Raw genomic sequence first — 56,666 nt, 5'->3', positions numbered from 1 at the left:
CCGACCTGGACGTCGAGAAGGCGCAGGACGCGTTCACCGTGGTCAACGCGCGTCTGGGCTTTGGCCGCGACGACAACCGCTGGATGGTCGAGCTCTGGGCGCAGAACCTGTTTGACGAGGAATACGCGCAGGTGGGCTTCGATGCACCGCTGCAGAACGTCTCGCCGGTGCCCGGCAATGCGTTCAACTCGTACAACGCCTTCCTCGGGGCGCCCCGCACGTATGGCGTCACCTTCCGGGTCGCGTATTGAGGCAATCGGCACCCGCGCCGGGACAGGCGCGGGTGTCGGCCACGGCGGTCGAGCCGGTATAGTCGCGGCATGAACGTCGACGTCTCCGATGCCGCGCTGCGCACGCTGGCCGAACAGGTGGGCCGCAATGCGCAGGCCAACCACCAGACCCTCGTCACCGCCGAGAGCTGCACGGGCGGCTGGATCGCCAAGACACTGACCGACATTGCCGGTTCGTCTTCGTGGTTCGAGTGCGGCATGGCGGCCTACAGCTACGAGGCCAAGCAGGCCCTGCTCGGAGTGCGTCCGCAGACGCTCGAGGAGCATGGCGCGGTGAGCCGTGACACCGTCATCGAGATGGTGTCGGGCGCGCTGGTCCACTCGGGGGCGACCGTAGGTGTGGCCGTCACGGGCATCGCCGGCCCGGGCGGTGGTACCGACGACAAGCCGGTCGGTACGGTCTGGATCGCGTGGAAGAAGCGCGGCGGCTACCCCACGGCGCTGGTATTCCATTTCGACGGTGACCGCGAGGCCGTACGTCGTCAGACCGTTGCTGCGGCCCTGCATGGGTTACTGGACCTGATGAACTGAGCGGCTCGGTGGGCGCCAGTGGAGCCGGCCAGTAGGGGTGCTTGCGCTGCAATTCCGTTAGTAGTATTACTACTAACATGCAAATCACCGATACCCAGCACGCGATCCTCGAACTCGTTGCCGCCCGCATCGCCCGTGATGGCATGCCCCCGTCGCAGACCGAGATCGCGGCGGCCATGGGGTTCAGCAGCGTCCGCGCGGCGCAGTACCACCTGGAGGCCCTTGAGCAGGCCGGTGCCATCCGCAAGGTCCCCGGCAAGGCCCGCGGACTGCGGCTGACCGAAGCGGGCCTCGCCGTGCTGGGGCAGGGCATCGATGGCGGGGACGCGGCCCAAGGAAACGTGACGCCAGGCGCGACGATTGCGGCCGACGGCACACCGGGCGACGCGCTACGCCTCCCCGTACTGGGGCAGGTGGCGGCAGGGCGCCCCATCGGGGCCGACATCGGTTCGGACGATTACGTGCTGCTCGACCGGGTGTTCTTCTCGCCCGCGCCGGACTACCTGCTCAAGGTCAAGGGCGACTCCATGGTCGACGAAGGCATCTTCGACGGGGACCTGATTGGCGTGCATCGCACCCCGGACGCCCGGTCGGGCCAGATCGTGGTGGCGCGGGTAGACAACGAGATCACCGTGAAGTTGCTGAAAATTGGTCGCGACCGCATCCGGTTGCTACCGCGCAACCCAGATTACGAACCGATCGAGGTGGCGCCCGATCAGGATTTCGCCATCGAGGGCCTGTACTGCGGGCTGGTGAGGCCGAACCGGTGAGGGGGCCGCTGACGCCTGCCATGCCAAGGGCCCCACACGAGGGCGCGGCGTTGTCCTACCCCGCGGTCCGTCCCCTGCTGCTGCCGCTTGCGTGGCTCGACGCCTAACCTTTTCTTCGGGCGGCGAGGTCTCAGTCTGTGCGACCCGCCGCCACTACAGTGAACCCAACACACGACATGCCACCAAGGAACCTGACGATGGACGAGAACAAGAAGCGCGCCCTTTCCGCTGCCCTGGGCCAGATCGAGAAGCAGTTCGGCAAGGGCTCGGTGATCCGCATGGGCGACCGCGCGGTCGAGGCCGCCGAGGTGATCGGCACCGGCTCGCTGATGCTCGACATCGCGCTGGGCATCGGTGGGTTGCCCAAGGGCCGCGTGGTCGAGATTTACGGACCGGAATCGTCGGGCAAGACCACCCTGACCCTGCAGGCCATCGCGCAGTGCCAGAAGATGGGTGGCACCGCCGCCTTCATCGACGCCGAACACGCGCTGGACCCGATCTATGCGGGCAAGCTGGGCGTCAACATCGACGACCTGCTGGTCTCGCAGCCGGACACCGGTGAGCAGGCGCTGGAAATCGCCGACATGCTGGTCCGCTCCAATGCGGTGGACATGGTGGTGGTCGACTCGGTCGCCGCGCTGACCCCCAAGGCGGAAATCGAGGGCGAGATGGGCGACCAGCTGCCCGGTCTCCAGGCCCGCCTGATGAGCCAGGCGCTGCGCAAGCTCACCGGCAATATCAAGCGCTCCAACTGCCTGGTGATCTTCATCAACCAGTTGCGCATGAAGATCGGCGTGATGATGCCCGGCCAGAGCCCCGAAGTGACGACCGGCGGCAACGCGCTGAAGTTCTACGCATCGGTACGCCTGGACATCCGCCGCATCGGCTCGATCAAGAAGGGCGACGAGATCATCGGCAACCAGACCCGCATCAAGGTGGTCAAGAACAAGATGGCGCCCCCGTTCAAGCAGGTCGTCACCGAGATCCTGTACGGCGAAGGCATCTCCCGCGAAGGCGAGTTGATCGACATGGGCGTCGAGGCCAAGCTGGTGGACAAGTCCGGCGCCTGGTACAGCGTGGGCGACGAGCGCATCGGGCAGGGCAAGGAAAATGCCCGTCAGTACCTCAAGGACAATCCGGCGCTGTCCCAGCGTCTGGAGGCCGCGCTGCGCGAGAAGTTCGTGCCGGCCGAGGCGCGTCGTGATGAAGACGACACTGCGGCCCTGGAGGAGTGAGCTCCGTGCCCGCCCCCCGGGCGGCGGGCGGGGCTGAGGCGGCGTGGGCATGGATGACGACAATGCCGGTGGCGGGCGCGCGGGGCGCGGCCGCCGCAAGCGGCCCGAGCTCACGCCGGTACAGCGGGCCATTGGCCTCCTGAGCCGGCGTGAGCATTCGCGGCGGGAGCTTACCCGCAAGCTCAAGGTCCGGGGCATAGAGGCCGAGGCGGCCACGGCCGCCGTCGATCGCCTCGCGCAGGAAGGCTGGCAGGACGACACCCGTTTCGCCGAAAGTCTGGTCCGCAGCCGCTCGGCGAGCGGTTACGGGCCCCTGCACATACGGGCCGAACTGGGCACCCACGGACTCGACCGCGACGCGGTAGCGGCAGCCTTGGACACCTTTGACGGCGATTGGGCAGCCAATGCCCGCGATCTGGTCCGCCGCCGATACGGTCCCGAAGTCCTGTCGGACTTGGCTGTACGCCGGAAGGCCGCCGACTTCCTGGCCCGCCGCGGCTTCGACGCCGACACCATCCGTCGCGCCACTCGCTACGACCCCGACGACCTCGAGTGACCGCGCGGCCTCGCTCCTGCCTTCCGCCCCAGCCACAGCCACGTCTACAGCGCGCCCGGGCAGGGGTCGCGACCAAGCGGGTAACGGGCCGCGACTTGCGGCCCCAGCCCGGGCGCGACCCATGACCCCCAACCTGCTACGCTAATCGGCTATTCCGGCCCCCGTTGCCTGCTCGAATCGATTGCCCCATGGTGGTGGTCGGCCCGGGCCGACCCGGTGCCGCCCCAGCATTCGACTTTGCGTGCCAGGCATGAAAACCACCAGCGACATCCGCCGCGACTTCCTCGAGTTCTTCCGCAGCAAGGGCCACACGATCGTGCCGTCCGCGCCGCTGATCCCGGCCAACGACCCGACCCTGCTGTTCACCAACTCGGGCATGGTCCAGTTCAAGAACGTGTTCCTGGGCAGCGAGAAGCCGGGTTACGTACGTGCGGCCGACGTCCAGCGCTGCCTGCGTGCCGGCGGCAAGCACAACGACCTCGACCAGGTGGGCTACACCGCCCGCCACCACACCTTCTTCGAGATGCTGGGCAACTGGTCCTTCGGCGATTACTTCAAGGAAGAGGCCATCGCCTGGGCGTGGGAACTGCTGACCAAAGTCTGGGGGCTGGCCCCGGAGCGCCTGCTGGTCACGATCTACCACACCGATGACGAAGCCTTCGACATCTGGCACAAGAAGATCGGCCTGCCGGTCGACCGCATCATCCGTATCGGCGACAACAAGGGCGCACCGTACGCCTCCGACAACTTCTGGCAGATGGCCGACACCGGCCCCTGCGGACCGTGCACCGAGATCTTCTACGACCACGGCGAGCACATCGCCGGCGGCCCCCCGGGCAGCCCGGACGAGGATGGCGACCGCTACATTGAGATCTGGAACAACGTCTTCATGCAGTTCGACCGCCAGCCCGACGGCACCCTGGTGCCGCTGCCGGCGCCGTGCGTCGATACGGGCATGGGCCTGGAGCGCCTGGCCGCCGTACTGCAGGGCGTGCACGGCAACTACGACATCGACCTGTTCCAGCACCTGATCCGCAAGGCCGCCGAGTTCACCGGCACCGCCGACCTGCAGAACAAGTCGCTGCGCGTCATCGCCGACCACATCCGCGCGTGCGCCTTCCTCATCGTCGACGGCGTGCTGCCGAGCAACGAAGGCCGCGGTTACGTCCTGCGCCGCATCATCCGTCGCGCCCTGCGCCACGGCTGGATGCTGGGCCAGAAGGGTCCCTTCTTCAGCCGCATGGTCGCGCCGCTCGTCCAGGTCATGGGCGACGCCTACCCCGAGCTCACCGCCAAGCAGGAATTCGTCGAGAAGGCACTGCTGGCCGAGGAAGAGCGCTTTGCCGAGACGCTGGACTCGGGCATGCGGATCTTCGACGACGTCGCCTCACGTTCCAGTGGCGTCATTCCCGGCGTCGACGCCTTCCGCCTTTACGACACCTATGGTTTCCCGGTCGACCTCACCGCCGATATCGCCCGCGAGCGGGGCCTGTCGGTGGACATGGACGGCTTCGAGGCCGCCATGGAGCACCAGCGCGAGACCGCGCGGGCGGCCGGCAAGTTCGGCAACACCACCACCATGCCGGCCGAGCTGGCCGCGCAGCTGTCGCCCACGCAGTTCCTGGGCTATGACAAGCTCACCGACGGTGGCCTCGAAGTCGTGGCCCTGCTCAAGGACGGCCGCCCGGTCGACGCCATCGAGGTGGGCGACGAGGCCGTGGTCATCCTCGACCGCACCCCGTTCTACGCCGAAAGCGGTGGCCAGGTTGGCGACGCCGGCGAGCTGGACGAGAAGGGCAGCCGCTTCCAGGTGCGTGACACGCTGAAGTTCGCCGGCCAGTTCCATGGCCACGTGGGCAAGCAGCTCAACGGCAGCCTGAAGCGCGGTGACCGCGTCATGGGCGCCGTCGATGCGGCACGCCGCGGCGCCACCGTGCTCAACCACTCGGCTACCCACCTGCTGCACGCCGCGCTGCGCAGCGTGCTCGGCACCCACGTGACCCAGAAGGGCTCATTGGTGGCGCCGGAACGCCTGCGTTTCGACTTCTCTCACTTCCAGCCCTTGACCGCCACCGAACTCGCCGAGATCGAGCGCCGAGTCAACGCCGAGATCCGCCACAACCATGAGGCCGAAGTGCGCCACATGGGCATGCAGGACGCGCTCGACTTCGGTGCCATGGCGCTGTTCGGCGAGAAGTACGGCGACGAAGTGCGCGTTCTGCGCATGGGCGAAACCTCCACCGAGCTGTGCGGCGGCACCCATGTTTCACGCACCGGCGACATTGGCGTATTCAAGATCGTGTCCGAAGGCGGTGTTTCCGCCGGTGTGCGCCGCATCGAGGCGCTGACCGGGCAGGGAGCGCTGGACTACATCGCCACCGAGGAGCAGCGCCTGGACGAAGCGGCGCGGTTGCTGGGCGGCAATGCAGCCGACGTGACCGACAAGCTCAAAGCCTTGTTGGACCGCCAGAAGAAGCTCGAGCGCGAAATCGAGGCCCTCAAGGCCAAGGCCGCTTCGGGTGCGACCGCTGATTTGGCCGGTTCGGCCGTCGACGTGCGTGGTGTGCGGGTAATAGCCACGCGACTGGAGGGATTCGATGCGAAGGCTTTGCGCGATGCGATGGACCGGCTCAAGCAGCAATTGGGGGACGCAGTAATCGTCCTGGCGGGTACAAACGACGGCAAGGCGGCCCTGGTGGCCGGCGTGGCCGGCAATGCCTTGGGCCGGGTCAAGGCCGGGGAACTGCTGGGCCATATCGCTGGTCAGATCAATGGCAAGGGCGGTGGCCGGCCGGACATGGCCCAGGGCGGCGGCGACGACGGCCCGGCACTTATGTCGGCCTTGGCAGCCGTGCCGACTTGGGTGGATGATCGCTTGTCCTGACTGGTTGGTGACCGGGTTGCTTGTCCAAGGCCGCCCGGGCATTGATAATTGACGACTTGCCCGAAATTCGGAAAGCCCCGGCGAGCGGGGCGTAACGAGCCGGTCCCTGGAACGGAACTGGCCTAGGAGAAAGACAGATGCTTATCCTGACGCGCCGCGTCGGCGAAACCCTGATGATCGGTGACTCCGTCACCGTCACCGTGCTTGGGGTGAAGGGCAACCAGGTTCGTATCGGTATCACCGCGCCGAAGGATGTCGCTGTCCATCGCGAAGAGATCTACCAGCGTATCCAGCAGGGCAACGACGCGGCTAACAGCGGCGCCGGCAACGAGCAGCCCTGATAAAAAAAGTTTGCCCCGGGCGGGCTGAGCGTTTATGCTCTGCGCCCCGCGTGGAAGTGTTTTCGCGGAGACTTGCCCGAGTGGCCGAAGGGGCTCCCCTGCTAAGGGAGTATAGGGTCAAAAGCTCTATCGAGGGTTCGAATCCCTCAGTCTCCGCCAGTTCCATCCATCGTCGATCGATGGCTTTTTCCGAGGCTTTTTTGCATCAGGCGACGGAAAAAAGCGGTAACGAAATTGTTGACGATTCGAAAAATCGACGTCATACTTTTTCAACTACGCGCCCGTAGCTCAGCTGGATAGAGCACCAGGCTACGAACTTGGGGGTCGGAGGTTCGAATCCTTCCGGGCGCGCCATACAAGAGCAGAAAGGCCGATGAGCAACTCATCGGCCTTTCTGCTTTTTCCCCGGCCGAAAGCGCGCCGTGTGGGCGCCGATGACCCTGAATTGGCCGGAACAACAAGGCCCTGGCGTTGGAGTCAATGGTGCCGCTGTCAGCGATTGCTGCTGACGCGAAAGGCCGTTGGGGAAACAGGACGTGATCCGTCTGCGATGCCTCTGGCACCACGCCGCTATCCCTGACGTGGATGCAATGAACACATTCCGTAGAAGTAGGAAGAAACGGGCGGTCGTCCTGCTCTGGTTGGCAGAGTTCCTTCTGTTGGCCTTGGCGGTCGTGTTGGCGGCCCAGGTCCGCCTCCTGGATGACCACGGGGGTTTCGCTGACTTCATGGCTTCGCCGTGGCTGCACGTGCTGGCAGTGCCCGCACTGGTGACTACGTCGATGGCGGCGTTCGGACTGTATGAATTCAGCCTGCGCCACACGCGGGTTGATTTCCTGAAGCACTTGGTCCTCTCGTTCGTTTTCAGCGGGGTCGCACTGGCCGTGCTGTATCAGCTCTATACGGATGCCGGCATGGGCTGGCCCATCCCGGTACTCGCGCTGGCCTTTGGACTTGTTGGTATTGCCTGCTTCCGACCGGTCTGGCGTCGAATGTTCCAGGGCGACCTGTTCAAGCGCCGCATCGTGGTCGTGGGGGCCGGGCACCACGCGGACGTCATCAACCAGCGACTGCGGCGCGATAGCGACCGACAGACGTTGACGCTGTTGGGATTCGTGCCCGTGCCGGGACAGCCTTCGGTGGTGCCGGAGAACTTGTTGCTCCCCGCCTCATCAGCGCTTTCCATCCTGGCAAACGAGCTGAAGGTCGATGAGATCGTCGTCGCCCTGGATGACCGCCGTGGGGGGCTCTGCATGGATGAGATGCTCGCCTGCGCCCAGCACGGTGTGGTCATCACCGACGTTTCCACGTTCTTCGAGCGTGAGCAGGGTGTGATCAAGACCGAACTTGCGGACCCTTCCTGGCTGGCGTTCTCGGGCGGTTTTGATCATTCGCTTGCCCGCCAGGTCAGCAAGCGGATCTTCGACGTCGTGGTTGCCTCGCTGTTGTTGCTGGTGATGTGGCCGGTCATGCTTCTGGTGGCCGCGGCGATCTGGCTGGAGTCCGGTAGGCCAATCCTCTACCAGCAGACGCGCGTCGGCGAAAACGGCCAGTGGTTCGACATCCTGAAGTTCCGCAGCATGCGCGTGGATGCCGAAAAGGATGGGCAGGCGATCTGGTGCACGCAGAATGACGACCGCCGCACCCGGGTTGGCGAGTTCATCAGGACGACGCATCTGGATGAGCTGCCACAGTTGTTCAACATCTTGCGTGGCGAGATGAGTTTCGTGGGACCGCGGCCGGAGCGTCCCCAGTTCGTCGCCACGCTCAAGCGTGAAGTGCGCTACTACGACGTGCGTCATTGCGTGCGGCCCGGCCTGACTGGATTGGCGCAGGTGCGTTGTCTTTACGGGGCCTCGGTGCAGGACCAGGAGCACCGGCTCACCTATGACCTGTTCTACGTGAAGAACCAGAGTCTCGGGCTTGATGTGATGATCATGCTGCAGACCGTGGAAACGGTGATCTTCCGGCGGGGCTCCCGTTGATCGCCACGATTCGTGGCGGGTGAGCTGCCAGCGGTCTTCCCATCAGGGACCGCTTGGCCGCTTTGTCCCCGGAAAGCCGGGACTCGCGCGGCGATTGACCGGACTACCAAGCTGGCCCCGTTTGAACTATCGGGGCCTGTGATCGAGGTATGCCCTGCAGGCAACGCCGTGGCCATGGACCTGAGGAGCGGGCGATGCCTCGAGATGCGTCGGTAAGTCGAAGTACCCTGTATGCACCGCCCTCCGAAGCAGCCCAGCCGCTGAACGTGGTGCTGGTGACGCCACCGCGCGTGCCCGGATGGATGGCGGCATTGAGCCAGCTCGCCTCAGCATGCGACTGGATCGTGTTGACAGTGGTCACCGTGCCTGGGATGCCCCTGGGTAGGATGCAGCGCGTCCGGTGGGGCCTCCGTGCGTTCTGCTATCTCCAGCGCGTCCTGGGAAAGGGGCGGGAAGGTAGCATTTCCCCAACAGCTGTGGACGCCGACGGTGGCATCGCAGGCGCCGTCGCCTCCCCGGTGCGGGTACGTGCGGAATCCGTGCCGGCGCATGTCGGAGAACTGGGACCAGACCTGGTCCTTCTGGCAGGTCCACACCAAATGGCAGTGGAACTGGCGGCTGTGGCCCGGCTGGGATGCTGGCAGGTCGGGCCCACGCTGACCGATCCTCTGCACGCGGGGCTTTCCCTCCTGGGCCCGATGATCCGGGGGGAGGACGTCTCCCAGGTCGCGCTCACCCTGGAGCCAGTCGAAGGGGAAGCGCTGCCGCTGGCAGATAGCTGGGGTCGCACCCGGTTCTCCTCTTTCCGCTTGCAGCGGGAAATGGCATTCCGCAAGATCGCGCCGCTTCTGTTGCGGGCATTGCGCGATGTTTGCCGGGGGAGCGTGGCGCGACCGCTCCAAGGCATCGCGACCCTACGGCTGCAGGAGCAGCCGCTCGGGCGGTTCGCCGGGGTGCGGGCCATCCTTTCAGTTATGGGAGCCGCGCTGCGGTCAATGAAGGCACGGGCCAGGAAGCCACCCCATTGGGCGCTGGTGCTCAGGAGCGACGGGGCTGCACTGGACCCCACGACACCCACGATCGGACCGCATCAGATCCTCAAAGCCGAGCATGGCTGGTGGGCCGATCCATGCGTGGTGAGATCTGACGGGAGGACGCTGGTTTTCGTTGAAGAGATGCTCGATGACGGGCGCAACAAGGGGATCATCACCTGCATCGAGGTCGAGCGTGGACGTACCCGCCGGCTCGGCACAGTACTGGAAGAGGCGGGGCACCTCTCCTTTCCGCAGCCATTCAACTGGGAAGGGCAGTGGTACATGACGGTGGAAACCGGCTATGGACGACGCGCCAGCCTCTATCGTGCCACCGACTTTCCCCTGCATTGGACGCGGGAACGGGACCTGCTGACCGGCTGGGAATGCGTGGACCCAACGCTGTTCCATCACGAAGGCCGTTGGTACCTGTTCGCCAATGTGGCCGAGTGCGGAAACAGTACCTGGGACGAGCTCTTCCTGTTCGTGGCGGACAGCCTTCACGGTGAATTCAAGCCGCATCCAATGTCACCGGTCGTGAGCGACGTGCGCCATGCTCGCATGGCAGGCAAGCTGTTTCACCGTGATGGACGGCTGATTCGCCCCGCCCAGAATTGCGGAGCCGGGTACGGTGCGGCTGTGGTCTTCCACGAGGTGTTGGAGCTCGGTCCCGACACGTTTCGCGAACGCCCGCTGTCGCAGTTGGCGCCGGATTGGGCGCCCGCGCTGGATGCGTGCCATACCTACAGCGTGGACGGCGACGTGGAACTGCTGGACGTCCGGGGTTGGCTCCCCACTCCTGCCGGGGGCGTCAAGGTATCCGGCCCGGGCACGGGATCAACCGCTGCGTTCGACGCGCCCGCAGGTCCGATCGCGCTGCGCGACCGCCCGTGGCGTTGGAGACGTGCCAGGACGCAGCAGCGATGAATGTCAAATCCTCAGTACTGCAGCCGGGCGGCAGGAAGGACGACTCCTCCCCTGGTGGAAGCGTTCCCGTCGCGCCCGCGCAGGCAAAGCCGCCGGGAATCGCAACACATTACCTGCGGTACTCGTTCTCCAACGCCTTCGTGCTGCTGGCGGGCGTCGTCTCGTTTCCGATCCTGACGCGCGTATTGAGCAACACCGAGTATGGAATCCTCCGCTATTACGACGCGCTGTTGCTGCTGGGCGTAGCGGTGATGAAGCTGGGATCGCAGCACACGCTCATCCGCTTCTATCCCTACGACGGCGATCCCGAGGAACTGCGCTCGTTTGGCGCCAACATGGTGATGTTGCCGATGGGGATGTCGGCAGCAGTCTGGATGGTGGGCGCCATTGCCCTGGCGGTGTGGCACGACGTCACCGGGGTGGGACTGCACCCGGTGTTCTGGTGTGTCGTGGTGATGATGCCGATGCTGGCGGCCAACAGCATTGTCCAGATGGTGGCGCGGGCGAGGGAACGCTCCGACATCGTAATGAAGACGCGCGTGGCCGGGCGATTGACCGAGTTGCTGCTGGTGTTGGCGGCGGTGCTTCTGGTGCAGGCCACGGCCGCGGCCGCATACACGGCCAAGCTGGTGGCGACGCTGGCCATGTTTGCATGGTTCCTGGATTGGATGCGGCGGAATGTGCGCATCGAACGCAGCGCAATCGACCTCCGGGCGTTTCGGGCGGGACTGCTGTTCGGCCTGCCGATGATGGCGACCGAGTTGTCCAGCAGCATCCTCAACAACCTGGATCGCGTCCTGTTGAAGGAGATCACGGGCGACTTTGCCGTTGCCGGGATCTACGCCATCGGCTATTCGCTCGCCATGCAAGTCAACATGTTCATCAGCGCCACGTTGTCCGAAGCATTCACACCGGCGGTGACCCGGGCATACGAAGTGGGCGGCAGTGCCCAGGTGGTCGCACTCAAGGCCCGGGTGCTGCACCTGCTCACCTACGCGGTGGCGGCGATCGTGTCGTTGCTGATCGTGTGCGGCCAGGACCTGTTGGTGACCCTCAGCGGTGCCGACAAGGCTGCGTCGGGTAGCGTTTTCGTCATCGTGGGGATCACCGTTTCGGTATACGCATGGTTCGACGTCGCCAGCTATGGGCTGCTGCTCAAGAACCGCTCGTTGTTGATGCTGGGGATCATGGCGTCCGCGGCTGCCTTGAACGTGGCGCTGAACTTCATCCTGGTGCCGGGGATGGGCTACGTCGGCGCCGCATGGGCCACGGCCGCGAGCTATGCCGCGCTCGCCGCGTTGCTCCTGGTTGTCTGCCCAAAGGGGCTGGTGAAGTTTCCGAGACCGAGGACAATTCTCACCGCGTTGGGGTGCGCCGCGTTCTTCGTCTACGTGGCGCAGGCGAGCGACCTTTTCGGCATGGAGGAGCCCTGGTTTCGCCTGTTCGTCACGGCGATCCTGTTCATGGGCTTCTATGCGGTGCCCGTGCTGGCGATGGACGGACAGTTGCGTCGGTCTTTGCTCTCCTTCCGGAGGGGCGCGAAGGCCGTGCCAGATGACAGAAAATGAAACGGCGGGCCCAGGGGCCCGCCGTTTCATTTGGTTTCGCTTGTGGACGGCATTTGCCGTTGGGAATTACCGGACCACTGCGTAGCTGGTCGAGGTGCTGGCAGTGTGAACGGCGTAGGAGGAGCTGACGCCGGCGCCAATCCGGTAGGTACCCGCCGCGGCATTGGTGGGAGACTTGACGCTCAGCGTGGTGCGGAACGTTGCCCCCGGAACAATGTAGCTGCTGGTGCTGGCGAGCGTGCCGGTCCAGCCGGAGGGAACGCTGCGCGCAAACTTGAAGGTCTTGCCGTTGTAGGAGGCGCAATCATTGTTGCGCACCGACAGCGTGTACTTGACCGTGGTACCGGGAGCGACTGCGGTGGTCGGACCACTCAGGGTGATGGTCGGCGCATTGCGGGTGCAGGTGGCGGCGACCGGCGCAGCGACCGTGTACGTGGTCGAGGCGCTGCCCGTGTGGATGGCGTAGGAGCTGCTGGCGCCCACCCCGATGCCGTAGGTGTTGGCAGCCGCAGTGCTCGGGGAAGTCACGGTCAGCGTGGTGCTGTACGTGGCGCCCGGGACAATGTAGTAGCTGCTAGCGCCCAAGGTACCGGTCCAACCACTCGGGACGGTGCTGGCAAAGTTGAATGTCTTGCCGTTGTAGCACGAGCCGTCGTTGTTGCGCACCGTCATGGTGTAGGTGAGCTTGGTGCCTGCCGCCACGGCGCCGGTCGGGCCGGTCAGCGTGACGGTGGGGGCCGCGCGCTCACAGGTCGGAGTCGGGGACGGCTCCGGGGTCGGTTCGGGCGAGGGCGCCGGAGCCACGGCGCTGGTAGCACCGTACTCATAAGCACCCACGTCGTTGGCCGCACCGGTGGGACGCTTACCGAGCAGGAAGTCGGAAGTGACCGCGCTGATCATCGGCGCCCTGTCGATCACCGGGCTGTCACCCAAAGGCTCGGCATCAAACCCGGCCAACGTCATGTTGGTGAGGCGCGGGCTGGTGCCGCAGGTCGTGCCGGTGGGGCAGTTGCTGGTGTTCCAGGCAATGTTGCCCGACAGGTTCTTGCTACCGGGGGCGGGGCCGCCGAAGAAGCTGGTCTGGCCCGAGCCGCGATAGTAAGGGAAGCCTACGCCGACGTTGTTGTGGACATTGATCTTGTCGGTCGATGCGCCATCCTGTGCGGTGATCAGGTTGGGACCTTCGCCCGCGATGCTGTTGTGGCGAACGGTTGCAGTGTCATTGCCGGTCATCACCAGGATCACCGGTGCGCCGTAGCCACGGCACAGGTCGGTGTCGAGCATGTAGAACTTGCCCTTGTAGTAGGTGCAGTGGCCCGCGACGACCGAGTTCTCGATCAGCGAGTTGCCCTTGACCTTCATCTGCTGGCCGGTGTTGGCCACGGCATGCACGCGACGCAAGGTGACGTTGGTGCTGTCGGCGCCGTTCATGTAGAGCAGGTCGATGCCGTCCTGGGTGTTGTGGTGGACGAAGGCGTCCTCAATCAGCCACTGGCCGCCGTGGCCGTTGGTCGCGGTGCTCGAGAAGCCATCGCCGTAGCCACCGCTTTGCTGGCCCCAGCAGGCCCAGGCCTCACCGGTGGACACGCGCTCACCGCAGCCGTTCCAGCCGAACTCGATGTCACGCATGATGATCTGGCCGGCGTTCTCGCTGCCGGTGCCGATGTTGGTGTCCCAACCGGCGCGGCCGTTCTTGTTGGACTTGACCCGCTCCAGGGTCCAGTCGGTCAGGCCGCCGGCATGGAAACCGGTGTGGCCCAGGCCATGGACATTGACGTCATGGAACCAGACATTGCGCGAGTTGCGCGCATACACGCCCATACGCGCCCAGGTGCCGGTGGTCGGGCAGACGGCCGCGGACTGCGAGTGCTGGTAGACGCAGTCGTTGCCGTCGGTGATTTCAAGGTTGCCGATCTCGATGTTGGAGCTGCCATCGAGGTTGAGGACGCGTGAGACGGCATTGGTGCCGACCAGCTTGGGGACGGTGCCCGGCTTGCCGAGGATGCGGGTGCGGGCGGTCGTGCTGGGACCACTAGGGACAGGCTGCATGTAGCCGCTGGTGCCAATGAGGTAGGAGCCCGCTCCGATGAGCAGGGTGTCACCGCCGGCAATGCGGGCGCTGCCGGAGTTGGGCAGGGCGACGGAGGGGTTGTTCCAGGCGCAATTCTGGGCGGTGCCCGAGCCCGGGTAGGCTGCATCGGAAAGGCCGTTGCATTGGCTGGCGCTTCCGCCGTCGGTGCGGACGTAGTACGTGGCGGCAGCAGCCGAGCCCCAAGCACTCAAACCAGCCAGAGCGATGGACACGGAAAGGATGGACTTGTGCAGCAGCGGACTGCGGGTCGTTCGAACAGACATGTATAGGCGACTCCGATAAAGGCCCGAGGACAAATAGGGGGGACTCGAGCGGAGCGCATACTAGGTTTGGCGAAGACGGCCCAACTGTGGCCTGCTTCACGTTTCATCCGGCCATCACAACCTCACATTTAAGATTCAGGGTTTACGTGACACGAGTCTCGCCGAATGCGGGAATCCGTCACAGTTTGGTGTTGCATTGATTGCAAAAAGAATGTTAAAGGCGTTATCGGTGTGTAATTAGGCCTGAACCGATCGCCACTTTCCGCTGAACGGAATTGGGGTGGAAAGCCACGCCGAGGAGCGTATTTGCTCAGCCTGGCTCCAGCACCATCCAGAATCCCAGCCACGACAACTCGTCCGTGGGTATGTCACGAAAACGGGGTGGGAGCTTCGATCGTATCCTCTCGATCGCCTCTGGCGCGAGAGACCCGGTTTCCGCAAGCGTCCTGATTCGTAACCCGTTACGAAGCACGAGCTTCCTGTATGTGTCCACGCGCCAGCGGTTGGGACTGCCCTTGTGGCTGTTCATCATTTGATACAGCCAATCCGGCCAAGTCAGGAAATCCAAGGGCTGGTACCGGTCGAGTCCATGGCTCTTCAGGTCAACCTTGTGCACGGCAATGCCCCCCGGGCGCAAGGCGGTGGCCATGTCGTCGATCGTCTTCTCCAGGCAGTTGACGTGCTCGAGGACGGACCTGGAAATGATCAGGTCGTAGGCCGCAGGTTGATTGATCAGGCCATCCCGGGTCACGGAATATCGGATCATCAGCGGATTGAGCCCGCTCGCTGGATCGCCAACGGTGTTGAACGCGCGGCTGGCACGCTCCCTTTGTGCGGGCGGCAGTTTGTCCAGGAGCGCCAGGTACGTCTGTATGTTGCGGGAAGATGCCCTTTCCAGTGGGAAGCGGTCCACGCACTGGACGAGTTTCGCGCCATGGGCATACATCAGCAGGGCGACGCCCAGGATGTCGCCCGGGCCGTACTCCAGCACCACCTTGTCTCGAAGGAAATCGCCGGCCTGCCCTTCGTCGAGGTCGAGCTTCTCCAGGTAGTCGTCATAGCAGCGCAGGAAATAGTCGGCCGTCTTGTCGGGGTCGACCAGCCCGCTCCCGCGACCGGTGTCCTGCTTCAGATGGACGTACAGGTCAGGGGTGTATCGGGCCACTAGGTTCATCAGCGTCGCCCGCGTGAAGCGGTACGCATCCAATCCCGGGTTTTCGCTGTACATTTCCGTACCTCAGCTTCTCGCGGGGGCCAGCCCCCTTGTTGATCGCCGGATCGTCGGCCCTGGCATCAAACCTGGCCAACGTCATCTTGGTGAGCCGCGGACTGCTGCCGCAGGTGGTACCGGTGGGACAGTTGGCGGTATTCCACGCGATGTTGCCCGAGAGTTTCCTGCTACCCGGAGCGGGGCCGCCGAGGAAGCTGCTCTGGCCCGAACCCCGGTAGTAGGGAAAGCCGACCCCGACGTTGTTCTGGACGGTGATCCTGTCGGTTTTGCTGCCTTCCTGGACGGTGATCAGATTGGGGCCTTCGCCTGCGATGCTGTTGTGGCGCACGGTGGCGGTGTCGTTGCCGCTCAGCACCAGGATCAGGGGCGCGCCGTAGCCCCGGCACAGGTCGCCGTCAAGCATGTAGAACTTGCCCTTGAAGTAGGTGCAATGCCCTGCGACGACCGAGTTCTCGATCAGTGCGTTGCCCTTGATCTTCATCTGCTGGCCGGTATTGGCCACGGCATGGATGCGGCGCAAGGTGACGTTGGTGCTGTCGGCGCCGTTCATGTAGAGCAGGTCGATCCCGTCCTGGGTGTTGTGGTGGACGAACACATCCTCGATCAACCATTGGCCGCCGTGGCCTTTGCTGGCGGTGCTGGAGAGACCGTCGCCGTAGCCGCCGCTCTTCTGGCCCCAGCAGGCCCAGGCCTCACCCGTGGACACCCGCTCGCCGCAGCCGTTCCAGCCGAACTCCATGTCGCGCATGATGATCTTGCCGGCGTTCTCGCTGCCGCTGCCGATGTTGGTGTCCCAGCCGGCGCGGCCGTTCCTGTTGGACTTGACCCGCTCCAGGGTCCAGTCGGTCAGACCGCCAGCATGAAAGCCGGTGTGGGCCAGGCCGTGGACGTTGACGTCATGGACCCAGACATTGCGGGAGTTGCGCGCATACACCCCCATGCGCGCCCACGTGCCGGTTTTCGGGCAGGTGGCCTCCGCCCGTGAGTGTTTGTAGACGCAGTCGCTGCCGTCGGTGATTTCAAGGGTGCCGATTTCGACGTTGGAGCTGCCATCGAGGTTCAGGACGTGTGGGACGGCATTGGTGCCGACCAGTTTGGGGGCAGCGCCAGGCTTGCCGAGGATGCGCGTGCGGGCGCTGGCCCCGGGTCCGCTGGGGACTGGCTGCATGAATCCGCTGCCGCCGATCAGATAGGAGCCGGGCCCGATGAGCAGGGTGTCACCGCCGGCGATACGGGCCTTGCCGGAATGGGGCAGGGCAACGGCGGGGTTGTTCCACGCGCAATTGCGGGCGGTACCCGAGCCTGGGTAGGCTGCATCGGCACGGCCGTTGCATTGGCTGGCGCTCCCGCCGTCGGTGCGAACGTAGTAGCGAGTGCCCTTCAGCCCCTGACGTGCAGCCCCCCCGGACGATGGCTCCACACAGGATTCCGGGGCAACCGGTTGGGCTGGGCAGCAGGTGGCTACAAGCAGGGCGAACACCCAGAGGCCCGTCCCAGGCCGCGGTGTATCCCGGAACCGTTTCCTGTTCATCGCCGCGGGTACGCCCGTGCGGCAGAACGGCCTGGGAAGGCCCGGCCGAAGAGCGGTAGTCGCGCCCATTCCACCTGCCGGCGGGCGCGTGGGGGTATGGCGGCGACAGTGGCCTGCGAACGGGCGATGCCCTGGCGTTCCATGAGCGCACAGGCAATCCAGAAGTTCGCCATCACCTCGGTCGTCATGAACGGACTGCCGTACATGTTCCCTGCCACCATTGAAAGCGCAAACAATGTGAAACCCTCGCTTAGCGCCTTGGCCTCCTCGTCCGCAGGACCCGCAACCCGCCGCAGTTCGGCCGCCAGCTTCCACAATCGCCACAGCAGCCAGAGGAACATCGCCAACCCGAACGGGCCGCACTCGGCGAGTACCAGGATCAACGCGTTGTGGGCGTCCATGTCCGGGAAGTTCGTGTAGAGGCCGATGTGGTCCCGGAAGCGGCCGAGGCCGACGCCCCATGGGTGATCGGCCAGCATCTCGAAGGCGCCGCGCCAGATCTCCATGCGGCTCACCGTGCTTGGGTCATACGTGGCCGATCCGGTCGGGTCCAACTGGCGGGTTTCGGTAACCCGCTGGACCACGCTTTCAGGCAGCACTCCAACGGCTACCACGAGCAGGACGGTGGCAAGAGCGGCCAGGAAGAAGCTACGTCGCACCAACAACAAGAGGATGGCCGCAGCGGCTATCACGTAGGACTGGCGGGAGAAGGTGAAAAGGATGGCGGCGACCAGGAGCACGCTGCCGGCAGCGGCGACCATCCGTGCACGCCCCCCGAGGCCGCGGCGCCATGCCACCGCCGCCAGCAGGGGGAGGAACATCGCGAAGAACACACCGGCGCGATTGGCGGCGCCAGTGAAGGGGCCGGTCGCGCGACGTGCATGGTCGTACGTGGTCAGGTCGAAGCTGAGCCCTTCCAGGACAGCTTCCAGCCCCGCTACGACCGCGACGGCCAGAAGCAACCAGATCAGCTTCCTGGTGGAGGAGAGGTCGAGCCCGGAGTGACGGTAGGCAAGGTATAGGATCACGTATAGCGCCATCACCTGCAGGCGGAACAGACCCCCGGAGGCGTGGGACAGGTCGTGCCATTGCGAGATGACGAAACTAACGACGAAGGCCGCCATCAGCCCAAGCAGCGGCGAGGCGAGGAAGGATTTTCGCGGGTATCCGGGGTTGTCGCGGGTGCCCAGTAGCAGTGCCACCCCCAGCAGGGCCAAAGTGACGGACACGGCGACCTTGTCGGGCAGATGGAGCGCATTGGGGAGCAACAGGATCGGGATGGCATAAAGGAGGAACATGGTTCACCTCGTGTCCCTTCCGTTGGACACGCCCGCGGGTGCGCGCTCACCTGCAGGCACGCCGGAAGGGCGGGAGAGGACCCGCTCGTACACGGATGACGTTGCCGTCGCCAACGCGTCGCGGGTATGGTGCCGCGCGATGCGGTCGGAGGCTGAGTCCGCAAGCTGGATGCGCAACGCCTCGTTGGTTGTCAGTCGGCAAAGCATCGATGCGAGGGCGACTTCGTCGTCGCTGGGAAACAACAATCCCGTGCTTTCGTTATCTACCAGCTCCGGGGTTCCTCCCACGGCTGATGCGACGACGGGGCAACCGGCGGCCATGGCTTCAAGCACCACATTGGACATGCCCTCGTGGAACGAAGGAAGGACGAGGAAGTCGGCTGCCTGCATGAGCCGCGTGGCGTCGTTCCGCTCGCCCAGAAGCTTGATGTTGACGGTGACTCCGCTCCGGGCGGCCAGTTGCTCGATTGCATCGCGACACGGGCCATCGCCAACGATCGCGATCCACGGGCGCTGGTCGGCGGGAACCCGGGCCAACGCCCGGATCAGGCAGGGCACGTTCTTCACTTCCACGAGCCGTCCTACGAACAACCCCAATACACCGTCTTCCGGCACGCCAATGGAGCGCCGTATCGTCGATCGATCGCTGGGGATGAGGGGCGCGGGCACGTCGACACCGTTGGCGATCACAGAAACGAGCTCTGCCGGATGGCGTGCATGCTGGACTATGGAAGCCGCTCCCGCCCGCGAGTTGGCAATGACCTCAGCGCTGCGGGCGACAACGAAGCGCTTCAGCGGCCAGTGCCAGGCAGGCGCATCCTCGCGGAAGCTGCTGCGTTCGGAGGCAATGAGTGGCGTGCGAGGCCTGCTCAGCAGGATCGCAATCGCGGACCACAATTCCGCGGTGAGTGAATAGGCATGTACGAGTGCGTAGTCGCGGCCCTTGATCAACCGCGCCAAGGACCACAGGAAACCCAGGTCCACACGCCCCCGCTTGGGCACGTAATGGACGGGAATGCCGCTGTCGCGGATCGCCTCAGACAGGAAAGAGTGGCGCCGGAAGTACGCCAGCTCAGGTTGCCATTGGCTGCGATCCAGTCCCGCAAGCAGGTGCATGATCTGGCGCTGGCTACCGCCAACCTCCATTCCGTCGATCACCACGAGCAGACGGCGCGGCTCAAGCATTGCACGCCTTCCCGAAGTGGTCGAGCAACCGCCCTGCTTCGACGCGTATGTTGAATTCCCGCTCTACCTTGTGGCGCCCCGCGCTTGCGAAACGCTCCTGGCGCGCTGCGTCGGCGAGCAGTTCAACAATTGCATCGCCAAGCAGCTCCGGGTCGCCGGGCTCTATCAGCCGGCCGTTCAGTCCATCTTCGACCAGTTCGGGGATGCCGGAGATCGTGGTGCTGATGACTGGAAGGCCACTGGCCATCGCTTCCATCAAGACATTGGGAATGCCGTCCGCGCTGCCTTGTCGCGTCACGATGCAGGGCATCACCAACAACGTGGCTGTCGCCATGTGGCGTTTGACCGCGGACTGGGGAAGGGCGCCTGTCAGCTCGACCTGCCCGTCGAGGCCGAGTGCGGATCTCTGCCGGAGTAACCGCTGGCGCTCCGGGCCATCGCCAATGATGGTGCAGTGCACGCGGACACCCCGGTCGCGCAGGCTGGCCACCGCATCGAGAAGGACGTGAAAGCCTTTCATGGGCACCAGCCGCCCCACGGCCAGGAGTTCAGCCGTCTCGCGGGAATGCCGGACGAATGTAGTGTCAGGCAGATTGAGCGAGGAATGGATGACATGGACCGGGACTGCCCCGGGACGTGGCATCCACTTGGCCATGTAGCGCACGTTGTGCTGTGTGATCGTTACCGCCAGCGCTGCATGCGCCAGCTTGCTTCTCATCATGTGGTCGTGTTCGAAGATGTCGTGGGCGCGGCTGGTGAAGCTGAAGGGGCACTCCATCAGCCTTGAAAGGAACCACGCAGCCGTTGCCGGATAAGTCGCCCATGCGGCATGCACAAGTTGTGGTCTGAAATCGCGGGTCCGCGCGGCGTGGCCCGCGGCGCGCCACAGCGCAACCATGGTCTTGCCGAGTTCCAGCGGATTGCGCCACATCTCCGTAAAAACCGTCCATTGAAACCCGATCACCTGTCGCGGTTGCTGGGTCAGAAGGGCCCACATGGCCGTGGCATTGCGAAGGAATGACGCGGGCCTGATCGCACGCTCCAGCAACGCCTCTGCCTGTGGGTACTCGATGACGTGCCTCTGGGGGCGAAGGGATAGAATCCGGACGTCCACACCCAGGTCGACCAAGGCTTGCACCTCACGCACGATGAACGTCTCCGACAACGCAGGAAATATCGAGACGACATAGAGCATCCGCTGCGGGTGTGGCGCGGAGGATGGCGAGTGCGCCCGCTCAGACGCATCGGTGGGCGAGCTTTGCTCGCGGGTGATTGCATGGCTCATGGTGAAGTGAACGAACTGCTTGGGCGCGCACGGCCAAGCTCGCCGCGATGACGGTGGGTCACCGGAGGGGACGCCAAGTCACGACACGCTCTCCACGAATGAAGCGGAACAAGCTGACCGCCGAGGCCAGGTTTGTCAGCAGGAAGTAGTACGGCTGCGCAAGGAGGCGCGAATTGCCCATCACCTTTCCAGGCAGGAATCCCACCAGACCCGCGGCGAATCCGGCTGCCTGCACCAGCAGAAGCCACTCATAGCGCCCCTCGAGGGCGAGCGCCAGGTTCGACGTGATTGACGCGAACAGGAAGACGGGTGACAGATAACGAAGCAGCTTGTGGGACCAGAGCTGCCATGCGAACGAACCGAAACGAAGAGGGTTGAGGAACCTGCGCATGGCCGCAATAGCAGATAGGCTGCGCATGCCCACGCGGATGCGCATGGAAAGTTCCCGGGTAGCCTCGTCAAGGGCTTCCTCAGTGCAGACTGCTTCCGGCTCGATGACAGTTCGCAACCCTTGTTCGCGCATGTCCATGGCGATTACGAAATCGCTGATGAGGTCCGGTGCAATTGGGCGGTAGTTGGCTCGGCGTACCGCGTAAAGACTGCCACTGACGCCAATCAAAGAACCTATCGCGCTCTCGGCCACCCGCAGGGCGATCTCATAGCCCCAATAGGATGTGATCCCGTTGCCGGTGGCGTCGCTTCCGGGGGTGACGTAAACCAGGCGCCCGCAGACACAGCCGACGTCGGGGTCGTTGAAGTTCCGTACCACGCTGCGCAGGGTGCCCGGAGCGAGCATCGTGTTCGCGTCGGTGAACAACAGAATCTCGCCGGTTGCGGCCTGCGCTGCGATGTTCTGGCAAGCGGTCTTGCCCTGGCGCCCTTCCACTCGCAGGAGCCTGACGTTCTTTGCATGGAACGCGCTGACGATGGCGTCCGTACGGTCGTCCGATGCGTCGGAAACCACGATCACGTCCCAGGTACCAGGCGGATAGTCGAGCTTCTGGAGATTGACCAGCTTGTCGTGGATATGGAACTCTTCGTTGTATGCGCTGACGATGATCGTCACGCTACGCAGGCCAGGTCCCTTCCGGACGGGTCGCGGAAACAACCGGCCCAAGCCAAGGACAATCAAGGGATAGCCGGCGTAGACGTAGGCCAACACGGCGATCGAGCCAAAGAGAATGACTTCAAGCATTGGAAGATCTCCCCGCGGTCGTGGCGGTTAGCGGGTCCAGGAGATGGTCGCCCGGACCTGGTTTTCGGTATGGCTCCCGCCAGGGATGCTGGAGTTCCTCTCCGAACGTGCTGCCTGGGCACCCCACTTCCAATGTCGGGTTAGACGGTGCTCGAATCCAACGGCCAATGTCGAGTCCCGATCCTCGCGCATCCCAGTTAGGTAATCCTGGTTTCGCTTTGTTCCCTGTGCGAAGAGCGTCAGGCGCGGCCGTGACCGGTAATCGACGCGGGCGGATAGGCCGTGGATCTCACGGTCATCGGTCGGGTCGTCGAGATAGTGGTTCTTCTGGTACTGCGGCCGAAGGCGGAACGTAACCCTGTCTCCCCGGTAACGATATTGGACGTCGGCGTACTTCTGCAGGTACGCGCTGGGAGTGACAAGGATGCGAGGATCCGCAAGATCGGCGATCAGGGCATCCTCGAAATCCGACTGGCGAAGCACGAGATCCTGGACCGCGTCGGCGTATTGGCGGCGCGCGCGCAGTCGAAACTCGCTGCGGGCACTGGCTCGCCACGTTACCGCGCCGCGCAGCAGCGTCGTGGAAGCCGACGGGGCCCCCTCCGGGTCGATCCTGGACCGCCCCACGTCAAGGTCGAAGCTGCCTCGGCTGATTTGCTTCTCGAATCGCAGGTATGCGTCGGAACGCGAGTAATCGATGTTCGGTTGCGACTGGTCGAAGTCGACCTGCGTCGACGACACGTTGATCGAGCCCTGCGAGGTCGGGCTGAGGTCACGCTTGACGGAAAGTGTGGCGCCGTACCGGGTTGCGTCAAATGTCTCAGTCTGTTCCGCGTAGGTGTCGGCGACGCGCAGGTCCAATTGCGCATCGGTTCCAGGCGCCAATCGACCTTTAAGCGTCGCGCCTGCAACCAGCACGTTGACGCTTTGGACATTTCCGGGGATCTCAGCACTTCTGAAATCGACGGGCTGCTCGCTCAGGTAGTCCTCAAGCACAAACGCGAGCCTGCCCGGCAGCACGGCCCAGCTCAGTTGTGCGGCAAGTTCGCCACGCGCTTCGTCGGGGAAACTGTTGTCGAGATAGTGCCAGTACTCGGCGCGGCCACGGGCCCGCAATGTCAAGTCGGCCCCTTCACTCGTGAAGTCGAAGCGCACGCGCGGCACCAAAGCAGTCTCCGTGCGTGGGTCAAACTCTGTGCGGGCGATGTTGTCGCTGTGCAGGGCTTCGGCCTCAAGCTGGTAATCCAACCGTCCCGCCGTGGTTTGGGTCGATGCCGAGCTGATGAGGGCGCCGCAGAGCAACAGCCTCCTGGTCGTCGATCGCTTGCGGGCACTGTGTGCCATGGCATCCCCCTTCGTCGCTCAAACGCCTTCGTTGAAGACCACGCCAGCAAACTTTGCCGGGTCGAAGTTGCTTGCCGCCAACGCGATGTCCGCTGGAGTATTTCGGTCGTAGCCGGCGACCAGCACCACGATGTCAGCCAGCTCGGACAATATTCGGGCGTCTGGTGCGCCCAGCACGGAAGGACCATCCAGGAATATGCTCCGATCCGGATAGGTCAATTTGAGCGTGTTGACCAACTGCCGCATGCGGATCGATGAGAAGTACTCGGACTCGGAGTGGGGTATGCGTCCGAGCGGAATCAAGCCAAGGCGCGGCAAGCCTGTTTCATGCACGATCTGGCCGATCTCCATGTCCCGATTGTCGAGGTAGTCGACCAGCCCCCTGCCGCCAGCGGTGAACTGGAGGCTGTGGTGCTGGGAAGGACGACGCAAGTTGCAGTCCACGAGCACCGCGTGTTTGTCAGGCTCGAACGTGACGGTCACCGCAAGGTTGCGTGCCACGAAACTTCCCCCGCAGCCATGGCTTACTGGCGCTACCAGGATCACCGGATTGGGCTGTGCATTGCTGAAAAGGCGTGCACGGATTTCGCGGAACGCGTCGACCTGGCGGCGGGCGCCGTTTGCGCGAATGGTCGAGCGATCGTCCAGTTGCGCAGGCGACAGGGCATGATTGTCGCCGCCCCTCGCTGCCGGGTGGGTCGGCCTCGCCGTCGCAGCATGTTTGCCTGCCAGTGGCGGGTGCCACTGAGTGCTTGTTGTGTTGCTCATGATCCGTTCACCATCCTGGCAGCCAGCACCAGGCCGTAGACGACGGGGATGGACAGCAGCACCGCGATCGCTAGGAAGTACCTCCGCGAGACCACTGCTTGCTGCTTCCGGTTGTGGTGGAGCGGAATGGTGCCAAGCACGGGCAGGCCCGCGTCCCGCTCGATCTGCAGCGGGGTCCGTGCGCGCGGGTCGTGCCTGACCAGCGCCGCCAACAGCAACAGCGGCAATGCGATGGCCAGCACCAGCCCCGCGATCGCAAAATGGGTCAGGCTCAACCCGCTCTTCGACAGGGGCACGCGCGCCGGCTCCTGGATGCGGTAGTTGAGTCCCTGGCCTGCCGCATCCAGGTTCGCAGCCACCCGGGCCGCTTCGCGGCGCTTGACCAGGTCCTGGTAGAGCTCGCGGTTGGTCTCGTGGTCGCGGACGAGCGCACCCAGAGTGCTCTCGGTGGACAGCGACTCTCGGTCACGCGCCATTTCGGCATTGAGCAGGGCCTGTCCTGCGGCGATCCGCGAAGCTGCCGCTGCACGTTCGCGGCGCGCATCGGCCAGTCGCATCCTGAGCTGGCCATGCATTGGGTTGATCGTGCCTGAGAGCTGGCTTCCCGCGACCGCGCTTGAGCCTTGCCGCGACAACCCGTCCAGTTCGTTCTGGATCCGGATCACGTCGGGATGGCGGCTCGTGTACTGCACGGTCAGCCGGTTTTTCTCTGCTTCCAATTCGGCGACGCGGGACCGGAATTGGCTGGCCCTGGAGATGCCTCCGCCCAGCTCGCTCTCCCGTGACAACATCGACTGCAGTTGGCCTTCCTGCGTTGCACTGCCGGCCAGGTCCATCCGCGCGTTGTCCACCTCGCGCCGAAGTTCGGCGATTCGGCTGTTGACGCCGCCTTCCAGGTCAGGGGACGCATTGGGGTGCGCCAACTGGTACTGGCGCAGACTTTCTCCGGACTTGCCCAGCTTGCCCTGGTACTCGGCGACCTGCGAATCCAGGAATTGCAGAGCGGCACGGCTCTCCTCCTGTTTGCGCGCCTTGCTTTCGGAAATCAGCAGCTCGCCCAGCCGCTTGGCCACGCGGAATGCGCGCTGCGGGTCGGAGTCTGAGTAGTCGACCTTGATGACGTTGACGCCATTGGTGGCATTGGGACCTCGGCTGCGGTCACTGACGTCGATGGTCGTGCGACTGATGATCCCACGGATCAGTTCGTTCTTCTCGACGGCACTCGGGTTGGAGGCCGTCCATCCTCCGGCTTCCAGCACCTGCTCCATCACGCGTCGGCTGAATGCCACTTCCCGTGCAACCACGGCATGGTTCGAAGCGGTGGAAACACCGCGTTGATCGCCCGCGGGCAGGATGGTGCTGTTCTCCACCAGCAGCGTGGTCGATGACGTGTATGTCGGCGGTGTCAGTAGGCCCAAGGCCAGAACCACCAAAGCGACCGACGCGGCCACGCTGGCCCAGAACACCGGACGTCGCGACACCTCGGTCGCCGCGGCCCTGGCCTGTGCGGGCCCATCCAGCCTCAGGGGTGTCGCGCCCCAAGGGAGGAGGTAGTCGTTGCTGGTCACAACACCCGCTCCGGGATCGTTATCACGTCACCCGGCGCAACCTTGTAGTTGGTGGACAGGTCGCCGTGTTTCAGGATCCTGTCCAATCGCAGCGCGTGACTCTCGGTGCCTTCACCCGATTTGCGATGCAGGTCGGAACGGTCCGCGTCTGCGAATTCGTTGACGCCGCCCGCGGCCAGGACCGCATCGAGCACGGTCATTCCCTGGCGATAGGGAATCGACACCGGTCGCTGCACCGCACCGGTAACGCGCACCCGTGACAGATACTCATGGCCGTGCAGCTCTGTGAGGATCACGGTCACCTGGGGTTCGACCACGTAGGCCGCCATCGCGGTCGTGATGGCCTTGGCCACTTCCGAGGGCGTGCGACCGCCGGCAACAACGTCGCCGACCAGTGGCACGGAAATCATGCCATCGGGTCGCACGGGCGAGGTGACGCCCAGTTCGGGGTTGCGCCACACGACCACCTGCACGACATCCTCCACCCCGATCCGGTAGGGGTCGGCCGTGCCCTGGACCTCGGCAGGCGGTGCGCTGGAAACCGGGCCTCGCATGGACGCACAGGCGGCAAGGACGAGGGACAGTGAGACGGCCAACAGGCCAACGATCGAGCGGTTCATGGAGTAATCCCCTTGGGCCTACCCCCTTCAACGCGGGCTAGTTGACAGGTCGGCCACGTGTGTGGTCAGAAATGTCTCGGGGTAGGGGCGAGGCGCCTCGTCCGGCAATCAGGTCAACCGTCCTTGTCGGATGTGGTCAGGAAGAAGTAGGCGACTGGTCCTTCGGCCCCGCCGGTGCTCCATCGTCCGAACACTTGCCCGCGTCGGCGCTCGATGAATCCCCGTGACCGCCAGCTATCGAGGCACGCTTCGGGTCCGGCCAGTTCCAGGGTGACCGCGGCGTGGCCACTGCTTGCCGCTGCGCGCAGCAGCGCATCGATGCGATGCCGGCTCATGCCGCCTGTTGCATCGTCTGACCAGAAGTCGAGCACGCGAAGGAACCCGCCGTCGCTCCGGGTCGCGAACCACGCGTGCATCGTGCCGTGGGGACTGTCGCTAAGGAAGAGGTAGCGCGTGGTGCCGGTTGGCGCCTTGTCGAAGCGCCATCGAGCATATGCTGCATCCCGGACCATCATCGCGACCTGTTCGTGCCCCGAGTCACGCCAGAGTGTGTCCATGCGTTCGTCGGCGGTGTCGCTCCATTCCACGTGAATTCGCGGTGCGAAGAGGCGCCGCACCAGTCGGATGGGAGCGCCGGCTATCGAGAGGATGCCGCCGGCGATGGCAGCCAGTGGCCGTGGCATGTAGCGGGCAAGGATGGGGCCGTACCTGACCACGCGGAGGAAGCTGATCAGTTCCGCCACCGGGGTGAATCCGGCGCGCTTGATCGCCGCAACGGCCTTGGGGTTTGGGAATCCGTACAGCAAGTCCAAATGGCGGGTCCCGGCATCGACAAGGCCTTGTTGCAGCGTCAACGCAGGTCCCAGTGACCGGTGCTCGGCGCGTACAGCGAAGTCGACAATGACGCCACCCCGGATTTCCTGGCCTCCCACCACCATCCGGCGTCTTCCAGCGGCGCACGTGCCCACCCAGTCGCCGGTGGGTTCGTGCCGCAACAACTCCAGCAGCGGTGGCCCCCCGTCGCCCGCGAGATAGAACCAGGCGTATTTGGCCTCGTGGCCACCTCGCTCGTGTTTCAGCGATCCCTGCCAGATCGACAGGACCGCATCCCGCACCAACGTGGGATCTGCCTCGTGGACCGTGTACAGGGGCGGCGCCGCGGTCGTGTTCACGATGCACCTCCGGGCTCCGGGACCGGCGATACCAGTACCGGTGCGCCGTGCAGATAGCGCGTTGTCCTCCGCTTCGTGCGGATGTCCTCGTACACCGCTTCAGCGGCCTCGGGCCCCACCTCGAGCGCCAAGGCAAGGTCATTGACGGGAACGTCGTGGTTGATCGCCCACAACGCGATATCCATCTTGTCGTACGCCAGCCCGTAGTAGAACTCGTCCTGCCCCTGCACCAGGCTGTACGTGTCGGTCGTGGGCACCGCCGAGCAGATGCGTTCGGGGAGGCCGAGATGTCTCGCCATGCCATAGACCTGGGTCTTGTACAGGTGGGCGATGGGCTTAATGTCGGCAGCCCCGTCGCCATTCTTGACAAAGAATCCCTGGTCGTACTCCACGCGATTGGGCGTCCCCACAACCGCGTAGTTCAACCGGTCCGCGTGGAAGTACTCCAACGTCTTGCGGATGCGTTGCTTGAAGTTGGTGGCCGCAACAATGGCCTGCTGCTCACGGATGCCAAGTTGGCGATCGTGCAGCACCCCGTCCGGGTCGCGTGCAATCAGCCGGAAGCTGTTGACGCGGCCCTCGGTACCTCCGTCGATCACGATCTTGAAGGTCCAGCCAGGACCATAGTCGGGTAGCACGCTGCGCACCGCCTCGTCACGGGCGCGATAGCAGCCAATGGCCTCCAGCGTGGGCGCGATGTCCGTCGTTTCCGCCCTGACGCCCAGGTGTCGAGCCAGCACGCCCGCACGCGCGGCACTGTCGGTGGACGAGTCGCGTTCGGGAAGTATCAGCGTGAACACGCGGTCGGCGCCAAGCGCGCGCACCGCGAGCGCAGCACATACGGAACTGTCGATGCCGCCGGAGATGGCGACCACCAACCCTCGCCTGTGCAATTGCCGCCCCGTGATTTCGCGCATGCGACTGGCGATGTGATCGGCTTCCCGCTCATAGTCGAGCGCCAGCACGTCGGGTCCCATTTTGTTCAAGTCGTCGCCCCCGCCACTTGCAGCAAGTGCCTTCGCACCTTTCCTGATGCGGTGCGCGGCAGCTCGCTTGCGAATTCGATCAGCTTTGGCACCTTGTAAGCCGGGAGCCGGGAGAGGCAGTGCGCCTTGATGCGTGCCGCGGTGCATGCGGCCGAGGGGTCGCAGACGATGATCGCCTTGATGACCTGGCCCATGGTCTCGTCGTCGACGCCCACCACCGCCGTTTCCAGCACCCCCGGGATTCCGGCGATGACGTCTTCGACATCGGCTGGATGGACCCGATGTGCGCCGGTTTTGATCATGTCGCTGCGCCGACCCGACAGGTACAGGTAGCCATCCTGGTCCAGGTGACCAATGTCGCCGGTTCGCAACCAGCCGTCCTGCAATGCCGCGCTCGTCGCATCCGGGTTGTCCCAGTAGCCCAGCATCACGCTTGGTCCATGGGCCCACACTTCGCCTTCCTCGCCGGGAAGTGCCGTAGTCCCGTCCTCGCAGACTACCTTCAGGCGGACGCCGGGGATGGGAACGCCCACCGACCAGGGTTTGCGGTCCAGGTCGTCGGGGGGGAGCCAGGTCAGGCGTGCCGTCGCCTCTGTCTGGCCATACATCCGGAAGAGCTTCGGGCCGGGCAGGGCTGTCCGCAGGTCGTGGGTGAGCGCGGCGCTCATGGGACCGCCTGCCTGCGTGATGTAGCGTAGGCAAGAGAGGTCATGCTGTGCGAGGCGGCCGTGCTTCAACAGCAACGAGTACGTAGACGACACACCGGAAAACCCGGTGATTTGCATATCCTGCATCGTCTGCACGATCAGGTTTGGGAACAACAGGTTGGGTGCAAGCTGGATCTGCGCGCCAATGGCCAGGTGCGTGTGCAGGACGGACGCTCCGTAGGCGTAATAGAAGGGAAGGACGCTCAGCACGCTGTCATCAGCGACCAGCTCCAGATACGCAATCACGGCACGTGCGTTGGCAAGCAAACCCTCGTGTCCGAGCATGACGCCCTTTGGCGTGCCTGTGGTTCCCGAGGTGTAGAGGATCGTCGCGAGACCGTTGGTTCTCACGTCCGCGCGCGATGCGCGTGCTCCACGCGCACCTGAGGCGACCAGGCCATTGCCCTCGACTGCAATCAGGACGCGTTCGCCAGCGGAGGCGGCAACCGCCGCGGCGGCATCGGGGTTGCCAGGCTCATGCACCACGGCGGTCGCATCGCAATGCTCGATCCATGCCGCCAGGTCCCGTTCCCGCGCCTGCGCGTTCAACGGCACCGCCACGCCTCCTGCGATCCACGTCCCGTAGACGGCGACGGCGGCTTCGATCCTATTGGGCAGCACCACCGCCACGCGATCCCCAGGCAGCAGGCCGTGATCCCGCAGCAGCTCGGCAAAGGCGCGTGCCTGTTCCCAGAACTGCCTGTAGGTGGCCTGGCGACCGTATTCGCCAATTGCGATCCGGCCAGGCGTCCTGGCGGCGATCGATTCAACCCGGGAGACTAGGGTTTGCACGTGGTGTGGCCTTACGTGGCGAGCTTGGCCGTCACGAAACGGTCGACAGACTGCACCGACTCGAAAGTGGCTGGCGTCATTTCATCGGGTGTCACGGAAATCCTGAAGTTCTCTTCCAGGAACAGCACCAGTTCGTGGATGCCGGTGGAGTCGACGATGCCACCCCGGATGAGCGGATCCTCGTCGCCCAAGGTGGTTTCGTCCTCCGAGAAGAGGAAGTTCTGGATGATGAATCTCTTGATCTGCCGGCGTCGTTCCATGTGTGCTCCATCGCCGCGTGCCCGAAACCGACTGCCGTCCAGTCCGGTTCCCCCAGGCCCCAAGCCCGTGTCAGGAACGCCGCTGACCCATGCTTCGGAGAACGATCACGGCAGGGCATACCGGCCACTCGGTTGCGGGGTTGGGGTGCGGCCCCCGCGCTGCCACCGATGCCGTACCTGGTGCAGCACCAGCATGGTCGACAGCACACCGACGAAGGCCTGGTTGTCGGCGAAACCCAGTTCCCGGCCACCGCGGCACTTCTCGTACAGGAGTTGCACCGCAGCGGGGTCAAAGATCCCTTCGGCGCGTATGTTGGACGGGCTAAGGAGTTCGCCGACGTACTCCAACGGCTTGCCATTGAAGAAGAAGCTCTGGCTGTCCGGGGCACGGTACGGCTGCTTGGTCCGCTGGACAATCGCCGGTGGTAGCAGCGGGGCAAGGGCCCGTTTGAGTACGTACTTCTCGTTCAGTCCGCGGATCTTGAAGCTGGGCGGGAGACGGCTGGCAAACTCGATGACGCGATGGTCCAGATAGGGATAACGGGCCTCGATCGAGTGGGCCATCGCCACACGGTCGCCTTGGGCCGAAAGCAAGTAGCCGGCCAGCAGTGACTTGGCCTCCACGTACTGGTCGCGACCCAAGGGGCTCCAGTCCATGATTTCGCTCGGCAGGGATTCCTCGTACGTGCGCAGGGGATCCCAACCTCCCACCGCGGCCCGCAACTCCGGCGACAACAGGGACATGACCCGCCGGGCAACCTGCCAGCGCGGCACATGCGCGAAGATCGGCCGCTCAATGTGTTCCATGCCTTGGCCGAAGTAACCCTGCGCGAAGTCCGTGTGGGTCACGGGGGATCTGCGAAGGTAGCCATACAGGCGGCCCAGGAGTTTCGGGCGCAGGCGTGAGCTGGGCTGGCGTGCCCAGAAACGGCGGATCTTGGCCTCCTTGAACAGGTCATAGCCGCCGAACACCTCGTCCGCGCCCTCCCCTGTGAGCACCACCTTGTATCCCTGCTGGCGCACCGACTGCGCCAGCAACATCAAAGGAGCCGGCCCCGTCCGCAGGATCGGCATCTCCACGTGGTGGATCAGCGAGGGGAATACCGCACCGATGTCACTGCGCCTGCAGCGCACCGTCGTGTGATGGGTGCCAAGGTGGCTGACCATGGCCATCTGGTGGGCGCTCTCATCGAATTCAGCGTCTTCGAACGCGATGGAGAAGGTCCGAACGGGAGTGTCGGTGAACCCGCGTGCCAGTGCCACGATGCCGGAGGAATCCAGGCCACCACTGAGATAGGCGCCAACGGGGACGTCCGCACGCAACTGCAGCCTCACCGCATCCACCAGCAGTTCGCGCAGTTCCGTCACCACATCCGCCAGACACGGGCGATCAGACGGGGCGGGCAAGTCGTCCTCTACCGGGAAGCTCCAGTCCCAGAACCGGGACTGGGTTTCCCGGCCATCACCGTCAATGACCAGCATGCAGCCGGGTGGAAGGCTGCTGACTCCCGCATGGACGGTCCTTGGCTCGATCGCAGACCAGTACGTCAATGCCTCCACCAGTCCCAACGGATCGAGGGAGGCTGTGTCTGGGAGTGCCGCGTGCAGCGCCTTGACCTCGGAGGCGAACCATACGCATCCCGCATTGCGGGCGTAGAAGAGCGGGCGGATCCCCGTCCGGTCGCGGGCGAGCACCAGCCGCCGCCGCACTCGGTCCCAGAGCGCGATCGCGAATTGCCCATTCAGGAAATCGACGAACCTGTCCCCGTACCGGTCATACAGGTGAACGATCACCTCGGTGTCGGACCGGGTATGGAAACGGTGGCCCAACGCCTCGAGGGCGTCGCGCAACTCGATGTAGTTGAAGATTTCCCCGTTGAACACCGTCCACGTGGTCTGGCGCTCGTTGTGGATCGGTTGCGCCCCAGTCTCCAGGTCGATGATGGAGAGGCGCGCATGCGCCAGCGCGATCCCCGGTTCGGCGTGGAACCCGTACCCGTCCGGCCCGCGATGGGCCAGCGTATGGATCATGCGCTCCAGGACCAGATACGCCGGGTCTGGCATCACCCCGGATCCGCAGAACCCCGCAATTCCGCACACCGGTGGCCAGCCCTGGACTCGAGGAAGACACTGGGTTTGACGTACGCCCTTGCGCGATCCGGACATGGGAAACCCGGACGCGAGTGGGCGGCGCTGGTGGGCCTGGGACAGCGTCCTGTGGTAAACAGCACGCGCCATGGACATGTTCATCTTCGCCTTCGACCTGGCTGGCACCTTCGTGTTTGCGCTGAGCGGCGCCACCGCTGGCGTGCGGCACCGGCTCGACCTGTTCGGGGTGATGGTGCTCTCGTTCGTGGCCGCGACATCCGGAGGCATGGTGCGCGACGTATTGATAGGCGCCCATCCGCCTGCCGCCTTGGCCGATTGGCGCTATCTGGCCGTGTGTTGCGTGGCGGGTGCCATCACCTTTTATCGCCATGGGGTTATCGATCGCCTGCGCAATCCGGTGCGCATGTTCGACGCTGCGGGGCTGGCGCTATTCGCTGTGCTGGGCACGCGCAAAGCGCTGGACTTCGGCCTCGGCCCGGTGTCTGCGGTGTTGCTGGGGATGTTGACGGGAATCGGCGGGGGAATCGCCCGCGACATGCTGGTCGCGCGGACCCCCGTGGTGCTGCAATCCGAGCTTTATGCGGTGGCGGCCATCGCGGGCGCGTCGGTGGTGGTGCTCGGCGACTGGTTGAACTGGCCCAGCGTCCCGGTCCTGCTGGCGGGCGCGGGCTTGACCTTCGGGCTGCGGTTCATGGCCATCTGGCGAGGCTGGAGTCTCCCGGTCGCGGCAGCGCCGATCGATGACGGCGAGGGCAACCAGCCGCCCGATCACCGCTGAGACGCCGACCCGCAGGGCGGATGGCGCACGGCGTGGTGTGTGTGTGTACTCTTGGCTTTGCCGGCCATTGCCGGCATGCCGGGATGGCCCGCAGCGATGTCCAGTCGTGAGAGCCGGCGAGATCGTTGGTGGGTGGACGCCGGGCGCCAGACGTTCTGGGCCACGCTGCGGCACCCCCGTCGGTTCTGGTTTGGCGGCGATCTGGGCACGCTGCCGCCCGACATGCGCGACGGGCTGATCGCGGCGCAGGTAGACGCGACGCGGCCCGCCTTCACCGCGATCGTTGGCGTCGGCGGATTGGTCCTGCTGCTGGCTGGCGTTCTGGAGGCCGCGGGTGCAACGTCCGGCATCGGCTACGGGGCAGGTTTGACGATCGCCGCTGCCTTGGGCGTGATCGCGATTGCCGTCGCATTATGGCGATTGCAGCAGTGGCCGGCGCGGCTGACGCTGGCGTTGCTCGCCACGGCCACCACGGGCGTGTTCCTTTCCGTGCCCTTGCCCGGGATTCCAGTGGACGTGCATGCGCGCGTGGGGCTCTTCAATCTGATCCCCATCGGCCTGCTCGCGCTGCTCGTGCGCCGCTTGGCCACGTGGCTGCTGGTGGCAGTCATCCTCCTCGTCGCGTTGCTGCGGGTGGTGATGCACGGCGCGCCGCCGGGTGGTCCGTGGCTGTACTGGTTGTACACCGCCGCCATCATCGCCTTCGGGCTGCTCTTGCGCGGTTATCGCACCGGATTCGCGGTAGAGGCATTTCGCGCTCGCCACCAGCTATGGGAGCAGGCCAACACCGATGCGCTGACCGGCGTGTTCAACCGCGCGGGATGGAACCGCATGGTCGTGCTGCACTACCACGCAGCGGTGCAAGCCGGGCGGCCGGTGTCACTGGCATTCTTCGACGTGGATCACTTCAAGCGCATCAACGACACCTGGGGCCATGAGCGAGGCGACGAGGTGTTGCAGGCCCTGGGTCGCGTGCTGCACGCGCGCCAGGACGACCGCGTGTGGGCCGCCCGCATGGGAGGGGAGGAGTTCGTCGTGCTGCTGGTGGACACCCCGCCGGATGCGGTGGCGCGCTTCTGCCATCGCGTGCGCGAGAGCTTTGCCGAGGCAATTGGCGGTATCGGCACGCTCAGTGCGGGTATTGCCCACCGCATGGAAGGCGAGACGCTGGCCCAGCACCTGCATCGTGCGGATGCAGCGCTCTACCAGGCCAAGCGCCTTGGACGCGACCGGGTCGAGGTGGATGCGCTAGACCGGACCGGCACCGACTGACATCGCGCCCGTCCTCCGGCGCACGGCAAACTGCTGCAGCACGTCCATGGCCACCACGGCCGACAGCGGCAATGCCACGGCCATCGCCAGCAGGTTCGCGGGCGGTGGCGCGAACCGAAACCAGCCCGCAACGACGGGATGCAGGATCGCGAGTGCAAGCAATGCGCTGGTGGCCCCCACTACCATCCAGAAGGCGGGGTTGGGGGTGCGCAGTGCGCGCCACAGCGAACCGCCGGACCGGTGCAGCAGGATCAGGCCGAGGTTGCCCACCACGACCGAGGTGAACGCCAAGGCCGACACCTGGGGATGCGGCGCTCCCGTGCGCGCCGCCAACCCATAGGTCGCCGCCACTGTGGCGAACATCACCACGCCGCGGCCCAGTGCGCGCAGCAGGGTGGTGCGATCCAGCAGCCGCTGTCCTGGTGGCCGGGGTGGTCGCCGCATCAGGTCCCCCGCCGGTGGTTCCCGTTCCAGCACGATGGAGCACGCCGGGTCGATGATCAGCTCAAGGAACACCACGTGCAGCGGCAGCAACACCGGTGGGCTGCCCGCCAGCAGCGGCAGCAACGCAAGCCCGGTGATCGGCACGTGCACCGCCAGGATGTAGCGCACCGCGCGGGCGATGTTGTCGTAGATGCTGCGGCCCAGGCGGATGGCTCGAACCACGCTGACGAAGTTGTCGTCCAGCAGCACGATCGACGCGGCTTCGCGTGCGACATCCGTGCCGCGGCCACCCATGGCGATGCCCACGTGCGCTGCCATCAGGGCCGGCGCGTCGTTCACGCCGTCGCCGGTCATCGCCACCACTTCGCCGCGCTGCTTCAGCGCCTGGACCAGGCGCAACTTGTGCTCGGGGCGCACGCGCGCGAATACCGCGGTGGCGCCCAGGCGCTGCGCCAGCGTGCTGTCATCCCAGCCGTCGACGTCGGTGCCATGTACGACGTCCGCCTCGTGCGATATGCCCGCCTGGGCGGCAATGGCGCGCGCCGTGCCCGCATGGTCGCCGGTCATCATCACCACGCGTACGCCCGCGGCTTGGGCTTCGGCCACCGCCGCCGGCACGGCGTCGCGCAAGGGGTCGGCAAAGGCAATCAACCCCCGCCACTGCAGGCAGAATCCTGCCGGTTCCTCTGGCAATCCGGCTGCGGCCGACGCAGGCAGTTCGCCCACGGCCGCAGCGAGGACGCGCAGGCCACGCTGGGCCATCCCCTCCATCCGCGCGTGCAGGTCGGCGCGCCCAGCGTCATCGAGTCCGCACAGCTGGGCAATCGTCTCCGGGGCACCCTTGGCGGCCACGACCAGACGGTCTTGGTCGCTGCGCCACACCTGCACGTAGGCCGGCAGTCGGCTCGACAACGGATATTCGCGAAGCCGTTGCCATCCCGCCGGCTCCGTCGCTTCGCCGGCACGCTGTGCCGCATCGAGCACGGCGCGATCGACCGGATCATGCGACATCGGCGGGCAGGCCAGGGCGGCGGTGGCGATCAGCCGGCCGGCGTCCGTGTCATCCAGTTCGGCAACCGCCATGCGGTTTTCCGTCAAGGTCCCGGTCTTGTCCGTGCACAGCACCGTGATCGCGCCGAGGGCCTCGATCGCGGGCGCGCGCCTGACCAAGGCGTTGTGCTTGGCCATGCGCCACGCACCCAGCGCAAGAAAAACCGTCAGCACCACGGGGAACTCTTCCGGAATGTTGGCCATGGCAAGGGTGATGCCGGACAGCACCGCCTCCAGCCAGTCGCCGCGCAGCAGGCCATACAGCACCACCATCAACACGCAGGTGGCGAGGCTCAGGGCCGCGAAGATGGCCACCGTGCGACGCATCTCACCCTGCAAGGGCGTGCGCTCGATCTGCAACGTGGCAAGGGTAGTGCCGATCCGGCCCACGGCGGTCTGCGCGCCCGTGGCAACCACCTCCGCGCTGCCGCGGCCACGCACCACCAGTGTGCTGGCGTGCAGCAGGCCTTCGCCGCCGGCCTGGCGCGCCACCGCCACGGATTCGCCCGTCAACAGGGATTCGTCGACGTGCACATCGGTTCCTTCCAGCAGGGATGCATCGGCGGGGACGCGGTCGCCCTCGGCCACCAGGATCACGTCGCCGACCACCAGCTCCCGCGCAGGTACCACGCAGGCCACGCCGTCGCGAAGCACGTGCGCGCGCGGACTACTGAGGTCGCGCAGGGCCTGCAGGGCACGCTCGGACTTGTACTCCTGGTAGACGGTGAGGCCGATCACCAGCATGACGGACGCGAGCAGCAGGCTGGCTTCCTGTGGGTCGCCCAACAGCATGTAGATGCCGGCGGCCGCCGCCAGCAGCAACAGCATCGGCTCGCGCAGCACGTCGACCAGGATCGTCCAGCGCCGCTTGCGCCCGGGGTCGGGCAGGGCATTGGGGCCGTCGCGCTGGAGGCGCGCGGCGGCTTCGGTGGCTGTCAGTCCCGGCATGCGATCGGTCATGGCCCTGATGCCCAGCAGTATCCGCGTACCCTTGCCCCCGTGCTTGACGGGCATCAAGACAGGGCGCCCCCGCAGGTGCAAGATGACACCATGGCCATGCTGCCATTCCGTGACCGTGAGGATGCCGCACACCGCCTGGCGAAGGCGTTGGCCTCGTTTGCGCCGGCTCGCCCGTTGGTGCTGGCCATTCCACGGGGCGCCGTGCCGATGGGGCGGATCATCGCGAATGCGTTGGGCGGCGACCTCGACGTGATCCTCGTCCGCAAGCTGGGGGCGCCGTACAACCCCGAACTGGCGGTCGGCGCGGTGGATGAGACGGGGCACGTCACTCCGGCCCACGACGGCGTGTTGATGGAAGGGGTGGGGCGGGACTACCTCGACCGCGAGATCCAGCGCCAGCACGCGGTGATTCGCGAGCGGCGCCAGACGTATTGCGGGGGGCGTCCGGCCACGCCGATGGCAGGTCGCACGGTGATCGTCGTGGACGACGGTCTGGCCACCGGCGCCACGATGGCTGCCGCCCTGCGCGCAGTACGGCAGGCCGGGCCCGCGCGCCTAGTCTGCGCCGTTCCCGTGGCCGCCCGCGAGAGTCTGGCCGTCATTGCGTCGCTGGCCGATGAGGTGGTCTGTCTGGCCCAACCCCGCCCCTTCTACGCGGTCGGTGCCTTCTACGAAGCGTTCCCCTCCGTGACCGACGAGGAAGTCGTGGCGGCGCTGAGGGGCTAGGCGACGCCATTCCCGCGACAGGGCATGTTGCGCGCCTCCGAAACTCCGGCCGCGCGAGGGACGCGACACGTGTCGCACTATCGCCTAATTGACTGTGCGGATTCAGTTGGCTGAACATTGAAAATCAACAACTTGCCCCGCCAATGAGACTTTGGCGGACATTCGCGCGGCAATACCGGCAAAATGCGCGGGTACCAAGAAACGAATCCTTGACGGAGAAGGGTCGCATCGGGCGACCGCAACGCATGAGCCAATCCGACGTCGTCGACCTGGCGCGCCTGCGCCGCAGTTGCTCGCACTGTTCCTTGCAGGAGCTGTGCCTGCCTGCAGGTATCACCGGTGAAGAACTGGCGGAGCTCGACAGCATCATGCGTCGCCGCCGTCCGCTGAGCCGCAACGAGCGCCTGTTCCACCACGGCGACAAGCTCGACTGCGTGTTCGTGGCCCGCGAAGGCGCGTTCAAGACCATCAGCATTTCCCGCGAAGGCGACGAGACCGTGGTCGGGTTCCACATGCCCGGCGAGCTGATCGGCCTGGATGCACTGGGTGACGGCCACCACCGCTGCGAGGCGATCGCGCTGGTGGACTCCAGTGTGTGCGAGATCCCCTTCGATCGGCTGACAGAAGTTGCCAGCCACATTCCAGGCCTGCAGTTCCAGCTGATGCGCGTCATTGGCCAGAGCGTGAGCCGCGACCAGGACCACATGGCCATGCTGCTGCGCCGGCAGGCGCACGAGCGGCTGGCGATGTTCCTGATGGGGCTGCGCGAGCGCCTGGAAATCCTGGGCCAGCGTAACGACGTGTTCCGCCTGCCGATGAGCCGCGAGGACATCGCCGCGTACCTCGGCCTGGCACTCGAGACCGTGAGCCGGGCCTTCGGCCGGCTGCAGGACGACGGCATCATCCACGTGCACGGGCGCAGCATCGAAGTGCTCAGCGCGGAAGCGTTGGATGCCTGCGCACATGGCGAGCAGACCCCGCCTTCGGCTGGTCGTCGCTGCGCCGCCCGTTCTCAGGGCTGAAGCAAGCCCCCCCCGGTCAGCCCGGGAGGCTGCGGCACCCCAGCGCGGCCAGCAGTCCGTGCAGTTGCGGAACCTGCATCAGCCAAGGGGCGGCGAGGGTCATCACACCCGCCGCCAGCACCAGCAACGCGGCGCCGTAACGCACCCCCGGCCGCGCCAGCCAGCCACCCAGGCGCGCCCCTGACCAGGTCAGCGGCACCATCATCGGCAACGTGCCAAGCCCGAAGGCGGCCATGGTCAGCCCGCCGTGCAGCGCGCTCGATTGCAGCCACGCGGCAGCGAGCAGCGTGCCGCTGAGGCCGCAGGGCAACCAGCCCCACAACATGCCCAGCCCGAGCCGCTTGGGGGCGGTGTTGGCCGGCAGCAGCCGCCGTTGCAGTGGACGCAGGCGCTGCCAGACAACGGCGCCCGGGCGCGACAGGAACGCGAGCTTGCCCTGGCGGTCCAGCAGACGCAGGGCCGCGAACACCAGTACCGCGCCGACGGCCATGCGCAGGCCGGTCGCCAGCCAGTCGATGCGGAACACGCGGACGATGCCGTGGCCAATGCCCCCGGCGACCATGCCGGCCACCACGTAACCGAGCACGCGACCCAGATTGGTCTGCACCGCGTGGGCCCAGCTGGCCCGCGCCGCCGTCGCCGAAAAGCCGGTGGCAATGCCCCCGCACATCGCGGCGCAGTGTCCGCTGCCCAGCAAGCCCGTGAGGAAGGCGGCCCCAACTGCCAGCCAGTCAATCGGCATGGTCGTGAGGTGCATCCGGGGGGGCAGGGCGCGCATCCCGGGAGGCAGCGCGGCACGAAGGTTGAGCACCGGCAAGGGGCCCGCGCTCATCGGTCAGGATGTCCAGGGCGGCACTGTCGAGATCGTCGAACTGGCCGCGGCGCACCGCCCAGACAAACGCCCACACCGCCAGGCCGAGCAGGAGCAGGCTGATGGGAATCAACAACAGCAGGATGGTCATCGCCGTACTCCGCGGGCCAGCCGCAATGCGTTGAGGGTCACCAGCAGCGAGGATAGCGCCATGCCGAGTGCGGCGATCCACGGCGTCACCATGCCCAGTGCCGCCAGGGGCAGGGCCAGCAGGTTGTAGCCAATGGCCCAGCCGAGGTTCTGGCGGATGATGCTGCGCGTGCGCCGCGCGAGGTCAATCGCCTGCGGGATGCGTTGCAGCGAGCCCCCAGTAATGACCAGGTCGGCGGCGCGTTGCGCCAGTGCGGCGCCGTCCGCCATCGCCAGCGACACATCGGCACCGGCGAGCACCGGCGCGTCATTGAGGCCGTCGCCGACCATCGCCACCACGTGGCCGCCCTGCTGCAGGGCGCGGGCGTGTGCCAGCTTCTGCTCCGGAGTCTGCCGGGAGAGCGGCTGTTCGATGGCCAAGGCCTCCGCGAAACGCTGCACCGGCTGCGGCGCATCGCCACTGCAGAGGCCGATCGTCAGCCCTTGCGCGCGCAGCTCGGCCAGCGCGATGGCGGCATCGGCGCGCGGGCGCTCCTGAAGCCGGAAGCGTGCCGTGCCCCGCTGGCCGTCGCCCAGCCAGACAGCGTCGTCGTCGATGGCGCCTGCGGCGAATGCGGCGCGGCCGAGCCGCCATTCGCGACCGGCGACCACGCCGATCACCCCCTGTCCGGGCACGCTGCGCACCTGCTGCGCAACCGGTGCATCGGCCACGCCGTCAAAGGCCCGCGCGATGGGGTGGCGACTGCCCTGTTCCAGTGCCGCGGCGATCTGCAGTGCCGTTTCGGCCGGGATATCCGCCAGCGCCTGCACGCGCGCGATCGCCGGCAGGCCATCGCTGAGCGTTCCCGTCTTGTCGAAGACCACATGGTCCACCCGCGCCAATGCATCAAGCGCGCCGGGGCGCAGGGCAAGCACGCCCATGCGCGCGAGTGCGCCGTGGGCCGTCGCCAGCGCCGCCGGAATCGCCAGCGACAATGCACACGGGCAGCTCACCACCAGCAGCGCGAGCAGGACTTCAAAGGCGCGCGACGGCTCATGAATGCGCCATGCCACGAAGACCACCGCGGCCACCACCAGCAGCGCAGCCACAAACCAGGAGGCGATATGGTCCGCGGTGCGGGCCAAGGGCGGGCGTTCGCCCTGCGCGCGCTCCACCAGCCGGGTCAGCTGGGAAAGCCGGGTCTGCGCACCCACGGCGGAAACACGGACCCGGGCAGCGGTCTCCCGGCAATAGCTGCCGGCGAACACCGCGTCGCCGACGGCCTTCGATACTGGGGTCGATTCGCCCGTGAGCAGCGATTCGTCCACCGTCGCGGCGTGTTCGAGGACAACGCCATCGGCGGGCACCGGCTCCCCGGGGGCGACGCGCACCACGTCATCCACCTGCAGCGCGTTCACCGGTACCTGCTCGGGATGGCCATCAGCGCGCTCACGCGTGGCCAGCGTGGGTTGCGCCCGCGCCAACGCATCAACCTGTGCGCTGGCAATGTTGCGCCCGCGCTGTTCCAGTATGCGCGCGACCAGCAGCAGGAACACGAACATGACCGCGGCGTCGTACCAGACGTGGGGCCCGCCGCGGACGGTCTCGATCACGCTGGCGGCATAGGCGAGAAGGGTGGCGCTGGCGATCAGCGTGTCCATGCCCAGTCGCCGGCCGCGCCACTCATGCCACATGCCGCCGATGAACGGCCAGCCGGAGTAGAACACGACGGGAGTGGATACCAGGAACGTGACCCACCGGAAGAAATCACGGGTCGGCACGCTCATTTCATTGGCGGTGTCCAGGTAGAGCGCTTCGGCCAGCATCATGGCCTGCATGGAACCGAGGCCGGCCAGGCCCAGCCGTATCAGCCAACGGTTGCGCTCACGCCGGCGTTCACGCTCGCTCTCCTCGCCCGACGCGAGGAATGGGCGGTAGCCCAGCGCCGCCAGCTTAGCCAGCAGCGACGAGAGCGATGTGCGCGCCGGATCCCAGCCAATGCGGATGCGGCCGGTCACCGCGTTTGCGCCAGCGTCCAGCACGCCGGGCTGGCGCTGCAGCGCACGGTCAATCAGCCACGCACAGGCGGCGCAACGCATGCCGTCGGTGAGCACGGTGATCTCGCGGCCACCGGCAATCTCGCGGGTATGTCCGCCCACCACGTCGTCGCGGTCCCAGATCCGGTAGTCGGCCGCTTCGGCATCCACGCGCGAGGCGGCGTCGCTGCGCAGGCGGTAGTAGTCGCCCAGGTCCGCGTCTTCGATCCACGCCGCCGCGGCGCTGCAGCCGGTGCAACAGAACCAGCGCTCGACGCTATCCACCCGCTGGCGGACGGCCTCGGCGGGCAAGGGCTCTCCGCAGTGGTAGCAGGCGGTACTGCCGGAACTGTTCACTGCTCGGCGAGCGAGGAGCCCAGGTGAGCGGCCTGCTGGCCACGGGGCAGGCGGCCGCGCAGGCGCCAGTCGCCGGTCGCGCTGGTCAGTTGCAGTTTCCAGTCGTGGCGGCCATCCACCTCAAGTGGCGCGCTCCAGCCCAGTTCGTCCGGCTTGAGGTCCACCTTGAGGTCTTCCTCACCGCGGTTGGGATGCTGCAGGACCAGATGCAGCGTCTGCGCTCGGTCGAACGTGCCGCTGGCGGGAAACACCTGCACGCCGTTCCTGGCGATCCGGAAAACGGCGCCCAAGCCGAGCTGTTTGGCCCGCTCGTCCGGTCCCAGGTCGGTGGTCTGGATCTGCGCGGTGCGCTGCACGTCGTCCGGTACCGCGTCGATGTTGCCGGCGCGGTTGGAGACGATGACCATCGTGATCCCGCCGATCACCGCCACGGCGGGCAGGGCGACGAGCAGCCAGACCATCGGCTCACGCCACGGGGAACGCTTGTCGCTCATTGCAGGGGCCCAAAGAAGGTGGAGGCGACGACTTCGCGGGTGCTGCCATCGGCGCCGGTGATCACGAAGCGGACGTCGTGCCGGCCATGCACGCTGGCGGGCGCGGACAGGGTTACCGCCTGCGACACGACTTCCTGCGGCGCCGCGTTGATGGCGACCGGCATGCCCGGCAGGACGATGCCCGCGGTGTCGGCTTCCAGGGTCAGCGTGTACGCCTGCGGCTTATCGGTCTTGTTGATCACCTTCAACGTGTAGCCGTTCTCGGTCTGCTCGCCCACGGTGCGGAACAGCGCATTGCGGTCGCGCAGCACCTCGGCGATCAGCGGGCTACGCGTGCCCACGCCCCAGGCCCAGGCCACGATAAGGCCCAGCAACAGGGTGCCGTATACGAAGATGCGCGGGCGCAGGACGCGGGTGGGCTTGCCGTCGATGGCGTTCTGCGTGGAATAGCGGATCAGCCCGTGCGGGTAACCCATCTTGTCCATGATGTCGTCGCACGCGTCGATGCAGGCGCCACAGGCGATGCACTCGTACTGCAGCCCGTTGCGGATGTCGATGCCGGTGGGGCACACCTGCACGCACATGGTGCAGTCGATGCAATCGCCCAGTTCTTCCGGTGCGAACTTGGGCAACGGTGCGGCTTCCACGCCAGCTCCGGCCAACGTGATCGTGCCTGCGGCGTGGGCCTGCTGGTCCGCCGCGCTGGGGTGGCGGCTGGCGCGGAACACGTAATCGTAGGCGGTGAGCTGGTCGAGCAGGCCGCGGGCGCGCTCCAGCACGCTGGCGACCAGGCCGCGCTTGCGCGGGCCGCGCGGCTCGCCGCGCATGGGGTCGTAGGCGATGATCAGGGTGTTGCGATCGAACATCGCGCTCTGGAAGCGCGCGTACGGGCACATGTACTTGCACACCTGCTCACGCAGGAAGCCGGCGTTGCCCCAGGTGGCCAGCGCGTAGAAGAACACCCAGAACGTTTCCCAGGCGCCCCAACCGAAGGGCGCGCGCGCGGCGAGGTCCTTGATCGGGGTGAAGAAGCCGACGAAGGTGAAGCCGGTCCACAGCGCGAACAGCAGCCACGCCACGTGCTTGCTGCCCTTGCGCACTACCTTCTCGCGGGTCCACGGGCCGGCATCAAGCTTCATGCGCTTGTGGCGGTCGCCCTCGATGGCGCTTTCAATCCACAGGAACACTTCGGTCCATACCGTCTGCGGGCAGGCGTAGCCACAGAACAGCCGGCCGGCGAGGGCGGTGAAGAAGAACAGCGCCATCGCGGCGATGATCAGCAGGATCGCCAGGAACAGGAAGTCCTGCGGCCAGAAGGTCAGCCCGAACACATAGAACTTGCGCGCCGGCAGATCGAACAGCACCGCCTGGCGGCCATCCCAGCTGAGCCACGGGAACAGATAGAACATGCCCAACAGCCAGAAGACCGCCGCCACGCGAAGGCGGTTCAGCGGTCCGGAGACGTCGCGCGGGTAGATCTTCCGCTCGCTGACGTAAGCGCCGGGGCCGCCGTCATCAAGCAGGTCGAGGGGGATTTTCTTGCTCATTGCCTTCCCGTCATTCCGGGGGCAGCGGCTTGTTGAAGCGGCTGGCCGGACGCAGCAGGATCCAGGTGAAGAAACTGGCCGACGCGGTGGCCAGCCAGAACATGAAGAAGCCGATGCTGTATCCCAGCCCGCGGGTAATCTCGATCTGCGGGAAGGTCATGTCCCGCAGCGCCAGCGGGTCGACGAAGGCGAAGAACACCATCGTCGCCACGCCGGCGGCGAAGAAACTGGGCCAGAGGATCGCACCGATCCTCTGGGCCATGGGCCGCGGTTCGTGGTCGAAACGGGGCTGGGTGAAATCTGTCATTGAGCCGATTTTCCGGATTGCGGGTTCGCGCTTCCGGAGGCGGTGTTGGACAGGGACCAGACGTACGCCGCCACCAGGCGCGAACGGGTTTCGCCAAGCAGTTCGCGATGTGCGGGCATGATGCCATGGCGGCCGGCGGAGATGGTCTGGCGCAGGCTTTCCTTGCTCTCGCCATACATCCAGTAGTCATCGGTCAGGTCGGGGGCGCCCATGGCCTGGTTGCCCTTGCCCTCCACGCCGTGGCAGGCCACGCAGACGCCGTCATACAGGGTCTTGCCGCGGGCGGCCATGAAGTCGTTTTCCATGCTGCCCTGGCCGCCGAGGGTGCGGACGTAGGCGATCACGTAGTCCACCGCGTTTTCGCCACCCATGCCGGTGAGCACCTTGCCCCACTCGGGCATCACCCCTTCACGTCCGTTGAGCACGGTCTCCAGCACCTGTTCCGGCGCGCCGCCCCAGTGCCAGACCTTGTCGGTCAGGTTGGGGTAGCCGATCGCACCCGTGGCCGCCGAGCCGTGGCAGGTGGAGCAGGTGTTGCCGAAGATCGAGCGGCCCAGCGCGATGGCCTTCGGGTCCTTGGCCAGCACGTCGATCGACTGGCCCTGGTACGGGGCGAAGGTCTTCTCGAGCTTGGCATCCTCGAGCGCCTTTACCTGTGCATGCTCGTTCTTCGACGTCCACTTGCTGGTGCCCGCATAGTTGCCCCAGCCGCCGTACCAGGTGAGGTAACCCAGTGCGAAGACGATCGTGATGTAGAACAGGTTGATCCACCACTTGGGCAGCGGCTTGTTGTACTCGGTGATGTCGCCGTCCCAGACGTGGCTGGTGTCTTCCGGCTTGGGATCGCCGGGGCGGCGCTTGGCCGTCCACCACAGCAACCATGTGTAGGCGGCAATGTTGAGCGCCACCAGGACGATGATGTACCACGACCAGCCCGTGCTCATCGGCTGTTCTCCAGATCGTTGTCGTTGAGGGGCAGCTGCGCTGCCTCGTCGAATTCACGCTTGCGCCGCGGGCTCCAGACCCATGCCCAACCGGCGATGAAGGTCAGCAGCAGCAGGGCGGTGACGATGCCGGACACCATGGTCAGCCTCCCCGGGGCGCGTGCTTGCCGAGCCCCTGCAGGTAGGCGACCACGGCGTCGAGTTCGGTCTTGCCCTGCACATCCGCGGCCGCCTTGGCGATCTCCGCGTCGGAGTACGGGTCGCCCAGCTTCTGCAGGGTGCGCATGTGCTGGGTGATCTGGGCACCGTCGACCTGGTTCTCGGCCAGCCACGGGAAGCTGGGCATGTTGGACTCGGGCACCACGTCACGCGGGTTGATCAGGTGCACGCGGTGCCAGTCGTCGGAGTAGCGGCCGCCCACGCGGGCCAGGTCGGGCCCGGTGCGCTTGGAACCCCACTGGAACGGGCGGTCATAGACTGATTCGCCCGCCAGCGAGTAATGGCCGTAGCGCTCGGTCTCGAAGCGCAGGGTGCGGACCATCTGCGAGTGGCAGTTGTAGCAGCCCTCGCGGATGTAGACGTCGCGTCCGGCCAGCTGCAGCGCCGGGTACGGCTTGACCCCGGGCAGCGGTTTGACGGTCTCGGCCTGGAACATCAGCGGGACGATTTCCGCCAATCCGCCGAAGGAGATGGCGACGGCGATGAGGACCGCCATCAGGCCGACGTTCTTCTCGATCTTCTCGTGTGCGTTGCTGTTGTTGCTCATGTCAGGTCCTAGGGCTCAGGCGCGCGCGTCGGCGGCGTCGGGCGGGAGCAGCGGCTGCGGGGCCACGGCTTCCACCTGCTGGTAGGTCTTCCACAGGTTCCAGGCCATCAGGACCATGCCCGAGAGGACCAGCACGCCGCCGAGCAGACGACCGAGGTAGTAGGGGTAGGTGGCGTTGAGCGCTTCGACGAAGGTGTAGGTCAAGGTGCCGTCGTCGTTGGTGGCGCGCCACATCAGGCCCTGCATGACGCCCGCGATCCACATCGAGGCGATGTAGAACACCACGCCGATGGTGTGGATCCAGAAGTGGGTGTCGATCAGCTTGGTGGAGTACATCTCCTTGAGTCCGAGCATCCGCGGCATCAGTGCGTAGATCGAACCGATGGAGATCATCGCCACCCAGCCCAACGCGCCTGCGTGGACGTGGCCCACGGTCCAGTCGGTGTAGTGGCTGAGGGAGTTGACGGTCTTGATCGACATCATCGGACCTTCGAAGGTCGCGATCATGTAGAACGAGATGGCCACGATGAGGAACTTGAGGATCGGGTCGGTGCGCAGCTTGTGCCAGACGCCGGAGAGGGTCATGACGCCGTTCATCGCGCCACCCCACGACGGGGCCAGCAGGATCAGCGAGAACACCATGCCCACCGATTGCGCCCAGTCGGGCAGGGCGGTGTACTGCAGGTGGTGCGGGCCGGCCCACATGTACACCGCGATCAGCGCCCAGAAGTGCACGATGGACAGGCGGTAGGAGTAGATCGGGCGCTGAACCTGCTTGGGGACGTAGTAATACATCATGCCCAGGAAGCCGGCGGTCAGCAGGAAGCCGACCGCGTTGTGCCCGTACCACCACTGCGCCATCGCGTCGACGGCGCCGGTGTAGGCCGAGTACGACTTGGTCATGCTGGCCGGCAGCGCGATGTTGTTGACGATGTGCAGCAGGGCGATCGCCAGGATGTACGCGCCATAGAACCAGTTGGCGACGTAGATGTGATTGACCTTGCGCTTGGCGATCGTGCCGAAGAACAACACCGCGTAGGCGACCCACACGACCGTGATGAGCAGGTCGATGGGCCATTCCAGCTCGGCGTATTCCTTGCCCTGGGTCAGGCCCAGCGGCAGGCTGATCGCGGCGGCCACGATGACCAGCTGCCAGCCCCAGAAAACGAAGGCGGCCAGCTTGTCGGAGATGAGTCGCACGTGGCAGGTGCGCTGCACCACGTGCAGGCTGGTGGCGAACAGCGCGCTGCCGCCGAAGGCGAAGATCACCGCGTTGGTGTGCAACGGGCGCAGGCGGCCGTAACCGAGCCACGGAATGCCTTCACCCAGCGTGGGCCAGTACAGCTGGGCGGCGATGATCACGCCCACCAGCATGCCGACAATGCCCCACAGGACGGTGGCGACGGCAAACTGCCGGACCACGTGGTCATTGTAATAACCGGCCAAGCCGGAGCCCGCGCTGTCGGGGCGCGCGACATCGTTATAAGTCATGGGAAAACCTTCGACGAGGATTGACGATATTTTGAGGGGGCGTGCCCGAGGGGACTTGATCCAGATCAAGTGACCATCGTATGGAGCGATGCGGTGTGGCCTGCTGGTCGTCCACGCGACCCCGTTTGGCTCAGTTGGCGGGAATACGGACCCGGCGCAGCCAGCGCCAGCGGGCCCACAGTGCCACTGTCATGACCCCGAGGAACAGCCCATAGGCCACCGAGGTCGCCAGAACCTGTTTCCACATCGCGCCATGGCTGGGGTCGGCGTTCTGCATGCTCCAGTGCATGCCCGCGAAGGCCGCCGCCGTCGCGATGGCCAGTGAGATCGTATCAAAGGCCTGGCGCACCCCCGTGCGCGGCTGGCGCGGGAAGTACCAGAACAGCACGGCCAGGATCGAAAACCACGGAATGAACAGGATCAGGGCCAGGTTGAGTTCGATCTCCGGGTTCACGGCGCGACTCGGGAGGTGGGGGAGATGAGGATAAACCAACCGTATCAGTCGCTGTAGAATCAGAAAACAATGAAAAAACCGTATCAGTTGCCGTGAAGCGCTACGAAGCCCTTGCCGACGACATCGCGCGCTCCATCCACAGCGGGCTGCTCAAGCCCGGAGAGCGCCTGCCGTCGGTCCGGGAAACCTGCGCCGCCCGCAAGATCAGCCCCTCCACGGTGTTCCAGGCGTATTACCTGCTTGAGGCGCGCGGGGTGGTGGTGGCGCGGCCGCGCTCCGGCTATTACGTAGCTGCCGACATGGCGCACCTGCCCCCGGAGCCCGAAGTGGCCTCCCGGCCCGACGGCGAATCCCGCGCAGTGGATATCAGTGATCTGGTATTCGAGGTGTTGCAGTCGAGCATGGACCGCGAGCGTGCGCCCCTGGGTTCGGCGTTTCCCAGCCCGACGTTGTTTCCGTTGTAGCGGCTTGGACGCGCCATGGCCCGGGCGGCCGTCCACCTCGACCCGTGGAGCACCGTTGACGACCTGACCCCCGGCTTGGCGGCGCTACGGCGGCAGATCGCGCGGCGCTATCTGGTGGAGGGCATCGAGGTGTCGGCAGACGACATCGTCATCACCAATGGCGCGATGGAAGCGCTTAGCCTCGGCATCGCCTCGGTGACGCGCCCGGGCGACGCGGTGCTCGTCGAGTCGCCATGCTTCTACGTCACCCTGCAGGTGCTGGAGCGCAACGGGTTGCAGGCCATCGAGGTGCCCACCCACCCGCGCGATGGCGTGGATCTCGATGCCCTTGCGCAGGCCATCGCCCGGCACGCGCCCAAGGCGTGCTGGCTGATGCCCACGTTCCAGAACCCGCTGGGCAGCACCATGCCCGAGGCCAACAAGCGGGAGCTGGTCGAACTGCTGGCACGGCACGGCATACCCCTGGTGGAAGACGACGTCTATGCCGAGTTGCATTTCCAACCCAAGCGTCCGCCGCCGGCCAAGGCCTACGATCGCGAGGGGCTGGTGCTGCACTGCGGCTCGTTTTCCAAGTGCCTTGCGCCTGGGTACCGGATTGGTTGGGTGGCGCCGGGACGGTTCCGTACGGAGCTGGCCCGGCACAAACTCACCTCCACGCTCAATACCAACGTGCTCGCGCAGCTGGCTATTGCCGGCTATCTCGAAGGGGGCGGGTATGAGCGGCACCTGCGTCGGCTACGCGAGCGGCTGGCCCAGCAGCAGGCGCAGTACGTGGCCGCGATTGCCGAGGCCTTTCCGCGCGAGACGCGGGTGACGCGACCCTTGGGCGGCTATTTCCTGTGGGTCGAGTTGCCGGCTGACAGCGATACGCTGGCGTTGCGGCAACGGGCGCTGACCCACGGCATGAGTTTGGCACCGGGGCCCATGTTTTCGCCCAGCCGTGGCTTCGGCAACTGCCTGCGACTCAACTGCGGCCATCCCTTCGATCCGCGGATGGCCGAGGCGGTGGCGACGCTCGGTCGCTTGGCTTCCAGCTAGCGCTTGGGCTTGGTGGCCGGGGCCGCGAGGGCCTTGCGCACCGCAGCGACGAACTCCGGATCCGGACGCGTGCCCATCTGCTCGGTGCGGGCGAGCACGCGTCCGTTGGCGTCCAGCAGCACCAGCGCGCTGGTGTGGTTGAACTCACCATCCTCGAGCTGGCGATAGCGGATGCCCAGCACGCCGGCGATGGCGCGCACGTCACCCGGCGTGGGGCTGGCCAGGGTCCAGCGCGTCGGGTCCAGCTTGCGCTTGTTGAACACCGTTGCGAGTTTGGTCGGGTCGTCGCGCTGCGGGTCCATGCTGATCAGCAGGATGCCCAGCTTCTTCTGCTCGGCGGGCGTCAGCGAGCGCTCGATGGCCTTGCCGCTGTCGATGATCAGCGGGCAGATGAACTTGCACGAGGTGTAGAACATCGACACCAGCTGCACCTTGCCGCGCTTGTCGGCCAGGCGCAGTTTGCGCGCCTGCTGGTCCACCAGCGGGGCATTGAGCTGATACACCGAATCCGAGGGTAGCGGGGCCGCCTTCGGGGCCGCGTGCGCCAGCCCGAATGCGAGCGCGAGGGGAGCGAGCGCGGCCAACAGGAAGGTCTTCATTTCACGTCCTTGGCGCAGCGGAAGCCGAGGTTGCCGGTGGTGTCCTGCCCGCCGAGCGACGAGAGCATCGCCACGCGCATCAATACCGCGTAATTGTCGCGATCGTTCATAGACAGGGCGCCGGCGCCGCAGAAGCGGGTCTTGTCGGCATCGCCCTGGTTACGGTTGTCCGAGTCCACCAGCATCGCCGAGTAGTCCTCGGTCCATTCCCAGACCAGGCCGTGGATGTCCTGCACGCCATAGGCGTTGGGAGCCTGCAGCCCGGCGCGGGGCAGGGCAGTCTTGGACGAGCGCGAGTACCAGTTGAGGATGCGTTCGCGCCAGGCGGGGTCGCGGCGCGCATCGCGGCGGGTCTCGTCAGCGGCGGCCACGTATTCCCACTCGGACCACGTGGGCAGGCGCGCGCCTTGCGATTGGCAGTACGCGTCAGCGGCAAACCAGCTGACCCATACCACCGGTTGTTGGGGTTGGGCGCTGGGGCCCAATGTCTGCGGGCCGCCCCAGTGCGACAGGTAGCGGTTTTCGGCGAAGACGCCGGCGACCTTGCCACGCTGCCATTGCGGGTTGGCCTTCACGAACGCCAGGAATTCGGCGTTCGTGACGGGGGTGCGCATCATCTGGAACGGCTTGATGCGCACCTGGCTGTTGCTGTCCTCGTACTTGAGGGCCGAGCGGAATGTGCCGCCCGGCAGCGTGACGTACCCTCCCGGGCCGGCGGCGAGGACGCCTGCGACGGGCAGTGCCATCAGGAGTATCGCTGCCAGGCGGCGCATGGCTCAGTGACCTCCGGAAGCGTTGGCCGGAGCGGCCTTGCGGGCAGCGGCGGCATCGGCCTTGGTGACCTGGCCACCCGGGTTGCCCCAGCTGTTGAGGAAGTAGGTGGAGATGTTGGCCACTTCGTCGTCGGTCAACTGGTTCATCGGCGGCATGTTGGAGTTGTAGTCCTTGCCGTTCACCTTAACCGGTCCCACCAGGCCGTGGAGGATGACGCTCGCCACGCGCTTGGGATCAGCCTTGATGTAGTCCGAGTTGGCCAGCGGCGGGAACACACCCTCGAGGCCCTGGCCGTTGGCCTGGTGGCAGGTGGAGCAGGTGCCGGCAAACAGCGCCTGACCGGCCTTGATCTGCTCGTCCTTGGTCAGCGCACCGGCCTTGGCCGAGGCGGCAGCGGTGGCAACGGCGGCCATGTTCGGCTGCGCGCGGTCACCCAGGTAGACCTCGTCCACTTCCTTGCCCGAGTAGATCTCCTTGTTCTCCGGGCCATCGGCCTTGAGGATCGCAAGGGCACCCTTGTTGAAGGCGCGGAAGATGGAGTGGTCGACCAGCACGTAGCTGCCCGGCACTTCCAGGTGGAAGTCCATCATCGCGGCGCCACCGGCCGGGATCAGCGTGGTCTGCACGTTCTCCTGGAAGTGCGTGCCGCCTTCGTACCAGACCTTGTCGAAGATCTCGCCGATGACGTGGAAGCTCGACACCAGGTTGGGGCCACCGTTGCCCACGTACAGGCGGACGGTCTCGCCGACCTTGGCCGTCAGGGCCTTGTCACCCGTCAGCGCGCCCTCGGCACCGTTGAACAGCACGTAGGTCGGGTGCTCCTCGATGGCCTTTTCCATGTCGAACGGCTGCAGGCCCTTCTCACGGTACTTGCCCTTCGTGTAGAAGTCGCCCTGCATCACGTAGTACTCCTTGTCGACCTTCGGCAGCCCTTCCGGCGGCTCGACCAGGATCAGGCCGTACATGCCGTTGGCCACGTGCATGCCCACCGGCGCGGTGGCGCAGTGGTACACGTACAGGCCGGCGTTGAGGGCCTTGAAGGTGAAGCGGGACTTGTGGCCCGGCGCGGTGAAGCTGGAGGCGGCGCCGCCACCCGGACCGGTCACGCCGTGCAGGTCGATGTTGTGCGGCATCTTGCTGTCAGGCGCGTTCTTCAGGTGGAACTCCACCGTGTCGCCCTGGCGCACGCGGATGAAGCTGCCCGGCACCGTGCCGCCGAAGGTCCAGAAGGTGTAGCTGACGCCTTCGGAAATCGGCATTTCCTTCTCGATCACTTCCAGCTCGACGATGACCTTGGCCGGGGCGGTCCGGCCGGTGGCCGGCGGTACCAACGGCGGCTGGGTCAGCACGGCCTTCACCGGCTCGCCTTGCGGCGGACCGAAATCGCCCTTGCGCGAACCACCGGTGTCCTTGGCCGCTTCGGCCGCGGCGGTGTCCTTGCCGGACTCCTTGCTGCTGTCGCAGCCCGTCAGCGCCATTGCGAGCGCCGCGGTTGCGAGGACCAGCGATTGGGTGACACGTCTCATGAACATCCCCTTCAACAATGGCCACATGGCCTACGGTGGCAAGACTGCCGCTCCGTGACAGCGGCATACATGATCAAAATCAAATTACGAACCCGGTTGAGTGCGACCGGGGCATGGCTTGACCTTGGTCAAGGCGGGGCCGTGGGGCCGGCGTAGGCTGCGCGCCAATTCATCACGGGCTCAAAGCCATGAAACGCAAGGAATGCCGCCCACTGGCGGCGGTCGTGCTGGTGCTTGCTCCCCTCCCTGTGCTCGCCGACTCCAGCCTGCAACTCGAGTGGGACCTGAGGGCCCGGCACGAGCAGGTGGACGATAGCGGATTTGATGTCAAAGCGCAGGCGTCGACCGTGCGCCTTCGTGCCGCCCTTCGCGCGGCGTTTGGCCCCGGCTTTACTGCCTTCGTCGAAGGTGAGGGCGTGGCCGCGGCGAACGACCATTACAACAGTGGTGCCAATGGCGAGACCGCCTACCCGGGGGTGCTGGACCCCACCGGCACCGAACTCAACCAGGCGTGGCTGGGCTGGAAAGGCGAAACCGCTGGCTTGACATTGGGCCGTCAGCGCATCGCGCTCGATAACCAGCGCTGGGTGGGCAACGTGGGCTGGCGTCAGAACGAGCAGACGTTCGACGCGGCCGCACTGCAATGGAAGCCCGTCGCATCCGTGACCCTGGGCTATCACTGGCTGGACAAGGTGCATCGCGTGGCGGGTGACGACGCGCTCAACCCGCTGGCGCGCGAACGCGACCTCAATGACCACCTGTTCAACGGCGCCTGGAAGGGCGCATCCCAGCAGATCAGCGGCTACGCCTACCTGCACCATGACCAGGACGTGGCCAGTGCCTCCACCAACACCTATGGCGTTCGCTGGACGGGCAGTCGCCTGCGCGACGGCCGTGGACCGGGCTGGACCCTCGAGGCCGCACGCCAGAACGACCATGCGGACAATCCCGGCGACTTCGCGCACGACTACTGGCTGGTGGAGCCCACGTGGACGCACGGCAAGGTCACGGCCCGCGCGGGTTGGGAACACCTGGGCGGTGACGGCGCAACGGCCGTGCAGGCGCCCTTGGCCACGCTGCACGCCTTCAATGGTTGGGCAGACCAGTTCCTTGTCACTCCTGCCGGGGGACTGGAAGACCGCTATGTCGGTGCGGGGGGCAAGGCGGGTCGTGGCCGCCTGGATGGCAGGCTCGCTTGGGCGCTGGCGTGGCATGACTACCGCGCTGACACAGGTGGTCGGTACGGGCGGGAGTGGAACGCCTCGCTCGGGTTCCCACTGCCGGCCGGCTTGTCCGGGTTGGTGAAGTTGGCCGATTACCAGGCCGATGGTTTCTCGCGCGATACCACCAAGCTGTGGCTGCAGGTCGAATGGCGTGGTTCACGTGTGCTGGCGGGAGGCAGTGATCAATGAACCGCCTCGACCTCCGTGGGCTGCCGGCGCCCGAGCCTCTGCTGCAGGCACTGGCCGCGGCCGACTCACTCGAGCCAGGGCAGGCAATCGAAGTGGTGACCCCGATGCTGCCCACGCCCCTCCTGGAGGCACTGGAGGCGCGAGGGTTGCGCTGGCGGGCCGAGTCCTCGGCGGAGGGCGGTGTCTGCGTCGCGATCCAGCGACCTGGGGCGGATGGCCAAGCTCTCGATTGAGCAGGCGCCGGCGCCGGCGACGCCGCGGCTGTTCCTGCTGACGGCATCGGCATGGGCGGTCGCGGCCGGCGCGTTGCTGGCTGTCGATGGCGCAGTGGCGCTGGCGTCTCGTTGGGGCGGGTCCACGCTCGCCCTGGTCCATGCGCTCACGCTGGGACTGCTGGGCAATGCGATGTTCGGCAGCCTGCTGCAATTCCTTCCCGTGGCTGCGAGCGTGCGCGTCCGGGGCGGACGGGCGGGTTCGCGTGTGCTTTACGGCCTGTTGAACGTTGGCACGCTTGCGCTCGTGACTGGGTTTCGCTGGCCTGCCGTGCTGCCGGCGTGGTGTGGGGGGGTGCTGCTGGTTGGGGCGTTCGTGTTGTTGGCTGCATGGGTGCTGCCCGGCATGTGGTTCGCGTCGGGGCAACGCTTTTTGCGCTGGGGGATAGGCGGCGCGGTGGTAGGTGCGGTGGTCGCCGCCCTGCTGGGAATGTGGCTGGCGCTGGGGCTATCGGGCATGGCGGCTGTGCCATTGCTGCCGGTGACGGACGTGCATGCGGCGTGGGGTACGCTGGGTTGGGTGGTGGCCCTGTTGGCCTCCGTGTCCCGAGTGGTGGCGCCGATGTTCCAGGGGATGGCGGCGCCACCCGAGCGCTGGCACGGGCTATGGCATGCGGTTACCTGCGTTGCGCTGTTCGCCGGGCTGGGGGTCGCATTGCACGGCATCGCACCGGCATGGTTCCGCGTGGCGGTGGGACTTTCCGGTCTGGTATTTGCTGGCAGCGGGCTGCTGCTGCAGGCCAGGGCGCCGCGATTGAGGAAGGCGCCCCTCACCGGCTTCTGGGCTGCCGGGTTTGTCGCCATGGCTGCCAGTGCGCTGGTGCTGCTGGGGAGTGATTCGTCCGCGGTGCTGGTGGGCGCGCTCACCATCGGGATTGGCCTGCCGCTGTTGGTCGCAGGCATGCAATTGGAGATCGTGGCGTTCCTGGGTTGGATCGAACTGCACCGGCATTGCGGCAAGGGCGTGCGCCTGCCCGGCGTCCAGTTGCTGTTGCCCGAGCGTGACAAGTACGGAGTGCTGGCCCTGCACCTCATGGCTGCAACGACGCTGGTGACCGCGGCTTTGATGACAACGGCGTCCACTGCGCGCATCGCGGGGGTTGCGCTGATGCTCGCGCATGGAGCGATGCTTGCCGCGCTGCTGGGGGTGGGTTGGAGAAGTCGCAAATTCCTGTCGCAACTTCCGGAGCGCCCATGAGCAAGTCGTTGCCGTTGGTCTACTCCTGTTCGGGTTGCTCAAGCGCCGCACAAATGGCCAACGATCTCGCCTTGCGCCTGGACCGTGCCGGCGTGGCCGAAATGTCCTGCATTGCCGGCGTGGGCGGGGGCGTCGCCGGTCTGGTCCGCACTGCCCGGAGTGGCCGGGCGATCCTGGCCCTGGATGGCTGCGTGCTCAAGTGCGTTTCCGCCTGCCTCTCCAATGCCGGGGTGGTGGCCGACCGGCATCTGGTGCTCTCCGACTACGGCGTGCGCAAGCGCAAGCACGCCAACTTCGACCCCCTTGAGGCGGAGGCGGTCTACACCGCCGCAGTCTTGCCCGCAGCACGTGCCCTTGACGTTGGAGACACGGATGAATGAAAACGCGCCAGGCCTTGCGCAGGTGCGCCTGGCCATCGATGGGATCGACGACGGACTGGTCCTGCTGCTTGCCGCCCGCTCGCGCCTGGCCCGGGTTGCCGGTCGCCTCAAGGCCCACGCGGGTGTGCGCGGGCGCGATGGGATGCGTGAGCAGCGGGTGCGCGACCGGGCCGCAACCCTGGCCTCGGCGCTGGGACTGCCACCCGAGGTTGCCACCGGTGTGATCGGCCTCGCCATTGGCGAGGCATGCCGTGAACAGGGACTGGCAACTGATCTGGATCAAGGTGGAGGGGGGGGCGGGGGGCGCATGATCGCCTCCACCATGCACATCCGATCCGACTCCGTGGCCGCTCCGGCGCGCCGCCTGCTGCGTTTCATTCCTCCACCGCGCCGCATGGCGCCCGTGCTGCGCATGGTCCCGCCAGCCCTGCAGGGCCGCCTGCTGGAGCGGGCAATGGCGAAGGTCCTGTCCGGCCCCTTGGGCGGAGGCGCGCTGGAATTCATGGCCGGTCGCCGGCTGGGTATCGAGGTCAGTGACCTGGGCCTGCGCTGGGTGGTGGAACTGCAGGGCGAGCGGCTGGTGGTGGTCGACACCCCGGCTGAAGCGACCGTGCGCGGCACGGTCACCGACCTGTTGCTGCTCGCCGGTCGCCTGGAGGACGCGGACACGCTGTTCTTCCAGCGCCGCCTGGTGCTCACCGGCGACACCGAGCTGGGGCTGACGGCGCGCAATCTGCTTGATCGCCTGCCGTGGGAAAAAGTGCCGCTGGGCTTGCGGATCGCGCTCAACCGCGGCGCCCGCTTCGCCGATGCGGCGCGCGCGGCCTATCGCACCAGTACCTGACCACGAACCAAGCCCTTCCACTCGCGCCGCCCGCCCGGATTGCCAC

Annotated in this window: 52 protein-coding genes and 2 tRNA genes (1 of these 54 only partly in view); 23 read left to right on the top strand and 31 right to left on the bottom strand. The window is 66.0% G+C overall.

Going from position 1 to position 56,666, the window contains the following annotated elements:
- The 12 genes from AC3ARF_RS09540 to AC3ARF_RS09485 all read left to right on the top strand — a co-directional run.
- Positions 1-251: the final stretch of a TonB-dependent receptor gene (locus tag AC3ARF_RS09540; RefSeq protein ID WP_498927361.1), read on the top strand. Its footprint begins 2,314 nt before the window's first position; only the last 251 of its 2,565 coding nucleotides appear in the window; its start codon lies off the left edge, out of view; the stop codon is at positions 249-251.
- A 69-nt stretch (positions 252-320) separates the two neighbouring features.
- Positions 321-821: a CinA family protein gene (locus AC3ARF_RS09535; RefSeq protein WP_498927359.1), complete on the top strand. Its 501-nt coding sequence runs from the start codon at positions 321-323 to the stop codon at positions 819-821.
- Positions 822-898: 77 nt separating this feature from the next.
- Positions 899-1,591, top strand: a complete 693-nt coding sequence (gene lexA, locus AC3ARF_RS09530; RefSeq protein ID WP_498927357.1) for a transcriptional repressor LexA — start codon at positions 899-901, stop codon at positions 1,589-1,591.
- Between the two features lie 197 nt (positions 1,592-1,788).
- On the top strand, positions 1,789-2,826 hold the full coding sequence (gene recA / locus AC3ARF_RS09525; protein ID WP_498927355.1) for a recombinase RecA: 1,038 nt from the start codon (positions 1,789-1,791) through the stop codon (positions 2,824-2,826).
- 49 nt (positions 2,827-2,875) lie between these two features.
- Positions 2,876-3,382, top strand: a complete 507-nt coding sequence (recX, locus tag AC3ARF_RS09520; RefSeq protein WP_498927353.1) for a recombination regulator RecX — start codon at positions 2,876-2,878, stop codon at positions 3,380-3,382.
- Positions 3,383-3,632: 250 nt separating this feature from the next.
- The gene (alaS, locus tag AC3ARF_RS09515; RefSeq protein ID WP_498927351.1) at positions 3,633-6,266 is read left to right on the top strand and encodes an alanine--tRNA ligase; all 2,634 of its coding nucleotides are present in this window, start codon (positions 3,633-3,635) and stop codon (positions 6,264-6,266) included.
- Positions 6,267-6,403: 137 nt separating this feature from the next.
- On the top strand, positions 6,404-6,607 hold the full coding sequence (gene csrA / locus AC3ARF_RS09510; RefSeq protein ID WP_498927349.1) for a carbon storage regulator CsrA: 204 nt from the start codon (positions 6,404-6,406) through the stop codon (positions 6,605-6,607).
- Between the two features lie 66 nt (positions 6,608-6,673).
- Positions 6,674-6,766, top strand: a tRNA-Ser gene (locus AC3ARF_RS09505).
- Between the two features lie 118 nt (positions 6,767-6,884).
- Positions 6,885-6,961 (top strand) — tRNA-Arg (locus AC3ARF_RS09500).
- A 167-nt stretch (positions 6,962-7,128) separates the two neighbouring features.
- The gene (locus AC3ARF_RS09495; RefSeq protein WP_498927347.1) at positions 7,129-8,592 is read left to right on the top strand and encodes a TIGR03013 family XrtA/PEP-CTERM system glycosyltransferase; all 1,464 of its coding nucleotides are present in this window, start codon (positions 7,129-7,131) and stop codon (positions 8,590-8,592) included.
- A gap of 599 nt (positions 8,593-9,191) precedes the next feature.
- Positions 9,192-10,550, top strand: a complete 1,359-nt coding sequence (locus AC3ARF_RS09490) for a glucosamine inositolphosphorylceramide transferase family protein (protein ID WP_498927345.1) — start codon at positions 9,192-9,194, stop codon at positions 10,548-10,550.
- A complete protein-coding gene (locus tag AC3ARF_RS09485; RefSeq protein ID WP_498927344.1) occupies positions 10,514-12,118 on the top strand; it encodes a lipopolysaccharide biosynthesis protein in 1,605 nt (534 codons plus the stop codon). The genes AC3ARF_RS09490 and AC3ARF_RS09485 overlap by 37 nt, the downstream gene beginning before the upstream one ends.
- Before the next feature lie 66 nt (positions 12,119-12,184).
- On the opposite strand, the gene AC3ARF_RS09480 is transcribed toward AC3ARF_RS09485, so the two are convergent.
- The 16 genes from AC3ARF_RS09480 to asnB form a co-directional block, all read right to left on the bottom strand.
- Positions 12,185-14,473 carry a COG1470 family protein gene (locus AC3ARF_RS09480; RefSeq protein ID WP_498927342.1) on the bottom strand — a complete coding sequence of 763 codons (2,289 nt, stop codon included), beginning with the start codon at positions 14,471-14,473 and terminating at the stop codon, positions 12,185-12,187.
- A gap of 310 nt (positions 14,474-14,783) precedes the next feature.
- Entirely contained in the window at positions 14,784-15,701 is a 918-nt protein-coding gene (locus AC3ARF_RS09475) for a class I SAM-dependent methyltransferase (RefSeq protein ID WP_498927340.1), read from the bottom strand.
- On the bottom strand, positions 15,619-17,304 hold the full coding sequence (locus AC3ARF_RS09470) for a right-handed parallel beta-helix repeat-containing protein (protein ID WP_498927338.1): 1,686 nt from the start codon (positions 17,302-17,304) through the stop codon (positions 15,619-15,621). The genes AC3ARF_RS09475 and AC3ARF_RS09470 overlap by 83 nt, the downstream gene beginning before the upstream one ends.
- Positions 17,232-18,533 (bottom strand): O-antigen ligase family protein, encoded by a 1,302-nt coding sequence (locus AC3ARF_RS09465; protein ID WP_498927336.1) that lies wholly within the window; start codon positions 18,531-18,533, stop codon positions 17,232-17,234. The genes AC3ARF_RS09470 and AC3ARF_RS09465 overlap by 73 nt, the downstream gene beginning before the upstream one ends.
- A 3-nt stretch (positions 18,534-18,536) precedes the next feature.
- On the bottom strand, positions 18,537-19,718 hold the full coding sequence (locus AC3ARF_RS09460; protein WP_498927335.1) for a glycosyltransferase: 1,182 nt from the start codon (positions 19,716-19,718) through the stop codon (positions 18,537-18,539).
- Positions 19,711-21,003, bottom strand: a complete 1,293-nt coding sequence (locus AC3ARF_RS09455; protein WP_498927333.1) for a glycosyltransferase — start codon at positions 21,001-21,003, stop codon at positions 19,711-19,713. Before AC3ARF_RS09455 ends, AC3ARF_RS09460 begins: the two co-directional genes overlap by 8 nt.
- Positions 21,004-21,061: 58 nt before the next feature.
- Complete coding sequence (locus AC3ARF_RS09450; protein ID WP_498927331.1) at positions 21,062-22,198, bottom strand: glycosyltransferase family 2 protein; 1,137 nt, start codon at positions 22,196-22,198, stop codon at positions 21,062-21,064.
- A 27-nt stretch (positions 22,199-22,225) separates the two neighbouring features.
- Complete coding sequence (locus AC3ARF_RS09445; protein ID WP_498927329.1) at positions 22,226-23,542, bottom strand: outer membrane beta-barrel protein; 1,317 nt, start codon at positions 23,540-23,542, stop codon at positions 22,226-22,228.
- A gap of 18 nt (positions 23,543-23,560) precedes the next feature.
- Positions 23,561-24,310, bottom strand: coding sequence for a CpsD/CapB family tyrosine-protein kinase (locus AC3ARF_RS09440; RefSeq protein ID WP_498927327.1), 750 nt, complete (start codon positions 24,308-24,310; stop codon positions 23,561-23,563).
- Entirely contained in the window at positions 24,307-25,878 is a 1,572-nt protein-coding gene (locus AC3ARF_RS09435) for an XrtA system polysaccharide chain length determinant (protein ID WP_498927325.1), read from the bottom strand. Before AC3ARF_RS09435 ends, AC3ARF_RS09440 begins: the two co-directional genes overlap by 4 nt.
- The gene (locus AC3ARF_RS09430) at positions 25,875-26,498 is read right to left on the bottom strand and encodes an XrtA/PEP-CTERM system exopolysaccharide export protein (RefSeq protein ID WP_498927323.1); all 624 of its coding nucleotides are present in this window, start codon (positions 26,496-26,498) and stop codon (positions 25,875-25,877) included. The genes AC3ARF_RS09435 and AC3ARF_RS09430 overlap by 4 nt, the downstream gene beginning before the upstream one ends.
- Positions 26,499-26,611: 113 nt before the next feature.
- On the bottom strand, positions 26,612-27,670 hold the full coding sequence (locus AC3ARF_RS09425) for a hypothetical protein (RefSeq protein WP_498927321.1): 1,059 nt from the start codon (positions 27,668-27,670) through the stop codon (positions 26,612-26,614).
- Positions 27,667-28,647, bottom strand: a complete 981-nt coding sequence (gene nadE, locus AC3ARF_RS09420; RefSeq protein WP_498931824.1) for an NAD(+) synthase — start codon at positions 28,645-28,647, stop codon at positions 27,667-27,669. The genes AC3ARF_RS09425 and nadE overlap by 4 nt, the downstream gene beginning before the upstream one ends.
- A 5-nt stretch (positions 28,648-28,652) precedes the next feature.
- A complete protein-coding gene (locus AC3ARF_RS09415; protein WP_498927319.1) occupies positions 28,653-30,155 on the bottom strand; it encodes a class I adenylate-forming enzyme family protein in 1,503 nt (500 codons plus the stop codon).
- 11 nt (positions 30,156-30,166) lie between these two features.
- Complete coding sequence (locus AC3ARF_RS09410) at positions 30,167-30,415, bottom strand: acyl carrier protein (protein WP_498927317.1); 249 nt, start codon at positions 30,413-30,415, stop codon at positions 30,167-30,169.
- A 105-nt stretch (positions 30,416-30,520) separates the two neighbouring features.
- The gene (asnB, locus tag AC3ARF_RS09405; RefSeq protein WP_498927315.1) at positions 30,521-32,581 is read right to left on the bottom strand and encodes an asparagine synthase (glutamine-hydrolyzing); all 2,061 of its coding nucleotides are present in this window, start codon (positions 32,579-32,581) and stop codon (positions 30,521-30,523) included.
- 70 nt (positions 32,582-32,651) lie between these two features.
- Between asnB and AC3ARF_RS09400 the strand changes: the two genes are divergently transcribed.
- Together AC3ARF_RS09400 and AC3ARF_RS09395 are read left to right on the top strand one after the other, a co-directional pair.
- Entirely contained in the window at positions 32,652-33,302 is a 651-nt protein-coding gene (locus tag AC3ARF_RS09400) for a trimeric intracellular cation channel family protein (protein ID WP_498927313.1), read from the top strand.
- Between the two features lie 96 nt (positions 33,303-33,398).
- Positions 33,399-34,574: a GGDEF domain-containing protein gene (locus AC3ARF_RS09395; RefSeq protein WP_498927311.1), complete on the top strand. Its 1,176-nt coding sequence runs from the start codon at positions 33,399-33,401 to the stop codon at positions 34,572-34,574.
- Here AC3ARF_RS09395 and AC3ARF_RS09390 read toward each other — a convergent pair.
- The gene (locus tag AC3ARF_RS09390; RefSeq protein WP_498927309.1) at positions 34,551-37,082 is read right to left on the bottom strand and encodes a cation-translocating P-type ATPase; all 2,532 of its coding nucleotides are present in this window, start codon (positions 37,080-37,082) and stop codon (positions 34,551-34,553) included. The genes AC3ARF_RS09395 and AC3ARF_RS09390 overlap by 24 nt on opposite strands.
- A gap of 36 nt (positions 37,083-37,118) precedes the next feature.
- On the opposite strand from AC3ARF_RS09390, the gene AC3ARF_RS09385 reads away from it, so the two are divergent.
- Together AC3ARF_RS09385 and AC3ARF_RS09380 are read left to right on the top strand one after the other, a co-directional pair.
- Positions 37,119-37,754, top strand: a complete 636-nt coding sequence (locus tag AC3ARF_RS09385; RefSeq protein WP_498927307.1) for a phosphoribosyltransferase — start codon at positions 37,119-37,121, stop codon at positions 37,752-37,754.
- Between the two features lie 245 nt (positions 37,755-37,999).
- The gene (locus AC3ARF_RS09380; RefSeq protein ID WP_498927305.1) at positions 38,000-38,776 is read left to right on the top strand and encodes a helix-turn-helix domain-containing protein; all 777 of its coding nucleotides are present in this window, start codon (positions 38,000-38,002) and stop codon (positions 38,774-38,776) included.
- A 16-nt stretch (positions 38,777-38,792) separates the two neighbouring features.
- Here the strand turns inward: AC3ARF_RS09380 and AC3ARF_RS09375 are convergent, their stop codons facing one another.
- The 11 genes from AC3ARF_RS09375 to AC3ARF_RS09325 form a co-directional block, all read right to left on the bottom strand.
- Positions 38,793-39,518, bottom strand: coding sequence for a sulfite exporter TauE/SafE family protein (locus AC3ARF_RS09375; protein WP_498927303.1), 726 nt, complete (start codon positions 39,516-39,518; stop codon positions 38,793-38,795).
- Entirely contained in the window at positions 39,508-39,738 is a 231-nt protein-coding gene (gene ccoS, locus AC3ARF_RS09370) for a cbb3-type cytochrome oxidase assembly protein CcoS (protein ID WP_498927301.1), read from the bottom strand. The genes AC3ARF_RS09375 and ccoS overlap by 11 nt, the downstream gene beginning before the upstream one ends.
- Positions 39,735-42,110, bottom strand: a complete 2,376-nt coding sequence (locus AC3ARF_RS09365) for a heavy metal translocating P-type ATPase (protein WP_498927299.1) — start codon at positions 42,108-42,110, stop codon at positions 39,735-39,737. The genes ccoS and AC3ARF_RS09365 overlap by 4 nt, the downstream gene beginning before the upstream one ends.
- A complete protein-coding gene (locus AC3ARF_RS09360) occupies positions 42,107-42,604 on the bottom strand; it encodes a FixH family protein (protein ID WP_498927297.1) in 498 nt (165 codons plus the stop codon). The genes AC3ARF_RS09365 and AC3ARF_RS09360 overlap by 4 nt, the downstream gene beginning before the upstream one ends.
- The gene (locus tag AC3ARF_RS09355) at positions 42,601-44,151 is read right to left on the bottom strand and encodes a 4Fe-4S dicluster domain-containing protein (protein ID WP_498927295.1); all 1,551 of its coding nucleotides are present in this window, start codon (positions 44,149-44,151) and stop codon (positions 42,601-42,603) included. The genes AC3ARF_RS09360 and AC3ARF_RS09355 overlap by 4 nt, the downstream gene beginning before the upstream one ends.
- A gap of 10 nt (positions 44,152-44,161) precedes the next feature.
- Complete coding sequence (locus tag AC3ARF_RS09350) at positions 44,162-44,458, bottom strand: hypothetical protein (protein WP_498927293.1); 297 nt, start codon at positions 44,456-44,458, stop codon at positions 44,162-44,164.
- Positions 44,455-45,402, bottom strand: a complete 948-nt coding sequence (gene ccoP, locus AC3ARF_RS09345; RefSeq protein WP_498927291.1) for a cytochrome-c oxidase, cbb3-type subunit III — start codon at positions 45,400-45,402, stop codon at positions 44,455-44,457. Before ccoP ends, AC3ARF_RS09350 begins: the two co-directional genes overlap by 4 nt.
- Positions 45,399-45,542 carry a cbb3-type cytochrome oxidase subunit 3 gene (locus AC3ARF_RS09340; RefSeq protein WP_498927289.1) on the bottom strand — a complete coding sequence of 48 codons (144 nt, stop codon included), beginning with the start codon at positions 45,540-45,542 and terminating at the stop codon, positions 45,399-45,401. Before AC3ARF_RS09340 ends, ccoP begins: the two co-directional genes overlap by 4 nt.
- Before the next feature lie 2 nt (positions 45,543-45,544).
- Positions 45,545-46,168, bottom strand: coding sequence for a cytochrome-c oxidase, cbb3-type subunit II (gene ccoO / locus AC3ARF_RS09335; RefSeq protein ID WP_498927287.1), 624 nt, complete (start codon positions 46,166-46,168; stop codon positions 45,545-45,547).
- 15 nt (positions 46,169-46,183) lie between these two features.
- Positions 46,184-47,659: a cytochrome-c oxidase, cbb3-type subunit I gene (gene ccoN, locus AC3ARF_RS09330; protein WP_498927285.1), complete on the bottom strand. Its 1,476-nt coding sequence runs from the start codon at positions 47,657-47,659 to the stop codon at positions 46,184-46,186.
- Between the two features lie 130 nt (positions 47,660-47,789).
- On the bottom strand, positions 47,790-48,113 hold the full coding sequence (locus AC3ARF_RS09325; RefSeq protein WP_498927283.1) for a hypothetical protein: 324 nt from the start codon (positions 48,111-48,113) through the stop codon (positions 47,790-47,792).
- 92 nt (positions 48,114-48,205) lie between these two features.
- On the opposite strand from AC3ARF_RS09325, the gene AC3ARF_RS09320 reads away from it, so the two are divergent.
- Together AC3ARF_RS09320 and AC3ARF_RS09315 are read left to right on the top strand one after the other, a co-directional pair.
- Positions 48,206-48,577, top strand: a complete 372-nt coding sequence (locus AC3ARF_RS09320) for a GntR family transcriptional regulator (RefSeq protein WP_498927281.1) — start codon at positions 48,206-48,208, stop codon at positions 48,575-48,577.
- A 15-nt stretch (positions 48,578-48,592) separates the two neighbouring features.
- Complete coding sequence (locus tag AC3ARF_RS09315) at positions 48,593-49,615, top strand: aminotransferase-like domain-containing protein (RefSeq protein ID WP_498927279.1); 1,023 nt, start codon at positions 48,593-48,595, stop codon at positions 49,613-49,615.
- On the opposite strand, the gene AC3ARF_RS09310 is transcribed toward AC3ARF_RS09315, so the two are convergent.
- Genes AC3ARF_RS09310 through nirK form a run of 3 tightly spaced genes read right to left on the bottom strand, consistent with a single transcriptional unit; the run spans position 49,612 to position 52,514 of the window.
- Positions 49,612-50,214 (bottom strand): SCO family protein, encoded by a 603-nt coding sequence (locus AC3ARF_RS09310; RefSeq protein ID WP_498927278.1) that lies wholly within the window; start codon positions 50,212-50,214, stop codon positions 49,612-49,614. The genes AC3ARF_RS09315 and AC3ARF_RS09310 overlap by 4 nt on opposite strands.
- Positions 50,211-50,960: a formylglycine-generating enzyme family protein gene (locus AC3ARF_RS09305; RefSeq protein WP_498927277.1), complete on the bottom strand. Its 750-nt coding sequence runs from the start codon at positions 50,958-50,960 to the stop codon at positions 50,211-50,213. Before AC3ARF_RS09305 ends, AC3ARF_RS09310 begins: the two co-directional genes overlap by 4 nt.
- Positions 50,961-50,990: 30 nt before the next feature.
- Entirely contained in the window at positions 50,991-52,514 is a 1,524-nt protein-coding gene (gene nirK, locus AC3ARF_RS09300; RefSeq protein ID WP_498927275.1) for a copper-containing nitrite reductase, read from the bottom strand.
- Positions 52,515-52,702: 188 nt separating this feature from the next.
- Here nirK and AC3ARF_RS09295 point away from each other — a divergent pair, with 188 nt between their 5' ends.
- The 5 genes from AC3ARF_RS09295 to ubiT are packed head-to-tail and all read left to right on the top strand — an operon-like array spanning position 52,703 to position 56,620.
- On the top strand, positions 52,703-53,926 hold the full coding sequence (locus tag AC3ARF_RS09295) for an alginate export family protein (RefSeq protein ID WP_498927274.1): 1,224 nt from the start codon (positions 52,703-52,705) through the stop codon (positions 53,924-53,926).
- A complete protein-coding gene (locus tag AC3ARF_RS09290) occupies positions 53,923-54,159 on the top strand; it encodes a DUF2249 domain-containing protein (RefSeq protein ID WP_498927272.1) in 237 nt (78 codons plus the stop codon). Before AC3ARF_RS09295 ends, AC3ARF_RS09290 begins: the two co-directional genes overlap by 4 nt.
- Complete coding sequence (locus tag AC3ARF_RS09285; RefSeq protein WP_498927270.1) at positions 54,140-55,396, top strand: hypothetical protein; 1,257 nt, start codon at positions 54,140-54,142, stop codon at positions 55,394-55,396. The genes AC3ARF_RS09290 and AC3ARF_RS09285 overlap by 20 nt, the downstream gene beginning before the upstream one ends.
- Positions 55,393-55,776, top strand: coding sequence for a putative zinc-binding protein (locus AC3ARF_RS09280; RefSeq protein ID WP_498927268.1), 384 nt, complete (start codon positions 55,393-55,395; stop codon positions 55,774-55,776). The genes AC3ARF_RS09285 and AC3ARF_RS09280 overlap by 4 nt, the downstream gene beginning before the upstream one ends.
- The gene (gene ubiT / locus AC3ARF_RS09275) at positions 55,769-56,620 is read left to right on the top strand and encodes a ubiquinone anaerobic biosynthesis accessory factor UbiT (protein ID WP_498927267.1); all 852 of its coding nucleotides are present in this window, start codon (positions 55,769-55,771) and stop codon (positions 56,618-56,620) included. Before AC3ARF_RS09280 ends, ubiT begins: the two co-directional genes overlap by 8 nt.
- The last annotated feature ends 46 nt before the right edge of the window (positions 56,621-56,666 follow it).

It is taken from the genome of Lysobacter sp. KACC 24251, assembly GCF_057747755.1.
The sequence above is the reverse complement of the archived record's forward strand: the minus strand, read 5'-3'. Positions and strand labels throughout refer to the sequence as shown.

Coding starts and splice junctions, on each gene's coding strand:
- AC3ARF_RS09535 (WP_498927359.1), top strand. CDS start 321: ATGAACGTCGACGTCTCCGATGCCGCGCTGCGCACGCTGGCCGAACAG.
- lexA (WP_498927357.1), top strand. CDS start 899: ATGCAAATCACCGATACCCAGCACGCGATCCTCGAACTCGTTGCCGCC.
- recA (WP_498927355.1), top strand. CDS start 1,789: ATGGACGAGAACAAGAAGCGCGCCCTTTCCGCTGCCCTGGGCCAGATC.
- recX (WP_498927353.1), top strand. CDS start 2,876: ATGGATGACGACAATGCCGGTGGCGGGCGCGCGGGGCGCGGCCGCCGC.
- alaS (WP_498927351.1), top strand. CDS start 3,633: ATGAAAACCACCAGCGACATCCGCCGCGACTTCCTCGAGTTCTTCCGC.
- csrA (WP_498927349.1), top strand. CDS start 6,404: ATGCTTATCCTGACGCGCCGCGTCGGCGAAACCCTGATGATCGGTGAC.
- AC3ARF_RS09490 (WP_498927345.1), top strand. CDS start 9,192: ATGGCAGTGGAACTGGCGGCTGTGGCCCGGCTGGGATGCTGGCAGGTC.
- AC3ARF_RS09480 (WP_498927342.1), bottom strand. CDS start 14,473: ATGTCTGTTCGAACGACCCGCAGTCCGCTGCTGCACAAGTCCATCCTT.
- AC3ARF_RS09475 (WP_498927340.1), bottom strand. CDS start 15,701: ATGTACAGCGAAAACCCGGGATTGGATGCGTACCGCTTCACGCGGGCG.
- AC3ARF_RS09470 (WP_498927338.1), bottom strand. CDS start 17,304: ATGGGCGCGACTACCGCTCTTCGGCCGGGCCTTCCCAGGCCGTTCTGC.
- AC3ARF_RS09465 (WP_498927336.1), bottom strand. CDS start 18,533: ATGTTCCTCCTTTATGCCATCCCGATCCTGTTGCTCCCCAATGCGCTC.
- AC3ARF_RS09460 (WP_498927335.1), bottom strand. CDS start 19,718: ATGCTTGAGCCGCGCCGTCTGCTCGTGGTGATCGACGGAATGGAGGTT.
- AC3ARF_RS09455 (WP_498927333.1), bottom strand. CDS start 21,003: ATGAGCCATGCAATCACCCGCGAGCAAAGCTCGCCCACCGATGCGTCT.
- AC3ARF_RS09450 (WP_498927331.1), bottom strand. CDS start 22,198: ATGCTTGAAGTCATTCTCTTTGGCTCGATCGCCGTGTTGGCCTACGTC.
- AC3ARF_RS09445 (WP_498927329.1), bottom strand. CDS start 23,542: ATGGCACACAGTGCCCGCAAGCGATCGACGACCAGGAGGCTGTTGCTC.
- AC3ARF_RS09440 (WP_498927327.1), bottom strand. CDS start 24,310: ATGAGCAACACAACAAGCACTCAGTGGCACCCGCCACTGGCAGGCAAA.
- AC3ARF_RS09430 (WP_498927323.1), bottom strand. CDS start 26,498: ATGAACCGCTCGATCGTTGGCCTGTTGGCCGTCTCACTGTCCCTCGTC.
- nadE (WP_498931824.1), bottom strand. CDS start 28,647: ATGGGACCCGACGTGCTGGCGCTCGACTATGAGCGGGAAGCCGATCAC.
- AC3ARF_RS09410 (WP_498927317.1), bottom strand. CDS start 30,415: ATGGAACGACGCCGGCAGATCAAGAGATTCATCATCCAGAACTTCCTC.
- asnB (WP_498927315.1), bottom strand. CDS start 32,581: ATGTCCGGATCGCGCAAGGGCGTACGTCAAACCCAGTGTCTTCCTCGA.
- AC3ARF_RS09400 (WP_498927313.1), top strand. CDS start 32,652: ATGGACATGTTCATCTTCGCCTTCGACCTGGCTGGCACCTTCGTGTTT.
- AC3ARF_RS09395 (WP_498927311.1), top strand. CDS start 33,399: ATGTCCAGTCGTGAGAGCCGGCGAGATCGTTGGTGGGTGGACGCCGGG.
- AC3ARF_RS09390 (WP_498927309.1), bottom strand. CDS start 37,082: ATGCCCGTCAAGCACGGGGGCAAGGGTACGCGGATACTGCTGGGCATC.
- AC3ARF_RS09385 (WP_498927307.1), top strand. CDS start 37,119: ATGGCCATGCTGCCATTCCGTGACCGTGAGGATGCCGCACACCGCCTG.
- AC3ARF_RS09380 (WP_498927305.1), top strand. CDS start 38,000: ATGAGCCAATCCGACGTCGTCGACCTGGCGCGCCTGCGCCGCAGTTGC.
- AC3ARF_RS09375 (WP_498927303.1), bottom strand. CDS start 39,518: ATGCCGATTGACTGGCTGGCAGTTGGGGCCGCCTTCCTCACGGGCTTG.
- ccoS (WP_498927301.1), bottom strand. CDS start 39,738: ATGACCATCCTGCTGTTGTTGATTCCCATCAGCCTGCTCCTGCTCGGC.
- AC3ARF_RS09360 (WP_498927297.1), bottom strand. CDS start 42,604: ATGAGCGACAAGCGTTCCCCGTGGCGTGAGCCGATGGTCTGGCTGCTC.
- AC3ARF_RS09355 (WP_498927295.1), bottom strand. CDS start 44,151: ATGAGCAAGAAAATCCCCCTCGACCTGCTTGATGACGGCGGCCCCGGC.
- AC3ARF_RS09350 (WP_498927293.1), bottom strand. CDS start 44,458: ATGACAGATTTCACCCAGCCCCGTTTCGACCACGAACCGCGGCCCATG.
- ccoP (WP_498927291.1), bottom strand. CDS start 45,402: ATGAGCACGGGCTGGTCGTGGTACATCATCGTCCTGGTGGCGCTCAAC.
- AC3ARF_RS09340 (WP_498927289.1), bottom strand. CDS start 45,542: ATGGTGTCCGGCATCGTCACCGCCCTGCTGCTGCTGACCTTCATCGCC.
- ccoO (WP_498927287.1), bottom strand. CDS start 46,168: ATGAGCAACAACAGCAACGCACACGAGAAGATCGAGAAGAACGTCGGC.
- ccoN (WP_498927285.1), bottom strand. CDS start 47,659: ATGACTTATAACGATGTCGCGCGCCCCGACAGCGCGGGCTCCGGCTTG.
- AC3ARF_RS09315 (WP_498927279.1), top strand. CDS start 48,593: ATGGCCCGGGCGGCCGTCCACCTCGACCCGTGGAGCACCGTTGACGAC.
- AC3ARF_RS09310 (WP_498927278.1), bottom strand. CDS start 50,214: ATGAAGACCTTCCTGTTGGCCGCGCTCGCTCCCCTCGCGCTCGCATTC.
- AC3ARF_RS09305 (WP_498927277.1), bottom strand. CDS start 50,960: ATGGCACTGCCCGTCGCAGGCGTCCTCGCCGCCGGCCCGGGAGGGTAC.
- nirK (WP_498927275.1), bottom strand. CDS start 52,514: ATGAGACGTGTCACCCAATCGCTGGTCCTCGCAACCGCGGCGCTCGCA.
- AC3ARF_RS09295 (WP_498927274.1), top strand. CDS start 52,703: ATGAAACGCAAGGAATGCCGCCCACTGGCGGCGGTCGTGCTGGTGCTT.
- AC3ARF_RS09290 (WP_498927272.1), top strand. CDS start 53,923: ATGAACCGCCTCGACCTCCGTGGGCTGCCGGCGCCCGAGCCTCTGCTG.
- AC3ARF_RS09285 (WP_498927270.1), top strand. CDS start 54,140: ATGGCCAAGCTCTCGATTGAGCAGGCGCCGGCGCCGGCGACGCCGCGG.
- AC3ARF_RS09280 (WP_498927268.1), top strand. CDS start 55,393: ATGAGCAAGTCGTTGCCGTTGGTCTACTCCTGTTCGGGTTGCTCAAGC.
- ubiT (WP_498927267.1), top strand. CDS start 55,769: ATGAATGAAAACGCGCCAGGCCTTGCGCAGGTGCGCCTGGCCATCGAT.